Raw genomic sequence first — 56,708 nt, 5'->3', positions numbered from 1 at the left:
GGTGTCGCGGCTGACCGCAACCCATATCGGCCTCAATCCGAAGGCGCAGCAGCAGATGCTGGCGAACCAGATCGCCGTCGATCTCGTTCCGCAAGGCACGTTCGTCGAGCGCATTCGCGCGGGCGGATGCGGCCTCGGTGGCGTTCTGACCCCGACCGGCGTGGGCACGCTGGTCGCCGAAGGCAAGCGACAGATCGAGGTCGACGGCAAGCCGTTCCTGCTCGAGACCGCGCTGCGGGCGCAGTACGCGCTGGTGCATGCCTTTCTCGCCGACTACCTCGGCAACCTCGCCTACGCCCTGACCTCCCGCAACTTCAATCCCGTGATGGCGATGGCCGCCGACACCGTCATCGTCACGGCGGATAACATCGTGCCGGTCGGCGTCATCGCGCCCGATCACGTCGTGACGCCGGCGCCGCTCGTCGACTTCCTCATTACCAACGGGTGAGATCATGGATGCACAGACCATCATCGCCCGGCGCGTCGCCAAGGAGCTCAGGAACGGTGACCTCGTCAATCTCGGCATCGGCATTCCGACGCTGGTCGCGAACTACGTTCCCTCCGATCTGAAGGTGTTCTTTCAATCGGAGAACGGACTCATCGGCACCGGCCCGATCCCGGAGCAAGGCATGGCGCATCCGACGCTGACGGACGCCGGCGGCCGCCCGATCAGCGCCCTGCCCGGCGCTTCCACCTTCGACAGCGCGATGTCCTTCGGATTGATCCGCGGCGGCCATGTCGACGTCACCGTCCTCGGCGGCCTTCAGATCGACGCGCATGGCCACCTCGCCAACTGGATGATCCCCGGCAAGATGGTGCCGGGCATGGGCGGCGCGATGGATCTCGTCAGCGGCGCCAAGCGCGTCATCGTCGCCATGCAGCACGCGGCCAAGGGCAAGTCGAAGATCGTCGCCAAATGCACGCTGCCGCTGACGTCGGCGCGGCCGGTGAGCCTGGTGGTCACCGACATGGCCGTGATCGGCTTTCCCGACGGCAAGGCGACACTGCTGGAGACCGCGCCCGGCGTCAGCATCGGTGAGGTCATGGCGGTGACGGAGGCCGAGCTCACGGTTCCCGACAGCGTGCCGGAAATGAAGATCTGACGGGGCAGGCCATGCGGACATTCAGCGATTTCAAAGAGGTCAAATCCGCGGTCGGCACCGAGATCGGCGCCAGCGACTGGATCGAGATCACCCAGGATCGCATCAACCAGTTCGCCGACGCGACCTGCGACGAGCAGTGGATCCATGTCGACCAGGAGCGCGCGAGCAAGGAGATGCCGGGCGGCAAGACCATCGCGCACGGGCTGTTGTCGCTGGCGCTCGCCCCGCTCTTCATCCGCTCCGTGATCGGCCTGAAGGGCCTGCGCAACACGCTCAACTACGGCGCTGACCGGATACGCTATCTGGCGCCGGTTCCCGCCGGCTCGAAACTTCGCGGCCGCGTCACCATCGCCGAAGCCGAGGACGTCCCGCCGGACGGCCTGCGCGTGAACTATCATCTCGTCATCGAGATCGAAGGCGGCAAGAAGCCCGCCTGCGTCGCCGAGCTGATCGCCCTGCACTATCGTTGAGCATGCCTCAGTCGATGATGTGGTAGCCGCCGTCGATGTAGACGACGCTGCCGGTCATCAGCTTGGCGCCATCGAGCGCCAAGAAGGCCGTGGCATGGCCGACGTCGTCGATGCTGACGAGGCTGCGTGAGGGCGCTTTCGACTGTGCCTTGTCCATGAGCTCGTCGAACTCCGGAATGCCAGACGCTGCACGGGTCGCCAGCGGCCCCGGCGAGATCGCGTGCACGCGGATGCCTTTCGGCCCGAGCTCCGCCGCGGCGTAGCGGACGGCCGCTTCCAGCGCGGCCTTCGCCACGCCCATGATGTTGTAGTTCTCCACGACCATCTGACTGCCGTAATAGGTCATGGTGAACAGGGTGCCGCCATTCTTCATCAGCGGCTCCGCCAGATGCGCCATGCGCAGGAACGACCAGCAGGAGACCTCCATGGTCTTGAGAAAACCGTCGCGGCCGACGTCGACCACGCGTCCGTGTAGCGCCTCTTTCGGCGAGAAGGCGATGGAATGCAGCAGGAAATCGAGCTGGCCCCACTCCTTCGCGATGCGCTCGAACACCTTCTCGGTCTGGCCTTCGACCATCACGTCCATCGGCATGAAGATCGGCGCCTCCAGCGCCTGCGCCAGCGGCTCGACATGCTTCTTGGCGCGATCGTTCAGATAAGTCACGGCGAGCTCGGCGCCGAGTGCGCGAAACGCCCGGGCGCAGCCCCAGGCGATCGACTGATCGTTGGCGATGCCAACGACGAGACCCTTCTTTCCCTTCAGCGCAACCTTCGTCTCCGGATACACGGGAATCATGACACCCTCTCAGATCTGGCGTTTTGCGATTTTCCGTTCATCAGCAGCGCCAATGTGTGCTGCGCGATCATCAGTTCCTCGTCGGTCGGCACGACGTAGACGGGAATGAGACTGTTCGGTCGCGAAATTTGCCGCGAGTGTCGCGCGTTCTCGGCCGCATCGAGCGCGACGCCCAGCCAGCCGAGTTGCTCGGCGACGCGCGCGCGAATGCTGGCGGAGTTCTCGCCGATGCCGGCGGTGAAGACGAAGGCGTCGAGGCCCTGCAAGGCGGCCGCGAGCATCCCGGCGCTGAGGCCGATCCGGTAGACGAAGTAGTCGATCGCAAGCTTTGCGCGCGGATCCGCGCTCGCTTCCAGTTCCCGCATGTCGTTGCTGACGCCGGACAGGCCCTTCAGTCCGCAATCGCGATAGAGGAAGTCCTGCACTTTCGCAGCCGACATGCCCTTCTCGGCGATCAGATAGAGCACGACGCCGGGATCGAGCTGGCCGGGACGCGTGCCCATCGGCAGGCCGTCCAGCGCCGTAAAGCCCATGGTGCTCTCGACGCTCTGCCCACCCTTCATCGCGCACATCGAGGCGCCGCTGCCGAGATGGGCAACAATCATCCGCCGTTTGGCGATGTCGGGCGCGATCTGCGGCAACGTCTTCGAGATGTATTCGTAGGACAGGCCATGAAAGCCATAGCGCCGCACGCCTTCCGCATGAAGCTGGTGCGGGATCGCGTAATGATCGGCGAGTGGCCCATGGCTGCGGTGGAACGCGGTGTCGAAGCAGGCAACCTGCGGAAGCGCGGGGAAATTCGCAAGGATCGAACGGATCGGCGCCAGATTATGCGGCTGATGCAGCGGCGCCAGCGGGACGAAACGCTCCAGGCGCGCCACCACGCCGTGATCGATCAGGACAGGCCGCTCAAACTCCGGTCCGCCGTGCACGACACGATGCCCGACAGCCAGCGGATGGATGCGAACCTCGTCTCTCAGCCACTCGCCCGCGACCTGCATCGCGGCCGGAACGTCCGGGATCGCCTCGATCGGATAGGCGCGATCGGCCAGGGGATCGCCGCCTGCCCCGCTTGCCCGCAAGCGCGGCCGGCTGCCGATGCCGTCCATCTGCCCCTTGATCTGCCGGCAAAGCTTGCCCTCCCCCTCGATCGAGTAAACCTGGAACTTGACGCTCGAGGAACCGGCATTGATGACGAGGATGGTGTCCATGGCAGTCACGCGGCAACTGTTGGCGCCTTTTGGCGTCGTGCGTAGGCATAAAGCGCGGCCACGGCGCAGGATGCCATCCGCGCCCGCGGGCTGTCGGCCCGCGACGTCAGGACCACCGGCACCCGGGCGCCGAGCACGATGCCGGCGCCATCCGCCTTGGCGAAATAGGCGAGATTCTTCGCGAGCATGTTGCCGGCCTCCAGATCAGGCACGACCAGAATCTGGGCACGGCCGGCTACCTCGGACTTGATGCCCTTGATCCGCGCGGCCTCGACATCGATGGCGTTGTCGAAGGCCAACGGTCCGTCGAGCAAGCCCCCGGTGATCTGGCCGCGATCGGCCATCTTGCAGAGCGCGGCAGCCTCGATCGTCGAGGGAATTTTTGACGTCACCGTCTCGACCGCCGACAGGATCGCGACCCTCGGCGCCTTGCCGAAACCGGCAAGGTTGTAGAGGTCGATCGCGTTCTGGATAATGTCGCGCTTGGCGTCGAGATCCGGGAAGATGTTGATGGCCGCGTCGGTGACGAAAATGGTCTCGGCATAGGCCGGCACGTCCATGATGAAGACATGGCTGATGCGCCGGTCGGTGCGCAGGCCGCCGACCTTCGCGGTAACGGCGCGCATCAGCTCGTCGGTGTGCAGGCTGCCCTTCATCAACAATTCGCCGCGAGCCTCGTGGATCAGCTCGACGCCTTTGGCCGCGGCCGCGTCGCTGTGTGGCGCATCGACGATCTCATACCCGGCAATATCGAGGCCGAACCTGCTCGCGGTCTCCCTGATCTTCCGCTCCGGACCGACCAGCAGCGGCCGGATGATTCCCGCGCTCGCGCTGTCGACGGCGCCGCGCAGCGATGTCTCGTCGCAGGGGTGGACGACGATGGTCGGCGTAGGCGGTACGGCCTTGGCGGCCGCGATCAGACGGTCGTATTTGCTGCCCGCTTGAGCTTGCGTCGTGTCGGCCGGCATGATGTCACTCCCAAATCTGTCAATGCGCGTTACGACGCCCTTGCCTGGGGATCGAAAGGGGCGACCTTCGACACCGGCTCTCCTCCCTCATCCACACCGAAGAGCCCGGCGACCTGCTTCAGGCGCTTTGCTCGCTCTCCCGTGATGTCCTCGCTTGCCGACAGCACTTCGCGCATCGCCGCGAATGCTCCGCGCCGCTGATTGACATCGTCAGGCAGCATCTTCGGGATCGCAGCCAAGGCTGCGTCCCGATCCAGCAGCAACATGAAGAATTGCTCGCGCACCAGCATCTTGAACTCGGCCAGCGTCAACCGCGCTCCCGCATGGTCGCGCCGAACCTGGCGCAAAGCCTCGATGCTGCGCTCGTCCACCATGCCGCGGGCGGAACCGACATAAAGCAGCGCCCGAATGGCCGCCTCGCGAAGGCCGCCCTCGCCGATCTTCGACTTCAACTCGGCGATCCGCCGATCCAGCATCGCCCGGTGTTCGGCCGTCATCTCCCGCCGGGCGGATGGCGCGGCGTTCGGATCCACTCCGACCGCCGCCTGCAAGGCCGGCGAACCATAGACATTGAGGAAGATGGCTTCGCTCAACGCCTCCTGCGAATCCCGCCAGCTGTCCAGCGCGTGAACGATCTGCTTGGACATCTGTTCCTGGAACGCCAGGAACGGATTGTCCTTCGAGGCCGGCTTGCGCTTGTCCTCGACCTCGTCGGCAGCCGATTTCACCACCGACATCCACGGATTCTGGCTGCTGAAGGCCTCATATTGCAGCCGCAGCGGGTGCATGTTGCGCGCCAACTCCGCCATTTGCGGGGTCACCATGCCCTTGATCCAGGGCTGGACGTACTTTTGATAGGCCGCAAGATTGAGTTCCGAGACGCGCTTGGCGGCGGCGAACCGCAGCTCATCCTCGGGTGAATTGCCGCCCATGGCGCGGATATCATCCAGCGTCCGCGCCTCGCAGCGCATAATCCATTGGCCAGTTGCGAGATCGGCATTGAGGGTACCAGAGCCCCTCGCCTCGAAGGTTGCTTCATAGAGCCCGGGCGGCAGCACGTCGATCAGGTCGATATTGCCCGAGAATTCGGCGTGCTCCTTCTTGGCGACGCCGCCAGACACGAAGATGCCGAGATGGCCGACGCTTTCGTGCACGGTATAGACGATCGTCTGCCCATAGGCCCTGATCTCATCGACATCGGCATAGCAATCGAGGACCCAGTGCAATGCCTGCTGCGGCGGGGTGATGTTGTCACCCTTGGAGCAGAACACCACGATCGGCGAGCGGATGTTGCGCAGATCCACTTTTCGGCCGTCGGACATCACGATCTTGCCGGCCGCGAGATTGTTGCCGACGAACAGCTCGTCGACGATGAACTGGATCTCCTCGGCATTGAGGTTGACGTGCCCACCCCACCAGCGCTCGAATTCGAGGTAGCGGTCCGCCTCCGTGTCGACCTTGGAATAGACGTTATATTGCTTGGTCCAGAGCGTGTTCGACGGATTCTGGTTCTCGAAGTTTTGCACCAGCCAGGCGCCATCGAACTTGCCGCCTCCGAGATCGCTCGCAAGCGCCGTCAGCCAGCTTCCGCCGAGCAGCCCGCCCGAGTAGCGCATGGGATATTTGCCGTGCACACCAGCCCAATAAGCGAGCGGCGCGCCGGCAATGATCAGCGGTCCGAACAGTTCCGGGCGCAGCGAGGCCAGGATCATGACCGCCCAGCCGGCCTGGCAATTGCCGATCACGCAGGGCTTGCCGTCCGCGTCGGGATGGCGGCTGATCACCTTCTCGATGAAAAGCGCTTCGGCGCGGGCTATACACTCGATCGTCTGTCCCGGCATCGGTTCCGGAAGGAATCCGATGAAATAGCAGGGATGGCCGGCTTTCATCGCGACGCCGATCTCGCTGTCGGCCTTGAAGCCGCCGATGCCCGGCCCATGGCCCGCGCGGGGATCGACCACGACGAAAGGCCGCCGCTTCATATCGATTTCGACGCCCTTGGGCGGAATGATGCGCACCAGCGCGTAATTGACCGGCTCGTCCAGCTTGCGGCCGTCCATGATCAATTCGGCAGCATATTGCAGGACATGCGGCGCGGTCTGCGCGACATGTTCCCGGTATTGGTCACCGCGTTGACGCATGATGTCCAGGAACAGGACGCTGCGCTGGCCCGCATCCACCAGATATTCGACGGCCGACGCAACCAGCCCAGACATGGGACCACCGGGGAATTGCGCTTTGTCTTGTGCTCTGTCCTGTGCTTTGTCCATGGACATGTTCCGACCTCGCTGTCGCGCTGCGTCATTCAAGGAGCGTGGCCTCTGGCGAACGTTGATCTAGGTCAACGTCGAGCGCCCTTTAAAGCGGTGTCGAAATAGGGCGCGCGGCAGCGATCATGGCCGAGGCGGTATCGGAACCCCCAATGGCAGAGGCTGCGAATTATTCAGCCCAGGAGTTTCTGAAGGACGGCAGCGCGGTCGAGATCAGGGCGCTGCGTCCCGAGGACGAGGCGGAGATGCTGGCCGCGATCGAGCGGACGAGCCCGCAATCCCTGCAGCGTCGCTTCTTTGCCATGAAGCGCCACTTCTCGGACAAGGAGCGGGCCTTCTTCATGCAGGTCGACTTCAAAAATCACGTCGCGCTCGCGGCGCTTGTCCGTGGAAGCGACGGAGAGATGATTGTCGGAGGTGGCCGATACATCGTCTTCGAGCCCGGGCTGGCGGAGATGGCCTTCGTCGTGGTCGACGCGTTCCAGGGACGCGGACTCGGCTCTCTCCTGATGCGACATCTCATCAGCCTTGCGCGCGATGGTGGATTGCGGGAGTTGACGGCGGAGGTGCTACCCGAGAACACGGCGATGCTACGCGCATTCGAAAGGTCCGGCTTCAAGCCGGCCGCGCGCCGAGACCCGCAGACGGTCCATCTTGTCCTCAAGCTCGGCTAGAGCATGATCCGGAAAAGTGTGGAGCGGTTTTCCGAAAAGATCATGCTCAAACAAGAACCTAAAGCGCGACGACGATTCATCCCAATCTCATCGCGCTTTAAGGCTCAGCCGCTCGTCGGCTTTTCTACCGGCGCGCCGCTGTCAATGCGGATCCACGCCGCGGCGAGTTCCCAGGCTACCGACAGGATGATCGGCCCGATGAACAGGCCGATGATCCCGTGCGCGAGTGTTCCTCCGATCACGCCAATGAGAATGACAAGCGTCGGCGTGGTCAGGCCTCGTCCCATCACGAGCGGCTTCAGAATATTGTCGAGGAACCCGACAAGGACGAGAAATACCGTCAGGAGCAATGCCGTCGTCACGTCCTTGTCCGTCCAGATCCAGATGATCACCGGCAGAAGGACGATGAGGGGGCCGATCTGCACGATCGACAACAGCAGGACCACGAAAGCCAGCAGGCCCGCGCTTGGAATATCAGCCAGCTTGAAGCCGATACCGGCCAGCAAGGCCTGAATGATCGCGACGCCGATCACGCCCTGCGCCACCGCGCGGATGGTCGCACCCGCCAAAGCCAGAAAGTGCTCGCTCTGCTCCGGGACGATCCGAGCCAGGAAACCACGCGTCACCGCCACGAGTTGCGGTCCGAAAGGAAGGAGAATGCCGGAGACGAGAACGGACACCAGGAACTGGAGCGTGCCGAGACCGGCATCGCCTGCAAACGACAGCAGCGGTCCCGCGAGCGGCTTCAGATAGGGCGCGATCTCGCGCAATACGGCCCGGATGTTGGTGTAGGCCTGATCCCAGAGTTCATAGAGCTGCGGGCCGATCAATGGCCATGTCTTGACCCGCTCCGGCGCCGGCTGAAGCGCGAGCTCGCCGGTGCCGAGCTGGCTTGCCAGATCCTTCACACCCTCCACCGCGCTCACGCCGAGCCAGGCGGCCGGGCCGAGAACGATGCCAAGCGCGATGAGCGTGAGGATCGCCGCCGCCGTCCGGGGACGTCCGCCGAGCAGTTTCGCGAGCCAGCTGAAGGCGGGAAAGAACGCCACCGCAAGGACCGCGCTCCAGGTCAGGATCGACACGAAGGGGCGAATGATGACGAATGTCCAGATGATCAGCAAGGCCAGCAGGCCAAGCCGGATCAGGAGCTGGATGATGTCTTCTGCGGACAAGAGCTGGCGGAGCGTCTTCACGGCGGACTCTCATCTCGAGGCAGCCTTCGCAAAAATATCGATCGGCCTCGCACGATCCTGTTGACCCAGATCAATGATCGCCGCTCCGGCGGACGAGGATAGCCGACTGCCGTGTAAAAGAACTCAGGCCATCTCGACGGCATCGACGCACTTCAGGGCGCCGGGCCCGGCGCGGCCGAAGGCAATGCGATAGCCGATGGCGGAGAAGACCCAGGCGAGCACGAACAGGGCGATCACCGCGAAGCCGAAATTGGCGAGCGAGCCGTTGAGGCTTTCGATCAGCGTCCACAGCCCGCCCTCAAGACCGAGGCGGTCCCCAATCAGCCCGAGCGCCTCGACGCCGCCGATGAACAACGCGACCACGACGGAAGCGCCGGTGATGGTGAGGTTGTACCAGAGCTTGCGCATGGGATCGACGAAGGCCCAGCGATAGGCGCTCACCATCAGCGTCGAGTCGGCCGTGTCGACCAGCGCCATGCCGGCGGCGAACAGCGCGGGAAACACCAGCACATCGGACAGCGACGCGCCGCGTGCGGCTTCCGTCGCCGAGATGCTCAGCAAGCCGATTTCGGTCGCGGTGTCGAAGCCGAGCCCGAACAGGAAGCCGAGCGGATACATGTGCCAGGATTTCGAGACCATACGGAACATCGGCGCGAGCAGCCGCGCCAGGAGGCCGCGGCCGGCGAGCAGTGCTTCGAGCTTTGCGACATCATGGGTGCCTTGGGCGCGGACCGCGCGCAGCGTCCGCCACAGGCCGACGAAAATCGCGAGATTGACCATGCCGATCAGCAGCAGGAAGAGCGCGGACACCGAGGTGCCGATCAGGCCGCCGACGGTCTTGAGCAGGCTGTCACCGCCGAGGCTCACCACGCCAAGGCAGAGCAGCAACGTGGCAACGACCACGACCGTGGAATGGCCGAGCGCAAAAAAGAGGCCGGCGCTTTTCGGCGCATCGTCCGCATGCATCAGCTTGCGCACGACATTGTCGATGGCCGCGATGTGATCGGCATCCACAGCGTGGCGCAGGCCGAACACCCAGGCGAGCAGTGCGGTCGCCATCACCGCGGGCCTGTCGGCGAACAGCGCAAACGCCCAGATCCATGCGGCGATGTTGGCGAGGGTAAGTCCGGTGAACAGCAAAAGGGTGGTGGATCCGCCGCCCCCCTGCCCAGACCACTTCGTCACCCGACCCGCTCCATCCAACCGCGCTCCCCGGTATGATATTTCTATCGAACTATCATACCCGGAAGCAAGCCTAGATGTGGTCCTCAAAAGCGTCCCGCTGCGCCGGCGTCAGATGCAGGCCATGCTTGGTGCGGCGGTCCAGGAAGTCGGCAGGCCTTTTTGCCCATTCTTTCTCGCGCAGAAACGCGGCTTCCCGCTCATAGAAGTCGCCGCCGAAATGACGTCCGAGATCGGCGGAAATGCGGGCCGGGCCCAAAAGCTCGCGGGCACGCGTCCCGTAAAGGCGCGCATAGTGATGGATCAGCTTGCGCGGAAGATCGGGATAGTCGCGCGCGAGGTCGACGACGAAATTGTCGAAGCGACCGCCGATGTCGCCGCCGGGCAGCGGTGCGCCTGCCGTCCATGCCGGCTGCATCTTGGGAAACCAGGCCTCCAGGCGCCCGAGCGCATGCTCGGCGAGCTTGCGATAGGTCGTGATCTTGCCGCCGAAGATCGACAGCAGCGGCGACGCGTCCGGCGTGCCGTGAACCTCGAAGACATAGTCGCGCGTCACCGCGGACGGATTGTCCGCGTTGTCGTCATAGAGCGGCCGTACGCCGGAGAAGGCGTGGACCACTTCGTTTCCGCGCGGCGGGGCCCGGAAGTAGCGGCTCAGGACCCTGAGCAGATAATCGATCTCGCCCTCGTCGATCGCCACGTCCTCGGCGCTGCCATCGTAAGGAATGTCCGTGGTGCCGATCAGCGCGAGGTCGTCCTCATAGGGGTTGACGAAGATCACGCGGCGATCTTCGTTCTGCAGCAGATAGGCCTGCGGCCCGCTCCAGAATTTCGGCACCACCACATGGCTTCCCTTGACCAGCCGGACATTGTGCGAGGAGTTCAGGCCGGCGACGCCCTGCACGACATCCTGCACCCAGGGGCCTGCCGCATTGACGAGCGCACGCGCCCGAACGATCTGCGTGCCGCCGTCCTCGCTCTGCATCTCCAGACGCCAGACGCCCCCTTCCCGGCGCGCGCTCACCGCGCGGGTGCGCGGCAGGATTTTGGCATCGTTCTGCGCGGCATCGATCAAATTGAGGATCACGAGACGGGCATCGTCGACCCAGCAATCCGAATATTCGAAGCCGCGGCGGAATTCGGCGCGCAGCGGCGCGCCCTCCGGCGCATGCGCGAGGTCGAGCCCCCGGCTCGGCGGCAGGCGCTTGCGGCCGCCAAGGTGGTCGTAGAGGAACAGACCGGTGCGGAGCAGCCAGGCCGGCCGCTGCTCCGGCGAGTGTGGCAGCACGAAGCGCATCGGCCAGATGATGTGCGGCGCCGACGCGAGGAGGACCTCGCGCTCGATCAGGGCCTCACGGACCAGGCGAAACTCGTAATATTCGAGATAGCGCAGCCCGCCATGCACGAGCTTGCCGGAGCGTGACGAGGTGCCTTCGGCGAAATCGTCCTTCTCGCACAGCAGAACCTTCAGCCCGCGTCCCGCCGCATCGCGGGCGATACCGGCGCCATTGATGCCACCGCCGATGATGGCGATGTCGACAAGCCCGTGATCCCTGCCCGCGTCAGGCGCAGCGCCCGTCATCGCTTTCCGCTGTGCTTCTTCTCAACCCGTTGCCGTGCCGCCGCCTTCGCGGCGCGCGCCTTTGGATTCGCCTTGGCATTGGATTTGGCCTTGGGCGCCTGCAATCCGTAAGTCGAGAATCCCTTCGCGGTGTCCGCGATCTCCGTCTCGCTGAGAATGTGCGGCGCGCCGAGCGCGAGCGAAAGATAGTATTGCCGTGCGATGGTCTCGAGCTCGACCGCCAGCCACATCGCCTTGTCGAGATTAGCCCCCACCGCGATCATGCCGTGATTGGCGAGCAGGCAGCCGTTGCGGCCTTCGAGCGCTTGCAGGGCAAGCTCGGATAGCTCAGCCGTGCCGTAACGCGCATAGCCGGCGCAGCGGATGTCGTTGCCGCCGAACGCCGCCATCATGTAGTGACAGGCGGGAATCGGCTTGCGCGCGATCGCGAGCACGGTGGCGTAGGTCGAGTGGGTATGGACGACACCGCCGACATCCGGCCGGCCACGCATGATATCGAGATGAAAGCGCCATTCGGTGGAGGGCTGGAGCGGTCCTTCCCAGGAGCCATGCTCACCTTCGAGCGGCATCGAAGCGATCATCTCCGGCTTCATGGCGTCATAGGGCGTCGCCGACGGCGTGATCAGCATCCGGTCCTTGTAGCGCGCGGAAATATTTCCTGATGTCCCCTGATTCAGACCCGAGGCGTTCATCCACCGGCATTTGGCGATGATCGCTTCGCGTAACTGTCGCTCCTCACGGGTCATGTCGAAACACCTTTCGTCTTCAGCAAGGGTTGAGCGGCGGCTCGCCTGCGAGATAGCGGCGAACCTCTTCCGCGGCCTGATCGGCAGCAATGGTGACGGTGCGCAAGGAGGCGCCGGCGATGTGCGGCGTCAGCGTGACGTTCGGCAGTTGCAGGAGCGGCCAGTCCGGTGGCACCGGCTCGACCGCAAAGGTGTCGAGCATGGCGCCGCCAAGGCGCCCCGAGGACAACAGCTCGAAGAGCGCCTTGTAGTCGACCAGCGGGCCGCGCGCCGTGTTGATCAGCAACGCGCCCGGCTTGACCTGCGCGAGCGCCGCGCGATCGATGAAGCCCGTCGTCTCACTGGTGACCCGCGCGTGCAGGCTGATGACGTCGGCGCGCGCCAGCAGATCCGCCAGGGCGACGTGCTCGACACCGTCATTGCGGTCCTGCGCGCTGAGCTGGACGTAGGGGTCGGCGACCAGGATCTTGCAGCCGAAGGCCTTGAGCAGCTTCACCACGCGGGTGCCGATCGCGCCGTAGCCGACGATGCCGACCGTCATCTCGCCGAGCTCGCGGCCGGTGCGGTCGGCGCGATAGAGATCGCCGCGCCATTCGCCGCCGCGTAAGGACTCGTGGCCGCTGCGGATCAGGCGCGTCTCGGCGAGAATGGCGCCGATGGTGAATTCGGCCACCGCGCTCGCATTGCGGCCCGGGGTGTTGACGACGATCACCCCGTGATCGCGCGTCGCCTGCATGTCGATATTGACGGGACCGCCGCGCGAGACCGCAATGAATTTCAGGTTCGGCAGGCGCTCCAGCATCGATCGCGAGATCGGTGCGAGATGCGTCACGAGCAGCGCTGCGTCGCCGATGAACTCTGCGACCTCGTCCGGATCGCCCATGAACTCCTTCAGGCCATCGAGCTTCGAGCCGGCATAGCCGTGCTCCATCGGCTCGTCCGGCCAGGGCTGCTCCAGAAGGCGGATGTCGACGCCGTTGCCGCAGGCGGCGGTGATCTTCTCGGCGAACACCGACGGCAGCATGAAGCGGTCACCGACGATGGCGATGGAGCTAGACATGACCGGCTCCCGCACGCAGCGCGGCAAGCTGCTTCCAGACCGGCCGCCCCGCGAGCCTCGCCTCCAGATAGGCCGGGAACATTTTCGCATAGCGCGCGGCCAACGCCGGATCCGGCGTCTGCGGTTCGTTCAAATACGGTCTCACCCAATCCTCCGCGCAGGCCGTCATATCCGGATAAAGTCCCGTTGCGACGGCTGCGATCATCGCAGCCCCTCCAGCCCCGGCTTCGCCGCGGCTGCAAACGCGCACTTTACATTCGAGCACCGCGCCAAGGATGGCCCCGAGCGCGCGGCTGCGCGCAGCGCCGCCGGTGATCCGCACCTCGCCTGGCAACGTGCCCATCGCGGCATAGCAATCGCGCGCGGCGAAGGCGAGCCCTTCCATCACGGCGCGCATCAGGTCCCAATAGCCGTGGCGCGACCGCAGACCGATCAGCTGCGCGCAAGCCTCGTGCGCAACGAAGGGCCCGCGCTCGCCGGCATCGGAGATGAAGGGATGGAACAAGAGCTCGCCGGCCTTTGCAGCCAACACCTTCTCATCCAGTCGGCGGATCAGGTCGGCGCGAGAACGCACGACGCCCTCGGTGGCCAAGAGGTCGCGCGCGAGATCGAGCAGCCAGTCGATATTGAGCGTCGCCGCCATGTTGGACTGCATCTGCGTATAGTGACCGGCAACCGGGAACGGCATGGTGTAGCCGGTTGCCTCAGCGTTCAGCGTGACCGCATCGGCGCTGGTGGCGAGACGCATATGCATGCCGGTCGACCCGATGATGGTGCAGCCGACATCGGGAGCCGGATCGTAGAGGCCGGCGCCGAGCGCGTTGCAGACCACATCGACATAGCCGAGCGAGACCGGCACGCCCTCAGGCAGTCCGGTCTCGACGGCGGCAGCCGCACTCAGCGGATGTGTGGTCGTGACCCCGTCGACGACCTCGGGAAACAGGGCCGCGCAATCGGCGATGCCGATCAGGCGCGCAGTCTCCGCATCGAAGCGGCGCTTGCGGAAATCGCCGCAGGTAAAGGTCGATTCCGATGGATCGGTCGCGCGCTGCCCGGTGAGCAGGAAGTAGAGCCAATCCTTGCAGTGAAAGGCCGTCCTTGCTCGCGACAGCGTCTCGGGCGCATGCGCCTGCAGCCAGGCGAGTTGCGGCCCTTGCTGGCAGGCGTTGAGTCCGGAGCCGGTGCGCCGGTAGAGCGCGGCATTGCGCTCGCTGGAGCGGATCCCTTCGACAAGGCCGGCGGCGCGGGAATCCAGCCACAGCAGCGCCGGCGCGACCGGGCGGCCGTCATCGTCGATGAGCCAGGTGCCGTCGCCCTGCCCCGTGACCGCGATCGCCGCGAGACGCCGGGAGATATCCGGCACGGCCGCCACCAGCCCGCGCAACGCGGCAACCGTGTCGGTCCAGGTCCGCGACATGTCCTGCTCGACGTGGCCGCCGGGCGATGTCATGTATGTATTGGGCAGGGAGAAACCGCTGAGCTGCCGCCCGTCATGCGTGAACGCCACGCTCTTGATCAGAGACGTGCCGGCATCGATGCCGATGATCACGTCGCGCTGCGGCGAGGCCGGCATGGTCAGCCTCCCTCCGCATGGCGAATGCAGGCGCCGTCGGCCCCGAAGATGTGGAGATGGCGCGGCTCCAGCGCGAACGGAATGACGTCGCCCGGCCGCGCCGCGATCCGGCTTGGCGTCACCGCGATCAGGAGGTGGCCGGCACACTCGCCCGCGACATGCGACTGGTCCCCGAGCCATTGATTGGAGACCACGCGCACGCGGACGTCGCCCGTCCCGACCGCGACCTTCTGCGGCCGGATGCCGATCCGGACCCGCTTGGTCTGCGCAAGCGCCTGCCGCGCGGCGTGATCGAGCGTATCGCCCGGAATCTGGAATGCGATATCGGAGCCGACCGACAGGCGGAACCCGCCGTCGGCGGCTGCAACCTCCGTCTCCAGCAAATTCATCGGCGGCTCGCCGATGAAGCTGGCGACGAACAGATTGGCCGGACGGTTCTTCAACTCCTTTTCGCTGGCAAATTGCTGAAGAACGCCGTCCTCCATCACCGCGATGCGATCGGCGAGCGCGCTCGCCTCGGTCTGGTCATGGGTGACGAAGATCGCCGTCATGCCGCGCTCGGCGAGCAGCCCCTTGATCCGGCCGCGCAGCACGGCACGCAGTTGCGGCTCGAGCTGACCCATGGGCTCGTCGAGCAGATAGAGGTCGGCATCGCGCACCAAGGCACGCGCCAGCGACACGCGCTGCTGCTGCCCGCCCGAGATGGCACGCGGAAAACTGTCGAGGATGTCTTCAATCTCGACCAGTCGCGCAATCGCTTCGACCCGGCGCGAGATTTCGCTGCGCGAGAGCTGCTGCGCCTTGAGCGCGAAGGCGATGTTCTCGCGCACCGTCAACGGCGGATAGAGCGAATAGCCCTCGAAGGCCATCGCCACTTTGCGCTTCGCCGGTGGCAGTTCGTCGATCCGCCGCTGCGACAGCGCGATTGCGCCCGAGGTCACGCTCTCAAATCCCGCGATCATGCGCAGGGTCGAGGTCTTGCCGCAACCCGAGGAGCCCAAGAGAGCAACGATCTCGCCCTTCTTCACCGCCATGTCGAGCGCGCGCACGGCGTGCACGGGGGCCTTACCGCGGCTGCGGTAGACCTTGTCGACGTTCTGGATTTCGAGCATGGCCATGATCGTCCGCTCCCCTCACGCCGCCTGCCGCCGTGGCGGCAGGCCGATGCGCAAGCCGCTCGCACGGTCGAACAGGAGCGCCGCCTCCGGCGCAAAGCGGACGAAGACGCTGTCTTCGGCACTCCCCACCGCAGCATCCGGTGGCAGCGCGGCGAGCCATTCGATGCCGTCGGCAAAACGCAGCAGCAGCACGGCCCGCTCATGCATCGGCGTGATTGCGACGATGCGGGCCGGGATCGCGCCCTCGCCGGCTGTGCGCGCGACCGTGAGATCGTCCGGACGAACGCCGAGCCAGCACGCGCCGTAATCGGCCGGTTGCCGGTCGGGGGACTCGAGACGCACACGCGTCCCGGCCACTTCGGCGGTCAGCGCGCCCTGCTCGGCGCGCGGCGTGACCTCGGCGAGGTTGATGCTGGGATCGCCGAACAGGCGCGCCACCGCAACGGAGGCTGGCCGAGCGTAGATTTCTTCGGGGCGCGCGACCTGGACGAGACGGCCCTCGATCAGCACCGCAATGCGGTCCGCGATCGCCATCGCTTCGCGATAGTCCTGGGTGACGTAGAGCACCGCGGCGGAGCTCCGACGCAACAGGCTCGGCAACTCGAGGCGCATCTCGTAGCGCAGTTTGGCGTCGACGTTGCGCAAGGGATCGTCCAGCAGCAGCACCTCCGGATTGCCGATCAGGGCGCGCGCCAGCGCGGTGCGCTGCTTCTGCCCGTTCGACAATTCGCGCGGCATATGGCCGAGCACATGCTCGATCTTCAGAAGACGGCTGATCGAGTTGACCCGCGAAGTCACCTCACCACCTGCCGCCTTCGCCCGCAGACCGCTCGCGATGTTGTCCTGCGCGCTCATGTGCGGGAACAGCGCAAAGTTCTGGAAGGCCATGCCGACGCCGCGATGCTCCGGCGGTGCGCCGATGATTGAGCGGCCACCAACCAGGATGTCGCCCTCGTCGGGCTCGAACATGCCCGCGATCATGCGCAGCAGCACGGTCTTGCCGCTCCCCGAGGGCCCGAACACCGCGACGATCTCGCCGGGCTCGACGATGAGCGACAGGTCGTTGGCGCAACGCACCGCGCCGAACGCCTTGCCGACGGAATTGAGTTCGAGACGCGCCATGTATCAGCCTTTCACCGCGCCGAGCGAGAGACCCTCGACCAGATAGCGCTGCGCATAGAGCGCGAGCAGCAGCGTCGGCGTCACCGAGAGCACGATGGCGGCTGCGATCTGGCCGTACTGGATGCCGGACGCCGTGACGAAGGCGAGCGCGCCCACGGTCACAGGCTGCTTGTCGGCGGAGGCCAGGATCAGCGCGAAGACGAAATTGTTCCAGCAGAAGATGAAGGACAACAATCCCGCCGCCGCGATGCCAGGACCGGCGAGCGGCACCGCGATGCGCGTGAAGGCCTCGCGCCAGGAATGGCCGGCGAGCCGATAGGCATGCTCGATGTCCGGGCTGATGTCCTCGAAATAGCCGCGCACGATCCACAGGATCAGGGGTAGCGCGATGAGCTGATAGACCCAGACGATGCCGAAATAGGTGTCGTTGAGCCCGAGCTGCTGATAGTAGAGCGACAACGGCAGCAGCACGAGCAGAGGCGGCGCGAAGCGGAACGACAGCAGCGTGAATGCGATGCTCTCGCCGAGGCGAAACTTGAACCGCGCAAAGGCGTAGGCCGCGGGCACACCGAGCAGCAGCGCCAGCAGCACTGCCGCACTCGACAGCACGAAGCTGTTCATGAGGTTGCGCATGAAGGAGATTTCGAGATTACCGGCGGTCGTGCGCAAATGGCCGGAGATCAGTGCCTGGTAATTGGCGAGCGTCGGCTCGAACAGGATCCGCGGCGGAATCCGCAGGATCTGCTCGTTCGTCTGGAACGACATCATGAGGATCCAGACGATCGGGAACATGAAGAAGACGAGCACCAGCGCCAGCGCCACGCCTCGGAAGATGCGACCTGCGAGACTGGAATGATCCATCGCCGCCTCCTTCGCCCTTACGCGTGACCATGGGCGCGTGCGCGCAGCCGCAGCCAGTTCTTGATGAAGATGTTCGACAGGATGTTGGTGATCAGCCAGAGGATCATCAGCAGCGCCGCCGAGCGGCCGACATTGGTGTACTGGAAGAATTCGAGATACGCCTGGACCTGGAACACCATCAGCCGGTCACCGGGCCCGCCCTGCGTCATCGCATAGATGATGTCGAACTGCTGGATGGAGTCGAGCAGGCGGAACAGCGAGGCCGTGATGATGTAGGGCGCGAGCATCGGCAGCGTGATGCGGAAGAACACGAAGCTTGCCGGAACGCCGTCGAGCGCCGCGGCCTCGAACGGCTGGCGCGGCAACGAGCGCAGGCCGGCGAGCAGCAGGATCATGATGAAGGGCGTGTAGACCCAGACGTCGACCAGCACGACCGTGAACAGCGCGCTCGACGGATCCGACGCCCATTTGAAGTCGTGCACGCCGAACAGGCTGACCAGGTAGGACAGGATGCCAAAGCTCGGATTGGTCATCAGCTTCCACATCAGCGCGGCGATCGCTGGCGCCGTCATCAGCGGCAGCAAAAGCACGATCGACACCGCATTGTGGACGCGCGTCGGCCGCCGCAGGAGCAAGGCGATGCCAAGGCCGAGCAGAAGCTCGAGCACCACCGTCAAGGCGGTATAGACGAGCGAGATGCGCAGCGTATTCCAGAAGGCGGGATCGGAGAGGAAGTCGATGTAATTGTCGACACCGATGAAGCCGCGCAGGTACGGCAGGTTCAGCCGGTAGCGCTGGAGCGAATAGACCGCGGCCGTCACGAACGGCACGAGGATGGCGATGCAGACCAGCAGAGCCGGCAGGCTCAGCAGGTAAGGCAGCATACGCCCGCGCAGCCTCGTGGTGCGGCGCGGAAGCGCGTTGGTCTGAAGGAGTTGAACCATGCTCATGATGATACGGGATCACAAACTCACTGCAACACCGCCGGCCCGGATCGGGTAGGCGCTCCGAACCGGCGGGTCGTCGTGGCGCGGAGGAATAAAGGCACCACGAAAGGCGTCAATGGAGACAGTTCAACCTAGACCTGCCTGCTTGAGCTGACGGTTGATGCTGTCGGCGAGCTTGTCGAGGCCTTCATCGACGCTGATCTCCTTGGCGACCATCTTCTGGAGCGAGGCCGCCCATTCGGTGGTCAGGTCGAAGAACAGCGGCTGCGCCGTGAAGTAGATCTTGGCGCCCGGGGCCGAGACGTCATGCTGCTCCAGATAGCCGGGATAGGATTTCGCGATGCGGTCGCGGAACTCCGAGTCCTTCCAGACCGAGGCGCGCACCGGATTGACGAAGTCCATCTTGCGGGCGCCGAACAGGTCGTGCTCGACGGAGGCCGCCCATTGCATGAACATCCAGGCCGCGTCCTTCTGCTTGGAGAAGCTCGACATTGCGAGCGACCAGATCCAGACGTTCGGCGTCGGCGCCTTGGCGGCCGGGTTCGCGGCAAACGGCGCATAGCCGAGATTGCCCTTCTCCTTGTTGTCGCCGCCGTTCATGAAGTAGCCGAGAATGTCGGCGTCGAAGATCATGCCGGACGCGCCGGCCCCTAAGTCGGTGCCGACCTGGTACCAGGTGTAAGTCGACCAGTTCTTCGGCCCCGAGGTCTGGATCATCTTGACCCATTTCTCGTGGAAGTCCTTCGAAGCCTTGGTGTTCATCGCGGCCTTCAGCTTGCCGCCCTCCATCACAAAGTCCTTCTGGCCGAAGTTCGAATAGGCCGAGAGGAATCCCGGGTGGATGGTCGCCCAGGAGCGCGAGCCGCGCACGCCGACGCCGTAGGGACCACCCGCGTCCTTGGTGATCTTCGCGGCGACCTCTAACATCTCGTCGAGGTTGGTCGGCGGCTTGACGCCGACCTTGCTGAAGATGTTGCGGTTGTAGGCGATGTTGTTGAGCTCGTAGCCCCAGGGGATGCACCACTGCTTGGCCTTGCCCGAGCCGAGCTCGGAGCCCGCAACGCCGTCCCATGCGGTCGAGGAGCGCAGGCCCGGCAGCACGTCGTCCCAGGCGAACGCCGGATTGGTCTTGGCGGGATCCTTGATGTAGGTATTGAGGTCCTCGATCCAGCCGGCCGGACCGTAGGTCCAGGTCATGTAGGCGCCGGTCATGAAGGCGTCGTACTGATCCGACTTCGAGGACAGCGCCGCCGTCACCTTGTCGAAATACACGTCCTCCGGGAAGATGTCGTAGGTGACATTCATCCCAGTCAGCGCCTTGAACGCTTCGAGGTCGCCGATCATGGCATCGACGTAGGGATGCTTGTTCAGCAGCAGCTTGACGGACTTGCCGCTATAGGCCTTCCAGTTGAAGTCCGCGGCCATCGCCCGCGACATCGCCGAGGCGAAGGCTGCGTTGGCCGCCACGCCGGCGATGCCGAGCTTGGCGGCTCCGTCCAGTAGATCGCGCCGGCTGATACGTTTGCCGGCGTAGGAATCGAACAGATTCTTCTCGCGGTCGTACATAGTAACCTCCCATGGTGCGCGTTTACTTTCCCTTCCGACCCTTGTTCTTGGTTTTGCCGGATGTTGCCTCCGGCTTGTCGGTAGCGAGTGCCTGCGCCGTCACCTCATCGATGATGAGGCCGTGCAGGAGGCCGCTGCGCAAAACTGCGCGCAGCGCCGTGACCTTGGCCAATCCGCCGCCGATGGCGACGATGCGGTGTTTCCGTAAGTCGGCCGCCTCCATCGAGGTGGCGCGCGCCGAGAGGTCGATATCGAGTACCCGCCCCTCGGCATTGAAGAAATGGCCGAGCAGGTCGGCGCAGGCGCCGTCGCGCTTCAGCTCGACGACCTCGTCCGGCTTGATCATGCCGCTCGACACCAGGAAGCCGTCGGCGTGGATCTGGCCGATGCCGACGAACAGCAACGAGGCTTTGCGAGCGAGCGCGAACACGTCGGCGATGCCGTATTGCTGCATCAGCACCGCGCGGTCGGCGACCGAATTGGCGAACACGGGAACCGGCAGAAGATAGGCCTCCGCGCCGGTCCGCTCGGCGAGGCGATGGATGACATCGAACGGGTTGGCGGCGAATTTCCGCGTCAGTCCGCCGAGCAGCGACACGAATTGCACGCCGCGCGCCGGCGTCTGCGGCAATTGTTCCACCATCGCGGCGAGCGTGCGGCCATGGCCGACGCCGATGATCTTGTGCTCACCGCGCTCGAGGATCTGCCGCAGGAAGCTCGCCCCTTCGAGCGCCAGCGCCTTCAGGGGAAGGTCACCCTCACCGAGATCAGGCGCGACGCGGCAAAAGGAGAGCCCGTAACGCTCGGCCAGCGTGTTTTCCAGCGCCACGCATTCGGCGACCGGTCCCTCCACGAAGACGCGGATCATGCCCTCGCGGCTGGCGCGCGCGATCAGCCGGTGCGCCTTGGTGCTCTGGATGTTGAGGCGGTCGGCGACCTCCGATTGGGTCAGTCCGGCGGCGAAATAGAGCCAAGCCGCGCGTGTCGCGAGCGACGCTTCGCCGTCAATCGTCGCCAGCCTGTCCGGTTGCATCACCACGGCGAAAAAGCCTGCTTGCAAATTTCTTCACGTCTTGCAAAAAATTGCAGAGGCCGGCCGGGACGTCAATCCCCCAAACGTGCTGCAGTGCAATCGCGCCTCGCGATTGTGATCGCAGCCGCAACGGCCAGAGTGCGAAAGGGAGGTGAGAGCGCATGACGGGTGTGTTCCTCGGCATCGACGTTGGAACCAGCGGCGTGCGCGCCTGCGCCGTCGATGCGCGCGGCGACATCCAGGGCATGGAAGCGGCTACCCTGCCCCCACCGCGGCAGGACGGTAACGCGATCGATCAGGACCCGGAGTTCTGGTGGCACGCGACCGTCGTTGCGATCAGCAAGCTCGGACGCAGCATCGATCTCGAAGCCGTCGAGCGCGTTTGCGTCGACGGCACGTCCGGCACGCTGCTCTTGATCGACGCGGCCGGCCGTCCCTGCACGCAAGGGCTGATGTACAACGATGCCCGTGCGGCAAAGGAAGCCCAGCGCATCGCAACGGTTGCGCCGAAGGAAAGCGGCGCTCACGGCGCCAGCAGCGCATTGGCGAAACTGCTTCATTTGCTGGGCCACGGCGAAGCGAGAAGCGCGCGCTTTGCCGTGCATCAGGCCGATTGGATCGCCGGCCGGCTTGCCGGAATCCACGGCGTCAGCGACGAGAACAACGTCCTCAAGCTCGGCTACGATCCCGTCACGCGCAGCTGGCCGGCCTGGCTCGATCAGCTCGGCGTGCCCCACACGCTCCTGCCTCGCGTATTGGTGCCGGGGACGCCGTTTGCCGAGATCGATCCAGGGATGGCCTCAGAGCTCGGCCTGTCGAAAACGGCGCGCATCACCGCCGGCACAACCGATGGTGTCGCCGCCTTCATTGCGACGCGCGCCGATGCGCCCGGCGATGCCGTGACCTCGCTCGGAACGACGCTGGTCGTCAAGCTGCTGGCGACGCAACCGATCTTCGCGGCGGACCAGGGCGTCTATTCGCACCGGCTCGGCGAACGCTGGCTCGCCGGTGGCGCCTCCAATTCCGGTGGCGGCGCGCTGCTCGCGCATTTTTCGGCCGCAGACATGGAGCGGCTGACACCACAACTGCGGCCGGAGAAGCCGACCGGGCTCGACTACTATCCTTTGCCAAAACCCGGCGAGCGCTTTCCGATCGCCGATCCGACACTGGCCGCCCGCATCACGCCGCGCCCGGCGGAAGATCATCGCTTCTTCCAGGCGCTGCTCGAAGGCATCGCATCGGTCGAAGCCCTCGCCTATCAGCGTCTCGCCGCGCTCGGAGCACCGCCCCTGCGCCGCGTCGTCAGCATCGGCGGCGGCGCGAAGAACGCGGCATGGACCGAGATCAGGCGCCGCGCGCTCGGTGTTGACGTCACGACGGCCGAGCAGACCGAGGCAAGCTATGGTGCCGCGCTGCTGGCCTTGCAGGGCAGTCCGTCATGAGAACCCGCACCATCGAAATCGATGCGCTGCGCGCGATCGCCGACCGGTTCGATCACGTGCTGCTCGACCAATGGGGCACGCTTCATGAAGGCGGCACCGTCTTTCCCGCCGCGCGCGACTGCGTGGCGAAGCTCAAGACCGCGGGCAAGCGCGTGCTGGTGCTGTCGAACTCGGGCAAGCGCGCGCGCAGCAACGAAGAGCGGCTTGCAAGGCTCGGCCTGCCGCCGACGGCCTATGACGGCATCCTGACCTCCGGCGAAGTGACTTGGGCGGGCTTGAGGCAACGCTCACGCTCCCCGTTCACCGATCTCGGCCGGTCGTGCTTCCTGATCACGCGCGGCGGCGATCATTCCATCGTCGACGGTCTCGGCCTTTCGATCGTGACCGGGATCGAGAAAGCGGATTTCATCCTGCTCGCCGGGCTCGATGATGACGTCGCCGAGCCCGAGCGCTGGCGCGCCCACTTTGTCACGGCAGCCGCGCGGCGATTGCCGATGCTGTGCGCCAACCCTGACCTCACCATGTTCAGCGCGAACGGATTGATCCCGGCGCCGGGCGCGCTGGCGCGATTCTACGAGAGGGTTGGCGGTGTCGTGGCTTTCGTCGGCAAACCGCACGCGCCGATCTTCGAGGCGGCGCTGGAGCAACTCGGCCATCCCGATCCGAAGCGGGTCCTGATGATCGGCGATTCCCTCGATCACGACGTCGCCGGCGCGCGGGCCAGGGGCATGCTGACCCTGCTCCTCAGCGCGGGCGTGCACAGGGACGCGCTCGCAGGCGCCCCCGATATGCCGGCGGCGATCCGCATGCTGGCGGGATCGCAAGAGATGACACCGAACTGGCTGATGACTCATTTGACCTGGTGAGGCCTGCTATGCGGGAGCCTGCGCAACTCGATGATCTCCGCCACATGTCGGCGCGCGTCGGCCGCAACATCCTGCTGGTGCAGGGTGCCGGCGGCAACTCCTCGATCAAGGATGGCGACGTGCTCTGGGTGAAGGCGTCCGGCACCTGGCTTGCGGATGCTGAAGCCAAGGACATCTTCGTGCCGGTGTCGCTCGGTGCGGCACGCGCCGCGCTCATGCAAGGTGACGAAAAGGTGCCTCTCGCCCCCGACGCCAACACGACATTGCGCGCCTCGATCGAGACCTCGCTCCACGCGCTCATGCCGCACGCGATCGTGTTGCACGTCCATTCGGTCAACACGATCGCCTGGGCGGTTCGGACCGACGCACGCGAGGAGCTTGCCAGGCGCCTCGACGGATTGGCCTGGCGCTGGCTCGACTATCATCATCCGGGACTGCCGCTGGCAAAGGCCGTGAATGATAGTCTGTCGGAGGATGCCGTGGATATCCTGATCCTCGGCAATCATGGGCTGGTGGTCGGCGCTGACAATTGCGCGGCAGCCGAGGCGCTGGTGGACGAGGTGGAGAGACGGCTCGCGCTCACCCCGCGCATTACGATACCTGCCGATGACGAGGCACTCCGCTCAATCTGCGCCGGTACGGATTATCGTTCGCCAAAAGATCCGCTCTGCCACGGCATCGCCATCGACCGCTATAGCCGTGCCGTTGCGACCAGCGGCTCGCTATATCCTGACCACGTCGTGTTTCTCGGTCCCGGCCTGCCCGTGCTGGAACATGGCGAGGATCTGCGCGTCCTGACGTCGCGAGCCCAGGCGGACCGCCTGCCGCCTCCGGTCGCGCTCCTCGTTCCCGGGCTCGGCTGCGTCATTCGCAAGGATGCCAGCGATGGCGCCGAAGCCATGCTGATCTGTCTCGGGCTGGTGACCTGCCGTTTGCCTCTGACGGCGCAGGTCCGCTACCTCTCGGCGGAGAATGAGCATGCGTTGCTGAACTGGGACGCCGAACGCTATCGCCAGCAATTGACAGCTGGTCGCTGACGGTCAGGCGTCGAGAACAACGTCGGTCAAAGGAATGGCCTGACAGGTGAGACAGTGCCCTTCTTCCAGATCAGGGCTGTCGATGAGATGGCGGACCTGCCCCTCTTTGATCGGCACGGAACAGTTTTCGCACTGACCGACACGGCATCCGCTCGGCAACGAGAGCCCCGCCCGTTCCGCCGCGGCCAGGATGCCGCCGGCCGGGGATTGAGGAAACCAGGTCACGGTCTTGCCCGAACGGGCAAACGTGATCCGGCGCGGGGATGGATCGTTCGGCATCGCCACGACGGGCGAATGAAACCGTTCGGCAAAAATCTCGAAGTTGGGCACGCCGCGCGCGTTCAGGTCTTCGCGGACCTCGCGTATCATCACATCAGTTGCACAGATGTAGAACCGCGCGCGCCGTCGAAAAAGATCCGACGCGATGTCGCTGACCCTGAACCGGCCTTTGCGATCGAAGCGATCGCCCTCCGCAGGCTGGCTGAGATGAGTGATCAGCCTGAGGTTTGACAGACGCTGCCGCAGCACCTCCAGGCGTTCGCGGAGCGGCTGGCTCGCACCATCGCGGCAGCCATAGTGCAAGGTGATCTCGGGCTCGTTGCCGTCAGACGTCAGCGTTTCCAGATAGGACAGGAATGGCGTGATGCCGATGCCGCCTGCGATCAGCACGATCGGGAATTCATTGCGCAGCGGCAGAACGAAGCCCCCTCTCGGCGCCTGCAGCTCGACCTCGGCCCCGAGCGCCACGCGATGTCTGATCGCTCCGGAGACCAGTCCACCCTCGATATGCCGCACGGCAATTCGATAGGCGTCGGGCTCCGCGACGGCGGCGCCGGTCAGGGAATAGGACCTGTTTGCACCATCCAGGCGAAAGCCCACATATTGGCCCGGCCTGAACGAAGCGAGCGGGCCACCATCGGCTGGCCGCAGGCTCAGCTCCACGACATCCTTGGTGATCTCGCGGCGGTCGGCAACGGTGAAGGAGCGCCAGCCATCCCAGGCGGCCTCTTCACAGCGCTCGACATCGCAGGCAAACGATCGAAGCGCCAGGGCGCCGCTGAGCGGATCGCGCTCGTCTTCGGAAATCACCGCGTTGAAGCTCGATCCGATCGCCCGAGTCTCGTCGGGCAGATAGCCCGGCAAGCCGAGATCGGGGGCCGGCTGCCACCAGCCATAGTCGCTCGCCACGACATCTTCGGCGAGCGCGTCATTGAACGCGGCGCGCATCCGGATCTTGCCCTTGCGGGTCCACACCAGCATCCATGCGCCGGCAACGATTCCCTTGCGGCGCGCGAGATGGGGATGGATTTCCGCCGTTGGCTCCTCGCGCTTGCGGCGTAGCGCATTGATGCCGCGATGCTGGCTGTGACAGAAATAGCCGCTATTGGCCGAGAAAAGCGTCAACGGAAAGCGGTCGCTCCGTCGCTCCGCCGGCTCGACAAAGCAGGGCACGGCCGGATAGCCATGCCGGTGCAACAGCTCCGAATAGAGCTCGGCCTTGCCGGTTTGCGTCGCAAATCCGCCGCTGCGATATTTGCGGTACTCGTGCTTCAGCGGCACCCGGATGCCCTCCGGCCTGTCGCGCAAGGCCTCCAAGGTGAGGCCCAGGGGCGCAAGCAGATGCGCAAAGCCCTTTTCGACGTCGCCATCGAAGAACAGCCTGCCAAGTCCGAGGCGCTTGGCGAGCTGGAAAACGATCCACATGTCCGAGCGCGCCTCGCCCTGGCGCGGAATCATCGGCTGACGAAGCTGAACGAGCTCCTGCGCCTCGGGCGAGATCTCGAACCCGAGCCGGAGCGCCTCGTGCTCCCAGGGACTGGAGACCGGCAACACGATATCGGCCATCTCGGCCGTCGGATTGAGAAACAGATCGCAATGGACCTGGAATTCGAGCGCCTTGAGTGCGTCCCGGCCGCGTTCCGGCGCAGGATGCGAGACCAGGAGATTGGAGCCGAAGGCAAACAGCGCGCGGACAGGATACGGCTTTGTGGAGAGCACAGCGTCATAAAAGTCCGTCGACGTGATCCAGCCGTCGACCGGCGGACCCAGCGGACGCGCGGCAAGCCCGAGCGTACGTGCACGCGTCTCGGGCGCGATCATCGCTATCGAATGCAGCGCCGGAGCCGGCAAGACAGGCATCCGGACATTGCCGCCCGGCGCGTCGAAATGGCCCGTCAGCGCGTAGAGCGTCGCAATGGCGCGCTCGGTCTGCGAGGCATTGGTGTGCTGCCCGACCCCGGTCCAGCCGTGGTAACAGATCGACTTGGCACCGGCGATCGCGCGCGCCAGGCTTTCGACCTCGGCCGCGGGAATGCCGGTGATCTCCTCGACGGTCGACGGATCATATGGCTCGGTCGCTGCAATGTAGTGATCGAAGCCGGTACGGCAGACGATCGTCCGGTCATTGCCCGTAATCTCGAAGCGGCCCTCCAGCATAGCCTCCGCAAGACCACTTTCCGCGTCCACCGGACGCCCCGCACGTGACGACCAGACGAGATAGCCCTCATCTGCCAGGCCCAGATCCGACGGCCGCAGAAAGCGCCCGTCGTCCTCACGAACGAGGAACGCCGCATTAGTCCAGTTACGCACGAACTCTGCGTCATATGCGCGATTGACGATCAGCCAGCGCGCTAGCCCGAGCGCGAGCGCGGCATCGGTCCCGGGTCGGATGCGCAGCCACAGATCGGCATCGCGTGCCGACCCGTTGCGGCGCGGATCGATCGCGACGAGTCTTGCGCCGCGCATCCTCGCCGCGCCGATGGCTTCCGCCTGAGCGAGCCAGACGTTCGCGGGGTTATGGCCCCACAACAGGATCAGATCGGAGTTGCGGTAATCCGCCGTCGGCAGACCGCAGCCGAACGTGAAGGCATGCGCATGGTCCTTGTGCCAGTTGCAGATCTCGGTGGAGAAGACCGTGTTGGGACTTCCGAACCCGCGCACGAAGCGCTGGATCCAGTCGAGGCTGTCAGATGTCGACGAGGATGAGCCCGAGGTAATACCGAACGCGACCGATTCCGGCCCGTTTTCGGCACGATAGCGTGCAAGCTCGTCCGCGATCTCCGCCAGCGCCTCGTCCCAGGAGATCGGTACGAAACCAGGGTCCGTGGCGCCCTTCGGCTGCGTCCGTCGCAACGGCGTTTTCAGGCGCCGCACGGAATGCGCAATCTCCGGCGCGGCCCGTCCCTTCGGACACAGCGCCTTGCCGGTCGGATGGGTGGGATCGGGCTTGACCGCAACGAGCCGGTCGTTCTCGATGACGTTCACGGTGCCGCAGCGCGACCGGCACAATGTGCAGAAACCCTGCTTTTCGACCGTCGCCATCGCCTCTCCCCTTCGACGCCGATCGGCTTATGAGGCCGTCTGGCGTGTCCCGGAAACCCATCCGCCGACGAGGAGCGAGGCGGCCGCGAGATCCTCGGATGCCGCCCCGACCGATTTGAACAGGGTGATCTCGCTCTCCTCCAGACGACCGGGCCGCGCACCGCTGGTCAGCTCATGCAGATCACCACAGATCCGGGCAGCGTCCCAGCGTCCGGCGGCGATCGGCTGAAGCAGATCGCCGGCTTCCGCGAGCGCGCCGCCATAGGTGTCGACAAAAACGCGGCTGCGACAGACGGCCTCGTCGTCGCTCTCGCGCATCTTGGGCGTGAACGCGCCGACGAGATCGAGATGCGTGCCTGGCTTCAAGTGTCGACCCAGGACGATGGGCTCGACCGATGTCGTCGCGCAACTGACGATGTCCGCCGCGGCCGTTGCCGCGGGCAGATCGGTAACCGCTTCAGTGGCGAAACCCTGCCGGGAGAGCGTGTCCGCAAAGGCCTGCGCGCGCTGCGGATTGCGGCCCCAAGCCAGCACGCGCTCGATCGGCCGTGCGGCGCGATGCGCGGCGGGCAGACAGGCCGCGATGCGACCCGTGCCAATGACGAGCAGAGTCTTGCTGTTCGGGCGCGAGAGATAGCGCGAGGCAAGCGCGGACGCTGCAACCGTCCGCCGGTTGGTCAGCGCCTCGCCATCGATCATCGCACGCGGCTGGCCGGTGGTGCCGTCGAACAGCGTGTAGAGCGACGACACGGCGCCCAGGCCACGCGATGCGTTCGCGGGGAATACCGTCACGAGCTTCACCCCGAGCGCCTTGCCTCGCTCCCAGGCCGGCATGGTCAGGAGATGGCCGGGCTTGTCGGACGTTCCGACGTCGTAGCTCTGCCGAACCGGCATCGCCTCGCCGCCTCGTCGGAAGGACTCGGCCAGCGCGTCGATCAGTCTGATATAGTCGAGGCCGGCCTCGACCTCGGCGGCGGTGTAGTGGCGTAGCAAGGCATCCTCTTTCATGGTTCGACGGACGCGATCCCGGTGCAGGTCCAAAGGATCTCGGCGTCCTCCTTGCTCAGCGAGATGATCGCATGCCCCATCTTGCTGTCGAAATAGGCGCTATCGCCGGCATCGAGCACGACCGGCGCATAGAATTCGGTATGGAGCTGGATGCGACCTGAGAGCACGCACAGGAACTCTTCGCCCGGATGGCGCACCCAGTCCGGAAACTCGTCGAGACTCCGCGCCGCGACCTTCGACTTAAAGGGCAGGATCTGCTTGTGCGCGAGGTCGGTCGCAAGCAGTTCGAAGTGGTAGGTCGCCGTTCGGTGAGCGCGACCTTCGCCCCGTCGCGTCACGCTGCACCGCCCGAACGGTGCATTCTGCTGTCGCGTATCAAAGAGTTCCACGATGTCGAGCCCGGTGCCACGAACGATCTTCTGCAGCACATCATAGGTCGGCGACATCTGGCCGTTTTCGATCTTGGACAGCGTCGAGCGCGCAACGCCGGTGCGCTGGCTGACATCCTCGAGCGTCCAGCCATTGTCGAAACGCATGCGCTTCAAGCGCTGGCCGAGATCGACGGACGTGTCCTCCTTCTGTGGCTGCGGTGCCGAGAACCGGGCCGGCACCGGCGGCGGCGTGAGCCGCGCCACGGCGCTGCTGCGGGTTTTTGTCGCTTTCTTCGCCACAGATATTCCTTCCACCGACCGTCGGGAGCGACGCGCGTCGCCCCCGACGGTGTCATTTCTTCACGAGCGAACACTCGCTCTGGGTGAGTGGCAGGAATACCTGATCACCCGGAACGGTGGCCACAACATTATAGTAGTCCCACGGTCCCTTCGACTCGGCGGGCTTTTTAACCCGGACCAGCAGCATATCATGCACCATGCGCCCATCCTCGCGCACCCTGCCGCTCCTGGCGAAGAAGTCGTTCACCGGCAGCTCGCGCATCTTGGCCGCAACGGCCTTGGCTTCGTCAGTCCCTGCGGCCTGGACCGCCTTCAGATAGTGCAGGACCTCCGAGTAGACGCCAGCCTGTAGCGAGGTGGGCATGGTCTTTCGAACCTCGAAGAAGCGTTTCGCGAATGCGCGCGTCTCATCGTTCTGGTCCCAGTAGAAACCCTCCAGAAACGACATGCCCTGGGCGCTCGACAGACCGAGCGCGTGAATGTCGGTCAGGAACACCACGGGCGCGCTGAGGGTCTGGCCGCCGGCCGTGATGCCGAACTCGCTCGCCTGTTTGATGGCGGTCGTCAGATCCTTGCCCGCCGTCGCCAGCAGGATGACCTTGGCCTGCGATGCCTGGGCGGGTAGCAGGAAGGCCGACAGATCATTGGCGCCGAATGGGTGGCGGATCGAACCAAGCAGCTTGCCGCCATTGGCCTTGATCGCTTCGGTCGCGATCTTCTCGAGCGAATGCCCGAACGCAAAGTCTGCGGTGATGATGAAGAAGGTGTCGTTGCCCTTCTCGATCAGCGCTTTCACCGGGCCGACGACGTTGGAATAATTGTCATAGACCCATTGGAACCCGGTCGGCGAGCAGGCCTTGCCGGTGAGATCGGTCGTACCGGGCGAGGAGAACAGCGCGACGCGGTTGGTCTCGCGCGTGAGCTGCTGGACTGCGAGCGCGATCGCGCTGTTGGTGACATCGACGACGGCGTCCACCTTGTCGCTTTCGATCCACTGCCGCGCGATGCCAAGGCCGATGTCGGCCTTTTGCTGGTGGTCGGCGCCGATCACCTCGATCGGCTTGCCGAGCACCTTCCCGCCGAAATCGGCCGCAGCCATCTGCGCGGCGAGCAGCGAGCCCGAGCCGTTCATGTCGGAATACTGGCCGGACATATCCGTCAACACGCCGAGCTTGACGACATCGTCGCTGACCTGCGCTGATGCGGGTCCAGCAAAAGCGAGAGAGCCGAGACAGGAGAGCACCGTCAGCCCTCGCAGAAATTTCCGATGCAACTTCAATTGCCGCTCCTCTCAATGACCCCAACGATTGTCGTGACCCAATCCATGCTTGCTCATCTGCTTCATTTGCCGGGCACGGCCTGCCCCGTGCTCGGCACGGCGCCCGAGCCACGCGAGCCGCGGTGATGCCACCAGGCGCTGACTTCGCCGACGATGCCGCGGCGAAAGGCAAGCACGCAGACGGCGAAGATGAGCCCATGGATCACGGCGACCCATTGGCCGACGCCGGCGAGATAGTTCTGCATGGCGACGACGACGAAGGCACCTATCACCGGACCGAGCGGCGTGCCGACGCCGCCGAGGAACGTCATGAGCAGAACTTCGCCCGACATCGACCAATGCGCGTCGGTGAGCGTTGCGATCTGGGTGACGATCGCCTTGGTCGACCCGGCAAGGCCGGCAAGCGCGGCTGACAGGGTGAAAGCGAGGCATTTGTAGCGATCGGTCTCGAAGCCGAGCGACTGCGCGCGCGCCTCGTGGTTGCTGATGGCCCTCAGCACCTGACCGAACGGCGAGTCGACGAGCCGCATGATCAGGACGAAGCCGGCGAGGAAAATGACCGTCACGAAGACGTAGAGATTGACGGGCTTCGACAGGTCGATCAGCCCGAACAACATGCCGCGCGGCACCCCCTGCAAGCCGTTCTCTCCGCCGGTAAAAGGGGCTTGCAGCGCGACGAAATAGATCATCTGCGCGAAGGCAAGCGTCACCATCGCAAAATAGATTCCACTGCGCCGGATCGCGAGCCAGCCCGACACGAGCCCGAGAAGCGCCGCCGTCGCCGTGCCGGTCAGGATCGCGAGCTCGGGCGTCAGCGCCCACACCTTGGCGGCGTGGCCGCAGACATAGCCGGCCGACCCCAGGAACATCGCATGGCCAAAGGACACCAGGCGTCCGTAGCCCGCGATCAGATTGAAGGCGCAGGCGAACAGCGCAAAGATCATGGCCTTCATCATGAAGCCCGGATAAACGACGAGCGGCGCGACGGCCATAATTGCCGCAAGCGCCAGGACGATGTGCGCGCGGGGTGACGACGAGCGCGGCGCTTCGGTTGCCTCCTGATGGCCGCCTGCTCCGTCCAGCTTCGCACCGAACAATCCGGCCGGACGCAGCATGAGCACCACGGCCATCACCACGAACACCACCGTGCCGGATAGTTCGGGATAATACGCCTTCGTCACTCCCTCGATCAGACCAACCAGGAATCCGGTCACGATCGAGCCCATGATCGAGCCCATGCCGCCGATCACAACCACCGCGAACACGACGATCAACAGATCCGCGCCCATGCTTGGACTGACCTGGTAGACGGGCGCCGCCAGCGCGCCCGCCAGCGCCGCCAGCGCAACGCCGGCGCCATAGGTCAGCATGATCATGCGCGGCACCCTGATGCCGAATGCCTGGACAAGCACAGGATTCTCGGTGGCCGCGCGCAAATAGGCACCGAGCCTGGTCCGCTCGATCACGTACCAGGTGCCGAGACAGACCACGAGCGAAGCAACGAGGACCCAGGCCCGGTAGTTCGGCAGGAACATGAAACCGAGATTGCGGCCGCCGGTGAGCTCGGCGGGAATGGCATAGGGCTGGCCGGACGATCCGAACCAATTGCCGAGTGCGCCCTGGACCATCAAAGCGAGCCCGAATGTCAGGAGCATGCCGTAGAGATGATCGAGGCCGTAGAGACGCCGCAGCAGGAAACGCTCGAGAACGACGCCGCCCAGTCCGACCGCCATGGGCGCCAAAATCAGCGCCCACCAATAGCCGACACCGAGGAAGTTGAGCAGCAGCCACGCCAGCATCGCTCCCATCATGTACTGCGCGCCGTGGGCGAAGTTCACGATGTTCATCATGCCGAAGATGACGGCGAGGCCGAGGCTCAGCATGGCGTAGAACGCGCCGTTGACGAGCCCGAGCAGCAACTGGCCGAACAGCACTGCCGACGGAACGCCGAAGATCGTCGTCATGTCGCTGCTCGGAGCGCGAGATTGTCGGCAAGCGCGTCAGCCATGGGCACGCCCCGTATAGGCGGTGATCACAGCCGGATTTGCAGCCACCTCGGCATAGGATCCTTCCGCCGCGATCTCTCCCCGCACCATCACGGTGATCCGGTCGGCGAGTTCCGCCACGACGTTCATGTTGTGCTCGACGAGCAGCACCGTGCGGCCCCGCCGCGCCTGCTGGATCAGCGCGGTCACGCGTCCGATATCTTCCCGCCCCAGTCCGGCCATCGGCTCGTCGAGCAGCAGGACCTTCGGCTCCAGCGCCAGCGTCGTTGCAAGCTCGAGCACGCGCTTGCGGCCATAGGAGAGATTGCCGGCCATCGTCTCGGCGTGCTCGGCAAGACCGAAGCGACGCAGCAATGCGGCAGCCCGCTCCGCCACGCCGGACTGCTTGGAGATCCGGCCGAGAAGATTCCATGCAAGGCCGCTGCCGCGCAGCAGGGCAACCTCGACATTCTCCTGGACAGTCAGGCCGGCGAACACGGCCGAGATCTGGAAGGAGCGCACGACGCCGCGCTTGGCCATCGCCGGCATCTTCAGACGCGTCACGTCCTCGCCGTCGTGAAGGATCGCGCCTTCGCTCGGAGCCAGATGTTTGGTCAGAAGATTGAACAGCGTCGTCTTGCCTGCCCCATTGGGGCCGATGACCGCGTGCACGCTGTCGCGGGCCAGCCGAAAGTTCACCTTGCGCAACGCGAAGAAGCCGTCGAACTGCCGGGTGAGATCCCGCGTTTGCAGGACGAACCGGGGATCGTCGATGCGCTCAGCCGCCTCAGCCATCGTCTAACTTTGGAACAAAAGTTTCCTATACGCAACAAATTCTCGGATGCGATTTGCGGATATTTTTGGCGCGCGGCGGCCTAATGAGGCGGCACCCGCCTCTGCCGCGGCTCTCTACACCCTTCGATCGGCGGCTCAGAGCCGCGCTTCGGCCAGATGAACGAGCTGGGATCCGGCGCGGTAGAGCGCCTCCTGCGTGAGGCGGAAGCGCGGCTCCTCGCAAATGGCGACCGGCAGCGGAAGGTCTTTTTCAGCGACATGACCAAGCACGTAGGATGCCAGCACACCGCCAAACACCGTGCCCGGCGCAATGCCCCGGCCGTTGTAGCCGCTGAAGGCGATGACGTTACGGTCGAGCTTGTGAAAGCGCGGCAGATTGTCCGAGGTCATGCCGATCATCCCGAACCAGCCGGCTTCGAACCTTATGTCGGCAAGCTGCGGAAACAATTTTCGCAGCGAACGAATGGCCCACGCCCTGTGGATCGCGGCACCGCTTCCCTCGAGCGCACCGACGCTGCCAAACACCAGTCGGCCCGCGCGATCGAAGCGGAACGAGGAGAGCACCTGCTTGGTATCCCAGGCTCCCTGCCGCTCCGGGAGGATCGACGTCTTCAGATTGTCCGACAGGGGTTCGGTCGCAAAGTTGAAGTAAGGCAGATGAATCTGCTCCTGCCGAACCTGCGACCACGGACCTTGCGCATAGGCATCGGTGGCAACGATCACCCAATCCGCACGGGCCGATCCCGCCTTGGTGTCGATCTTCCAGCGCGAGCCGTCCTCGCGCGCAGCGAGAACGGGACTTTGGGTGAAAATCTTCGCGCCCGCCCCGAGCGCGACACGCGCCAGGCCGCGGACATAGGCAAGCGGTTGAATGGTGCCGGCGCGCTTGTCCAGCAGCGCGCCGGCGTAGTCGCCACCGCCGATTTTCCGGCGCGTCTCCTCGGCGTTGAGCACCTCGACGGGCGCACCGCGCCGCTGCCATTGCTCAGCGCGGGCTTCGATCTCGGCCAGGCCCTTGCTTCCGACGGCGCAATGCAGCGTGCCTGCGCGCTCCGGCTCGCAATCGATGCCTTGCTTTTCGATCAGGTCGAACACCTTCTGCGGTCCGTGACCGAGGAGATCGATCAGACGCTCGCCGAAGGTCTGCCCCAGCGTCGCGGTGAGAACGTCAGGCATGACCCACATGCCGGCGTTGACGAGACCGACATTGCGTCCGGAGCCGCCGAACCCGATGTCGGACGCTTCGAGCACGGCGACGCGCGCGCCTCCCTCGGCGAGATGAAGCGCAGAGGAAATGCCGGTATATCCGCCGCCGATGACGACGACATCGACATCCAGCTCGCCCACGAGCGGTCTGGTCTCGGGCGCCGCCGGCGCCGTCAGCGCCCAAAGACCGTGCGACCTCGGATCATCCTGCATCAGCACGCGAGGGCTCTCACACCACGTCGAACTTGACGCCCTGGGCCAACGGGAGCGTCCGACCATAATTGATCGTGTTCGTGGCCCGGCGCATATAGGCCTTCCACGCATCGGACCCGGACTCGCGTCCGCCACCGGTTTCCTTCTCTCCGCCAAACGCGCCGCCGATCTCCGCTCCGGACGGACCGATATTGACGTTGGCGATCCCGCAATCGGAGCCGCGCGCCGACAGGAACGTCTCGGCTTCGCGCAAATCATTGGTGAAGATCGACGAGGAGAGCCCTTGCGGAACGGCATTGTGCAGTTCGAGCACGGCATCCAGATCGCTGTATTTCATCACATAGAGGATCGGCGCGAAGGTCTCCTGCTCGACAGGCCCGGTCTGCGCCGCAATCTCGACCAGCGCGGGACGAACGTAGTGCGCGTCAGCGGCCCCCTCGACGGCAATCCGCTCGCCGCCGTGAATGGCAGCCCCCGCCGCCTTCGCGGCCTCGAGCGCGCCCTGCATCGCACGATAGGCCGCGCCGTCGATCAACGGACCAACCAGCGTGCCGGCTTCCAGGGGACTGCCGACCGCAACAGATGCGTAAGCCCGCTTCAGCCGCGGGACAAAGCTGTCATACACGCTCTCATGGACGAAGAGACGCCGAAGCGTCGTGCAGCGCTGGCCGGCTGTTCCCATCGCGGCAAAGGCAACACCGCGCAGCGTCAGGTCGAGGTCGGCCGTCGGCGCGACGATGGCCGCATTGTTGCCGCCGAGTTCGAGAATTGCGCGCGCGAAACGCTTGGCGAGCCGCGGTCCCACGGCCCGCCCCATCGCGGTCGAGCCCGTGGCCGACACCAGCGGGACCTTCGCATGGTCGACAAGCAGCTCGCCGAGGTCGCGGCCGCCGATCAGCAGCGCCGCAAGCCCTGCCGGCGCGCGTCCGCCTTCCTTCGTAAAGCGCGTCAGCGCGCGGTCGAACAGCGCCTGCGTCGCCAGCGCAGTCAGCGGGGTTTTCTCGGACGGCTTCCACACGATGCTATTGCCGCAGACGAGCGCCAGCGCCGCGTTCCACGCCCAGACCGCGACTGGAAAATTGAAGGCGGAGATGATGCCGGTCACGCCAAGGGGATGCCAGCTCTCCATCATCCGGTGCTCGCCGCGCTCGGTGGCGATGGTCAGGCCATAGAGCTGGCGGGACAGCCCGACGGCGAAGTCGCAGATATCGATCATCTCCTGGACCTCACCGAGCCCCTCGGACGCGATCTTGCCGACCTCGATCGACACCAGCCGGCCCAAGGCCTGCTTGTTGGCACGCAGCTCCTCGCCGAACAACCGGACCAGCTCACCGCGCTTCGGCGCCGGCACGAGCCGCCAGACCTGGAACGCCGCATGCGCCTTCGCAATCAGCACGGCGGCGTCGGCCGCGCTGACCTCCCTGACCTTCCCGACGATCTTGCCGGTGATCGGCGTCTGCACGGCGAGCGTGCCTTCCGTGTAGCTCGCACGGCTCACGCCGAGGCCGGTGAGGAGCCTGTCGGCCTCGGTGGCAAGATCGGCGGTGTGAGCTTGGGTCTGAGGGGCGGCTTTGACGGACATGACAGGCTTTCCGAGGTCGGCGTTGACTTGGACGGCGCCGCCGTTGCGTTCGGCTGCGCGCGCTCTTTGATCGAACTGAAGTGGCACGCTGGTCAATGGCTAATTCGCCTGGAACCGGGAAGCAATATCAGTTTCGCCGCAGAGGGCCCCAAATTGGTCGTCTCGGGGGCTGCCCGAACGACGCGTCAGTCGTTCACGGCGCCACCAGTCTCTTGCGAATGGCATAGCGGACCAGCTCGGCCGTCGACGACATCCCGAGCTTGCGCATCGCTGATGCGCGATGCGTCTCGACCGTCTTCACGCTCAGCTTCAGGATGGTGCTGATGGACCTGTTGGTATGTCCTTCGGCAATGAGCTGCACCACGCTCTGCTCGCGCGAGGTGAGCAGCATGGCCGACTTGTTCTGCTTGTTGAGCTGGTAGTCGTGGAGCAGCTTCTCCAGCAGCAGGCTGGTGAAGTAAGGCCTGCCGTCAAGCAGCGCCTCGATGGCGGAGATCAGGTGATTTCTCGCGTCCGACTTGAACAGAAACCCGCGGACTCCCGCCAGGATGGCTTCCGTCAGCAGCTCCTCATTCTCGTGCATCGTCAGGATCAGCACTTCCGTGCGCACATGCAGCGCCTTCAGACGACGGCTGACCTCCAGCCCGTTCATGAGCGGCATCGAATAGTCGACGATCACGACATCGGGCCGCGTCTCCAATGCCAATGCGACCGCCTGCTCGCCATTGGTGGCCTCTCCGCTGACGATCCAGTTGGAGCGGGTTTCGACGATCGCCCGCAGCCCGGAGCGCACGACTTCATGATCATCCGCAATCACGATGCGCTTCACGACGTCGTTCCCGTATGCCGGCCCGCGGGGCCATCGGGCGATCGATGGAGACGACCGGCAGGAAGATCGAAGGATCATACCGGTCGCAGTCCAGCGGGTTATCCCACAAAACCCTGAAATCCCTCGGCGATTGTACTCAAAGGCCTCATACCTCGATCAGCCCGGCCCGCACCGCGTAGCGGACCAGCCCGGCCGTCGAATTGACGTCGAGCTTGCGCATCGCGGCGGCCCGGTGCGCCTCCGTCGTCTTGACGCTGAGGTCCAGAATGGAGCTGATGCCTTTGTTGCTATAGCCCTCCGCAACCAGCTTGACGACGAGCTGCTCCCGCGGGGTGAGCGCCTGCCGGCTGTCCATGCCGGGGCTCAGCCCGCGATCCAGTTCGCTCTGACAGCTCCTGGTACAGAACGGCTTGTGCGCCAGAAGTGCCTCGACCGCCGCCAACAGCAGCTTGTTGGCGTCGGACTTCAGCAGGAAGGCGCGCGCACCTGCCTGGAACGCCTCCTGCGCGAGCAGGCTGGAATTGTGCACCGTGAAGATCAGCACCTCGGTCTGAAGCGGGTATTCCCTGATCCGCCGTGCGACTTCCACACCGGTCATGCGCGGCATGGAAAAATCGACGATGGCGACGTGGGGCTGGTTGGCGATTGCGGCGGCAACGGCCTTGCTGCCGTCATTGGCTTCCGCGACCACCTCCCAATCCGCCCGTTGTTCGAGCACGGCCCGCAGGCCCGATCGCACCGCCTCGTGATCGTCCGCGATCAGAAACCGTTTCATGGCAGAGCACTCCAAAGTTCCTTGACACGGTGGCAGCTCGAGACGCCAAGCGCGAAAAGGCGACGTTTCCCTGCTACCGGTGATCAGTCTTCTTCCATCACGATGTGCCTGCGTGGGCTCTCACGACTGTCGTGGCCTTCCTGCGTTTGCTCCCAACGAAATCGCGCGGGAACACCGCCAGCAATGTGGTGCCGGAATGTCGCGCCACAGAGTCGGACTGGATATCAAGCGTGCCCCCGATCTGCTGCAATCTGGCCCGCATGGCCGGAATCCCAACACCCATCCTGACAGTCCTCGTGCCGGATTTCGCGCGATCAGTCGGAAAGCCCCGCCCGTTGTCGCTGACCGTCAGTTGAAAATGACTGCCGCTCGAGGCGACGGCGATCTTCACCTCCGTCGCCTTCGCATGCCGGAAGACGTTGGTGAGAGCCTCCTGGATGACCCGCAGCAGCGAATGCTGCTTGTCGCGCGACAGGCGATCGATGTCCGGCGAAATCCTGGTCGTGACATGAAGGGATGTCCGCGCGGCAAATCCGCGCGAATAACGCTCGATCGTCGCTTTCAGACCGTCAACGGTCAGATTCTGCGGATGCAGCAAATAAGCAAACGCTCGGATCTCCCGCAGAGCTTCGTCGATCGAGGCATCGATCTCGTCACATAGCCGCGCTGCACCAGCCTGGTCGTTCAGGCAGGTGCGAAGGCGCATCAGGCCGAGGCTCGCCGCGATCAGATGCTGGCAGGTCGAATCGTGAAGATCAGACGCGATCCGCTGCTGGATGCGCTCCTGGAGGGACACCAGGCTGGCGTTCGGATGGACGTCGGCGAGCCCGCCTTCCGAACCAGTCGGCAGCCATTCCCTGACGCTGGTCCTACGCGACTCGCAGGTGGGGGAGCCATGCAGCTTCACGTTACGCACTCACTCTTTGAGCGGCTCCCGGCATCGAAACGCGATGCCGAGTCGTCAATAGTCTCGAACGCGCGAGCCGCTCCCTGCCCCGTCGACGCTACGCCGGATGATGATCTCTGGATCAGGACCCGCGCCCTCGGGCTTGCGTGATTATACACCGCCGGACCGGGTACACTACCAAGTAGTACTCTATGCCGATTGTAATCTCGAATATGTGAGATGAAGTCCGAGGGAGCGTAAGACTATGCAGTTCGTGCCAACTCCGTCGCGAACGGCGCTCAACATCAATGCAACAGATACTAAAACGCCTTCCAACAAGCTCCTTTGGCTGCGGCGGCGGAACCACACTCCGCCCCGGTGCATCGAGCCCTCACGTCTGCCCGCCTAGTAGTCCACCGCGTCGCGCGTGATCGGACAGGTCATGCAATGACCGCCGCCCCGGCCGCGGCCGAGCTCCGCCCCGACGATGGTGATCACCTCGATGCCCTCCTTGCGCAGCAAGGTGTTGGCATAGGTATTGCGATCGTAAGCGAACACGACGCCGGGCGACGCACAGACCAGATTGGCGCCGCTGTCCCACTGCGTACGCTCGCGCGTATAGGCGCTGCCGCCGGTCTCGACGACGCGCAGCTTCTTCAGGCCCAGTGCTTCCGCGATGACCTGCACGAACGGCTTGTCGTCCTTCCGAAGCTCGAGGCCGACCGAATTGTTCGCTGGCCGGTAGGAGAACGTCGTGATGGTGTCGACGATGTCGGGATAGATCAGCACGCAATCGCGATCGGCGAAGGTAAACACTGTATCGAGATGCATCGCCGCGCGGAGCTTGGGCATCGCGGCCACGATCACGCGGTCCGCCGCCTTCTTCTTGAACAAGGCCGCCGCAAGCTGGCTGATCGCCTGCCGCGAGGTTCGCTCGCTGAGGCCGATCAGCACGTTGCCCTTGCCGATCGGCATCACATCGCCGCCTTCCAGTGTGGCAAGTCCATGATCCTGGGTCGGATCACCCCACCAGACGTTGACCTTGCCCGCAAAGTCCGGGTGGAACTTGTAGATGGCCGTGGCGAGGATCGGCTCTTCATGCCGAGCCGGCCAATAGAGCGAGTTCAGGGTGACCCCGCCATAGATCCAGCAGGTCGTATCCCGCGTGTACAGCGTGTTCGGCAGCGGCGGCAGCAGATACTCGGTCATGCCCGCGGCCTCGCGGACCAGCTTGAGCATCTCGCCACCGTGAGCGTCCGGAAAATCGTAGGTCGACACGCCACCGATCAGCGTTTCCGCGAGATCGCGCGGCTTGAGGCTTTCCAGATAGGCACGCAGCTCATCGACGAGGCCGAGGCCGACCTGGTTGGGAACGACCTGGTTGTCCAAAATCCATTTCCTGGCCTCGGGGATGGCGACGGTCTCGGTGAGCAGGTTGTGCATCTCGACCACATCGATGCCGCGATCGCGCATCTTCTGCACGAAGTCGAAATGATCGCGCTTGGCGTTGTCGACCCACAACACGTCGTCAAACAGCAGCGTGTCGCAATTGGAGGGCGTGAGACGCTGATGGGCGCGGCCCGGCGAGCAGACCATCACCTTGCGCAACTGTCCGACCTCAGAATGCACGCCGAAAGCAGTGGAGGAGTCCGAAGCTTGCTTTGCCATGGGAGCTGCCTTGCTTGGATGATCTTGCCTAGATGGTGATGTAGCCGGTGGCTAGTCCGTGAATCCCGACCACGGCACCGATCACGGCTACAATAAAGATGATCCATTCGACCGGCCTGAAGACCTTTGCCTTCTGCTCCAGGCGAGCCCAGAAATACAAAGCCGTACCGGGCGCGTAGAGAATGGCGGCCAGCAGCAGGTATTTCATCCCCGCCGCATAGATCAGAAACAGTGTGTAGACGACGGCGATGCCGGTGAAGATCAGGTCGCGTCTGCGCTGGTCCGGGCGCTTCTCGTAGGTCTCGCCCCGAGTGACCAGCAGGAGCCCATAAGCGGCGACCAGGAAAAACGGAATGAGGTTCATGACGCTCGTCAAATTGAGCATCAGCGAAAAAGCGTCCCGCGACCAATAGGTGCTGATGACGAAGAGCTGGACGACAATGTTCGTCAGCCACAGCGCTGCGGCGGGCACCTTGTTCGCATTCTCGGTGCCGAACAGCGCCGGCATGTCCCGGGTCCTGCCGGCCGCCGAGAGCACCTCGGCACAGATCAGGGACCAGGCGAGATAGGCCCCGAGCACCGAGATCAGAAGCCCGATGCTGACGAAGACGGCGCCCCAATGCCCGACCACAGCTTCGAGCACCGCGGCCATGGACGGCTGCCGCATGTCGGCGATTTCGGCGCGGGGAAGCACCGCGTAGGGCAGCATGGTGACGAGCACCATGAGACTGGTGACGATCACAAAGCCCATGATCGTCGCAGTGCCGACATCGGATCGCTCCTTGGCGTAGCGTGAATAGACGCTGGCGCCCTCGATCCCGAGAAACACGAACACCGTGACCAGCATGGTCGCACGGATCTGGTCGAAAAGACCCTTGTCCGGCATGCCCTCGCCACCCCAGAAGTTGGTGCGGAACATGTCGGCCTTGAACGCAAAGATCAGGATGACGATGAAGATCAGGATCGGTACGATCTTTGCGATCGTGACGATGGTATTGATCGCCGCCGCCTGCTGCACGCCGCGCAGGATCATGAAGTGGAACAGCCAGATCCCGACCGAGGCGACGATGATCGCGGTGATCGTATTGCCGTCACCAAAGACCGGAAAGAACGCGCCCAGCGTCGATTTGATCAGGACCCAGTAAGATACGTTGCCGATGCAGCTCCCGGTCCAGTAGCCGAGCGCCGAGAGGAAACCGGGATAGTCGCCAAATCCTGCCTTCGCATAGGCATAGACACCGGCGTCGAGATCGGGCTTGCGTTCGGCCAGCGACTGGAAGACACGCGCCAGCGTGTACATGCCGCCGCCGGCGATGCACCAGGCAAAGATGGCGCCGAACGGACCGGTTGCGATGCCGAAGGTTCGCGGCAACGAGAAGATGCCCGAGCCGACCATCGAGCCGACCACCATCGCGGTCAGCGCAAACAGCGAAAGCTTTTGCATCGATGACGTCGCGGTCATGGAGGCCTCGCGCAGTCAGCAGCGTCCTGGCCAATGGGCTCTTGTCGGCGCTTTCCGACCATGCGCCTTCGGACCGGTAGGGAATATCGGGTGATTACCTAGTCGTGGATCAGGATTTCCCTCGACGGGCCCGTTCTCAGGCCGGATGCGATTCGACAGAGGCTTGCGCTTTTCCGTCCCGCCCGAACCAGGTCACATACAAGGTCGGCAGGAAGACCAGCGTCAGAACGGTGGCGACCAGCAGCCCTCCCATGATCGCAACGGCCATCGGCCCCCAGAAGACGGTTGGTGCGATGGGGATCATTCCAAGAACGGTCGACACCGCCGTGAGCATAATCGGCCGAAAGCGGGAGCTGCTGGCATCTACTGCCGCTTCCCAGGGCCCCTTGCCCTGCGTGCGCTCCGCTTCGATCTGGCTGATGAGGATCACGGCGTTCTTGCTGATCATGCCGAGCAGGGCGAGAACGCCGAGAATCGTGACAAATCCCATCGGCCTGCCGGAGAGCAGCAATGCGGCAACCACTCCGATCATTCCAAGCGGAGCCACGCTCACGACCATCAGCAATCGTGGAAAACTCTGCAACTGGATCATGAGGACCGTGAACATGACGAACAGCATCATCGGCACGACGGCGATGACGGACGCCTGTGATTTCTGGCTCTCCTCCACGGTGCCCCCGACAGCCACATCGTAGGATGGGGGAAGCGTCTTCTTCAGCTTCTCTATGGCGGGCGACAATGCGTCCACCACCGTGCCCGGGAGCGTCCCACCTCTGATGTCGGCACGTACCGTCAAGGTCGGGACGCGATCGCGCCGCCAGATTAAGGGATATTCCTGTCGGTTCTCGAAGGTCGCAAACTGGCTGAGCGGCGCCGTCCTTCCTCCCGGCAGCGGCACCTGGAGCGTACGCAGATTGGACAGTGAAACGCGCTGTTCGTCGATCGCCCGCGCCACGACGTCGACCAGATAGATGTCGTCCCGGACCTGTGTCACGGTCGCGCCGGTCAGCACAGTGTTCAGCACGCTGGAGATCGCTTGGGAGCTCAGGCCGAGCAGGCGCGCCTCATCCTGATCGACGCGAATTCGTACCTTCCGGTCCGGCTCCATCCAGTCGAAGTTGACGCTTTTGGCGCGGGGATCGGAGGCCACGGTTTGCCCGACTTTCAGCGCGATCTCCCGGACCTGCTCCACATCAGGGCCGCTCACACGATACTGCAACGGCCATCCGACCGGCGGCCCGAGACCGAGCGGCGACACCGCCGAGACGGCGTTCGGAAACTCCTCCGCCAGGATGCGCTCGAGTTTAGCGTGCAATCGCTCGCGCGCCGCCACGTCCTTGGCCACGACCACCGCCTGGGTAAAGAAGTTATTCGGAAGCTCGACGTTGAGCGGCAGGTAGAAGCGGATGGCGCCGCGTCCCACATTGGCGCTCCAATGATGAACATCCGGATCGCCGGCCAGCACCGCGTCGAGGCGCTTTGCTGCCGTCTCGCTCGCATAGATCGATGCGTTCTGCGGCAGGCTGAGGTCAACGAGCAGCTCCGGCCGATCGGACGACGGAAAGAACTGCTGGGGGATCAACGGAAGCGCAAGAACGGACGCAACAAAGAGCGCAAGCGAGATCGCAATCGTTAACCAATTTGCCCGCATCGCGCGCTCGAGAAAGCTCCGGTAGAGACGGAATACCCGGCCCGGAGCCGCCGTGCTCTTCTGCTTCGGTGGAACAAGGATGACGACACCCAACAAGGGTGTGAAGATAACCGCTACGAACCACGACACCAGCAGCGCAATCGCGACCACCGCAAACAGCGAGAAGGTGTATTCGCCGGCCGAGCTGGCGGCAAATCCCACGGGTATGAACCCTGCGATCGTCACCAGCGTCCCCGCCAGCATTGCAAAGGCGTGGCTACGATAGGCGAACGTCGCGGCGTCGAACTTGCTATCGCCTTCCGCCAGCCGGTTGAGCGTCGCGTCCGTGGTCGTCATCGCATCATCGACCAGCAATGCGAGTGCGATGATCAATGCGCCGAGCGATATCCGCTGCATGTCGATGCGGGCGATCTCCATGATTGGAAAAACGATTGCCAGTGTCAGTGGGATCGCAAGCGCGATGATGAGACCGGGACGAACACCGAGGCTGATGAAGCTCACGACGAGGATGATGGCGATTGCCTGCAGGAGCGACGTCATGAATTCACTGATCGCGCCGTCCACCACGACCGCTTGATCGGCCACGAGGCTGGGTTCGATTCCGATCGGAAGGTTTGCCGTGACTTCCGTCATCGCCTTCTTGATGTTCCTGCCGAGGGCCAGAATGTCGCCGCCATCGCGCATTGCGATCGCAAGCCCGATCGCGGGCTGACCGTTGATCCGAAACATTGGCCCTGGTGGATCGACGTAGCCGCGCCGCACCTGCGCAATGTCGCTCAGGCGAATTGTGCGGCCGCCCGCGAAGAAATTGACGTTCGCGATATCTTGCTCGGATTGGAAGCCGCCCGACACCCGGACGGAAATGCTCTCCGTACCCGTCTCTATCGTCCCTGCGGGGCGCACGATGTTCTGCGCCTGCAAGGCAGCGAGCAGCGCCGCCCGATCGACGCCAAGCGTGGCAAGCTCCTGCTTGGAAAATTCGACGAAGATCACCTCGTCGTTCACACCCAGCAGCTCGATCTTTGACACGTCGGGCACCTGAAGCAGCCTGGAGCGGATCGCCTCGACGTGGTCACGCAACTCCCGCTGCGTGAAGCCGTCGCTGGTGAAGCCGTAGACAATGCCGAAGGTGTCGCCGAAATCGTCATTGAAGCCCGGTCCGACGACGCCGGCGGGCAACGTGTGGCGCATATCGCCGACGCTCTTCCTTACCTCGTACCAGGTATCAGAAACCTGCTTTGCGCTCGCGCTCCCCTTGAGATTGACGAAGATCGTGGTGAGACCTGCTCTGGTGAAGCTGCGCAGAAAATCCAGATGGGGCGTCTCCTGCAATTGGCGCTCGAGCCGCTCCGTGACCTGCTTCATCGTTTCTTCGGCCGTGGCTCCCGGCCAGGCCGCCTGGACGACCATGGTCTTGATGATGAAGGAAGGATCTTCGTTCCGGCCAAGCCGGAAATACGCCAGGCCGCCCGCAATCACGGCGACCATCATGACATAGACGACCAGCGAGCGGTGCTTGAGTGCCCATTCGGAGAGGTTGAGCCCGGTCATGGCTCTGACCCAAGCACGCGCACTTTCTGGCCCGGATGAAGGGCCTGAACGCCCGCGGTAACGATGATCTCGCCGGCGTCCAGCCCCTGCGACACAATCACCTGCGCCTGGTCGTAGCGCAGGACATCGACGTTGCGCGCCGAGACGGTGTTGGTCGAGGGATCGACGATCCACACGGCAGGCTGCTGGTTCATCCGCGTCAACGCCGTTGCTGGTATGTCGATCACCGGACCGGAGCTGGTGTCGACGCGCCCGTTGACCGTCGCGCCGAGCCGCATCGCCGGCGGGGGATTGGTCAAGCCGACCTTGACCTCGAATGTCCGGGTGACGGGATCCGCCTGCGCCGCGATCTGGCGGATACGTCCCTGCGCCGTGACTTTCGAATCGTCGGTCAGGCCGACGGTAACCTGCACGCCAGTTGGCGCAGCCCTGACCATTTGGGCAGGGACGTCGAATACAGCGTCGCGGCCGTCCTGCCGCGCGATCCTCGCAATCATCTGGCCCGCCTGAACAACCTCGCCAGCCGATGGCCCTGTCGCGGTGATCTTGCCCGGCGCATCGGCTCTGAGCTCGGTAAAGCCCACGAGGTCGTGGGCGGAGTTGAGCTGGGCTTCCGCTGCGTCGACCTGCGACTGGGCGGTTTGCTGCGCCTGCGTCGCCGCCTCGAAGTTCGCGCGCGTGGTCCAGCCCTGCGCCAGCAACGTCTCCTGTCGTTCGTAATGATTGCGCGCCTGCGTCAACTGACCCTGTGCCGCGGCCAGAGCCGCCTTTGCCTGCCGCAACGCATTCAACTCGTTCTGCGACTCAAGTTGGGCCAGCAATTGTCCCGCCTCAACCCGATCCCCAAGCTTGGTGTCGTTCGCGAGCAGACGTCCCGCGATCCTGAATGCGACGCTCACTTCGTCCTCCGCCTCGATGCGGCCGGTGAAGGTCAACGGCGTCTGCGCCTCACGCTTCTCGACGGTGGCGGTACGGACCGGGCGCGGAGCCGGCTCATTTTTCGTTTCGGCTTCCCTTCCGCAGCCCGCCAGCATTGGCGAGAATGCTGCCACGAACGCCAGTGTGCGGATGTGTCGAGGCATGGATCGCCTGCCGCGCATGACATGAGCTCTTCCGTTCCGGGAGTGAAATGTTACTGGCAAATCGGTCATTCCCAGGGCGCGATGTCCCGGTGTCGCCATCGGCATTTTTGCCGAGGCGATCCGCCGTCAACATCGGTAAATCTACTCAGTGCAGCCGGATGGAATCGTGGTTGGCCGTGGTTCGTGCCTTGGGAAATTCCTCAGACACGATCAGGCAATCACCCGATATCGCCGGTTCCGCCGGCAGCGCACGATGCAATCATCAGATGGACCCTGCGATGCAATTCAGAGGCGACCGTGGAAGCCAACATGAAAGGGGAGTCAGACAATCGAGAGGAGCACGCGGCTGTTGCGGTCAGACGAATGTGGCCAGTTGCCATTTTGCGCGCCGCATTGTTTCTCTGCCTTTGGCTCGTGCTTGCCGGCGCCAATCCCGGAGATCTACCCGCGGCGGCGGCCGCGGTCGCTGCCGCGACCTGGACAAGCATGCACCTGCTCGAGCCGAGCAGCTCGCGCCGATCGCCCCTCGCCATTGCACGCCTGGCGTTCCTTTTCCTGTTTCACTCGGTTGTCGCCGGAGTCGACGTTGCAGGACGCGCATTGAATCCCCGGTTGCCGCTACGGCCGGGATTTTTGAATTATCCAACCCGGCTTTCGCGTGGCGTGCGACGGAACGTATTCACAACGCTCACCAGCCTGCTGCCCGGCACCGTGCCAGCCGGGGAAGCGGACGGACGGATCATCTATCATTGCCTCGACGTCTCGCTACCCGTCGCGGTCGATCTTGCCGCTGAAGAAGCGGCCTTGGTACGAGCCCTCTACAATGACTGAGTTCCTGACCGGCGCAGTCGGCTTGATCCTGGCGATACTGGCACTCGGGCTGGTGTCGATCTTGCGCGGGCCGGGAGATGCCGACCGCATGATGGCGGCGCAACTGATCGGAACGGCAGGTATCGCAGTGTTACTGCTGCTTGGCGCCGTGACAGGCGTTCCAACGGCTGTCGATGTGGCATTGATCCTGGCGCTCCTCGCCACCTTCGCGTCCATCGCCTTCGTCAAGAAAGGCCTGTCCCGCCTCGACACCGATGGGCCCGGCTGATGAGCATCGCGCGCGACATCATGACGATTGTGGGGGTGTCGGCCGGCGTGTTTTTCTTCCTGGCCGGCACCATCGGCCTTCTTCGCTTCCCCGACACATTGACGCGCCTGCACGCACTCACCAAGGCCGACAACCTCGGCCTGGGCCTCGTCGTGCTTGGATTGCTCCCGCAAGCGGGAAGCGTGCGCGACGGGTTGAAGTTGATCAGTATCTGGATGTTCGCGTTGCTGGCAGGCGCCACCGTCTCCCAACTGATCGCGCGCACGGCCCGTCAACGCGGACCATTCACATGAGCATCGCAACGCTCTTCGAGATCGTACTGGCAGCCGTGGTGCTCGGTCTCGCCATCTGGACGATCACCGTCTCCGAGACCTATTCGGCAGCAGTCGGATTCGTCGCGTACGGATTGCTGGTTGCGCTCATCTGGGTGCGTCTCGACGCCGTCGATGTCGCGATGACGGAGGCTGCAATAGGCGGAGGACTCGGTGGCATCGTGCTGCTGGGTGCGGCAGCCCGGCTGCGCGAGAGCGAAGCGATGACCGCAGAACGGCCCGGCAGGGTCGTGCGTCTGTGCGCGGCCGCTCTGTCTGCATCCATCGCGATGGTTCTGGCCGTCGCGGTTCTGATCCTGCCTGATCCGGCGCCAACGCTCGCGCCGACAGTTATCTCGAATGCCGGTGCAACCGGTCTCGCCAACCCCGTCACCAACGTGCTCATGGCATTCCGTGCGATGGACACAATGCTCGAGAAGGTCGTGCTCATGCTGGCCATCGTCGGCGTCTGGTCCCTCGCGTCAGACCAGGCCTGGGGCGGTCGTCCGGGACCGCGCCACGAAGCCGATCCAAACGGGGTGCTCGCTTTTCTCGCACGCCTAACGCCTCCCGCCGGAATCGTTATCGGCATCTACCTCTTGTGGACCGGTGCCGATCATCCCGGCGGAGCGTTTCAGGGTGGTGCAGTTCTCGCATCCATGTGGCTACTGGTCATCATGGCCGGACTGGCGGATACGCCGCCCGTGAGCAGCCGCTCGCTACGGCTCATCCTGGTGGCTGGGCCCGGTGTGTTTCTTGTTGTCGGCCTCGGCGGGCTTTGTTTTGGGCCAGCGTTCCTTGCCTATCCGGTTGCTTTCGCCAAACCGCTGATTCTCGGCATCGAGGTCGCGATGACCCTGACGATCGCGGCAACGCTGGCTCTCTTGCTTGCCGGGGCACCGGAAAGGAGCGCAACGCGATGAGCGCCGTGACGGTGTTCGGATTGTGCGCCGCTGCTGCGGTCGGGGTCGGGCTCTACGGCCTGATTACCAATCCGCAACCGCTTCGCAAGATCATCGCATTTAATCTTCTCGGCAGCGGCGTATTTCTTCTGTTCGGCATCATCGGGCGGCGCGGCGCGGCAGCGGGCTCTGGCAACGATCCGGTACCGCAGGCCCTGGTCATCACAGGGGTCGTAGTCGCGTTTTCCGCGACAGCTCTGGCGATCGCCCTTACCCTGCGGTTGTTCGAGACGGCCGGTTCCATGACGCTCCGCAGTCGTGCGCCGACAGGCCCAAACTCCGATCCGTCCGCTGGCTGATGCCGCCCCCTGCCCCCACGCTGACGACGACCACGGGCAGTGTTCTGCTGGTTCTGTCAATCGTCGTACCGGTCGCAGGCGTCTTGCTGGCGTTCGCTCTCGGCGACCGCTACTGCCGGCTGGTCGTCTTCACCGTCATGCCGTTCGGGATAGCGATTGCCGCGGCCATTCTCATGCTCTTGCCCCTGAGCGAGGGCCATCTCGTCTATCTGCTCGGCGCCTGGCCGCCGCCGCTAGGGGTGGCCCTGCGCGCAGACGGTTTGTCCGCTGTGATGCTCGCGACGGTGGCGATCGTGATCTGCGCGGTCGCCATCTTTGCCGCGACCGATTTTCGTCCCACCGAGGCCAAAACCCGCGCGCCATTCGCATTTTGGATTTTACTGCTGGCGATCTGGGGAGCGCTGAATACGATCTTTGTCGGCGGCGATCTCTTCACACTCTATGTTGCCCTGGAGTTGCTGACATTCGCCGCAGTGCCGCTGGTCTCACTCGACGGCCGCGCCGAGACACTCCGATCCGCGTTGCGATATCTGCTCTTCGCATTGCTCGGTTCGGTCCTCTACTTGTCGGGTACGGCGCTGCTCTACGGTCTCCATGGCACGCTCGATATCTTGTTGTTGTCGCATCGCGTGAGCGTTGAGCCCGGCGCGCTCATAGCGGCGGCCCTGATGACAACTGGTCTCCTCGCCAAGACCGCCCTCTTTCCGTTGCACCTCTGGCTGCCGCCCGCTCACGCCGGTGCACCGGCAGCAGCGAGCGCCATCTTGTCCGGCCTGGTCGTGAAGGGATCGTTCTTTATCCTCCTGCGGCTCTGGTTCGACGTCATGCCCGCCCTGCCCGGCTTCGCTGTACCGCAATTGCTCGCCGCGCTGGGAGCCGGAGCGATCGTGTTCGAAAGCGTCGTCGCTCTCCGGCAAGAACGCCTCAAGCTCCTGATTGCGTATTCGACATTGGCTCAGATCGGCTACCTCTTCCTGATGTTCCCTCTCGCGTTCGGCGCGTCAGGGCGACTTGAAAGTGGCCAAGCCTTGGCGGGGGGCTTGTTGCAGGCAATCTCCCACGCCACCGCGAAGGCCGCGATGTTCATGGCGGTCGGATCAATTTACGGCGGACTGGGCCACGATCGCATAACTGGGTTGCGCGGTGTTGCACGCGCCCTGCCCTTGAGCGTCCTGGCCTTTGCCTTGGGCGGCATCGCGCTGATGGGACTTCAACCGAGCGGGGCATCCCTTGCGAAGGAATTGCTGCTTCAAAAGGCGATGAGCACGGGGCAATGGTGGTGGGCCATCGTGCTCCAGGCCGGCGGAATTTTCACAGCGGCCTATGTGGTGCTGGTCCTCGCACATGCGCTCGCGCCCGCGGATGAGCCGATTGCCCTCATTAGCCCGGCGTCACGCAGCCGCGATCTCGCGGCACTCGCGCTTGCGCTCTGTTCGCTATCACTTGGCCTTATGCCCTGGGAGCATTATTTGCCGCTTCCGCACGGCGGGGCATTGAAGCTGTTCGACCTGGATGCGCTTTCCAAATTCCTCTTGCCTGCGATGGGAGGAGCGACGCTCGCGATCCTGCTCAGTCCCTGGCCACATCCGCTGGCCTGTTCGGCGGTCTGGAAGAACTTGATGAGAGTGCTCGGCCCCTTCCGACGCACCTGTCTCGGATTCGGCGGCCTCGTTGAAAGAGGCGACGACGCTCTTCGTCAATGGCCTGCGGCCAGCATCTCCCTGGTTGTGGTGACGCTGCTGCTCGCAGCATCAATGTTCGCAGCAAATTCCTAGTTTTTTTTTGTGAACCGGCCGCTGTTGGTGGAACAGCGCCCCTTCGCGCATCAGAACATTCATCCTTTGAGCCCAGGGTTTTCTCCGATGCCGCGCACAGCGCCCGCGGACTACCGTCACGCCGGAGCGCAGCATCAGCAGCATCCCGCCCAGCCGAAAAAGCTCAAGGAGGTTTCGATGTCCGATCTCGTCGCGATCGTGTACCCGAACGAGGCAAAAGCCGAGGAAGTGCGTCAGCGACTCCTCAAATTGCAGAAGGAATACCTCATCACCATCGGAGACGCCGTGATCGCCGTCAAAACCGATACCGGCGGCATCAAGCTCAACCAGCTCGTCAACACGACGGCCGTGGGCGCCATGACGGGAAGCTTCTGGGGACTTCTGATCGGCGTGCTGTTCCTCAACCCGATCCTCGGCGTCGCGGTTGGCGCGGCGTCCGGCGCGCTCGGCGGCGCACTATCCGATTTCGGCATCGACGATGCCTTCATGAAGGAGCTGTCCGCCAACCTCCACACCGGCAATGCCGCCCTCTTCGTCCTGATCAAGCACATGACGGCCGACAAGGTGCTCAAGGAGATCAAGGACGCCGGGGGAGTCGTGCTGAAGACGTCCCTGGACGAGAGCAAGGAAAAGATGCTGCGTGACGCACTCGCCAGTGCGGCAGAGCGGCCGGCGGCTTGACGCCGCCGTCCATCCCTCAGCGGCGATTGCCGAAAAGGCGCAGCAGCATCATGAACAGGTTGATGAAGTTGAGATAGAGCGACAGCGCGGCGAGTACGGACTTGCGGCCTGCCGACGTCTCATCGTCTGCGCCGTCATACATCGCCTTGATGCGTTGCGTGTCATAGGCGGTGAGGCCTGCAAAGACGCCGACGCCCACGATCGAGATCAGCCAGTCGAGCCCGGTCGACCTCAGGAAGAGGTTGACCAGGCTTGCGATGATGATGCCGATCAGCCCCATGAACAGGAAGGTGCCGACCCCGGACAGGTCGCGCCTCGTCGTATATCCGAACAGGCTGAGTGCGCCGAAGGTTGCGGCGGTGATGAAGAATACGCGCGTGATCGAAGCGCTCGTGTAGATATGGAGCAGGATCGAGAGCGATATGCCGACGAGGGCGGCATAGAGAAAAAACAGCGTCCTCGCCGTCGAGACCGACAGCGTATTGATGCGCGATCCCAGGAAGAATACCAGCGCGAGCGGCGCCAGAATGAAAACCCACATCACCGGACTTTGCAGCCATTCGGGATCGACCAGCTGATAGGTCAGCCATGCCGCAGCCGCGGTCACGCCGACACCCGCGGCCATGTGATTGTAGATCCGCAACATGTAGTCGCGCAGTCCGGCATCAATCGCAATCGCGCTGCCGCCGGCCTGACCTGAGGCCGCCAGGTTCTGATCATAGTTCGACATCGCTTCCTCCTCTCGCGCGTCGGCGGGATGAGATCAGGCTATTCTGGTGTGCAGGTCCCGGACATCGGCTGATCACCCGAGGAGCCGGGGCAAGATTCCCCTAGTCGGACGCCGCCGAAACGTCGCGACGATCGCAGCACTCTTACGAAAGCGCAATCTGCCGGGCCGCGCGTCGTCCCTTTGGCGGATGCGCCTTACGGGTTTGTCACTGGAAGCTGTCTACGCTCCAGCCTAATGCAGCAGTATGCGCTACTTCTTTCACATCGTCGACCGATACGGTCTGTTCCCGGACAGGACTGGATGCGAGCACGCCGACCAGGATGCGGCGCTGGAGCACGCCAGGCGGATTGCGGCCGAGCTCGCCAAGACTGGAGAGTTCTTTCGGTCGAGCTTCGTATTTGTGGCACGGGCGGCGGCACCCTGTTCGCCGCCAGGTTCCGACCAATCCTCGGCCGCGCGGGTTGAGGACGCCTGAAGGCGGCACTCCGCAAGCCGGCGATGCCGATTTACGGCCATCGCCCTCTACAGAGAATCCCTGATGTGCGGGCGGGAAAGCGGCCTCTAAGGTCGTAGGCCCTGAGGGGTCGGCTGACACCCGCGATTTCCCGCGGTCTGTCGCGCCCGGCTCATTTCCGATCGGGAGGCCATTCCCTGTCATGGCTCCTTCGTCGAACGAGGCCGCTCAGACGCTGTCACGCAGTGCGCTCACCGCGCTCGTGATCGGATCGATGGTGGGTTCGGGCATCTTCGCATTGCCCGCATCCTTCGGCCGCGCCACCGGGGTGCTTGGGGCGATCATCGCCTGGGTGATTGCGGGCACCGGCATGCTGATGCTGGCGCTGGTATTCCAGGCGCTCGCCCGCCGAAAGCCGGAACTCGACGCCGGCATCTACGCCTATGCCAGAGCCGGGTTCGGAGATTACATCGGCTTTGCCGCTGCGGCCGGCTATTGGATCGGCTGCTGTCTCGCCGACGTTGCCTGTCTCATCCTGATCAAGGCCACGCTCGGACAGTTCTTTCCCGTGTTCGGCGACGGCACGACGCCGACGGCGATCGCGGCAGCATCCGTGCTGCTGTGGGGCGTGCACGTCCTGGTGCTGCGCGGCATCAAAGGCGCGACCACCCTCAACACGATCGCAACCTACGCCAAGATCGTCCCGATCCTGTCGTTCATCATCGTGGCGATCTTCTCCGTGGACGCCGAACGGTTCTCGCAAAGCTTCTGGGGAACGGATGAGCCGGCTTTTGGGGACGTCTTCGCGCAGGTCCGCGGTACGATGCTGCTCACCGTCTTCGTCTTCGTCGGGATCGAGGGGGCAAGCGTGTATTCCCGCTATGCCAGGGACCGCTCCGACATCGGGGTTGCGACCGTCATGGGCTTCCTGACCGTCTTGAGCCTTCTCGTGCTCGTCACGCTCCTGTCCTACGGCGTGCTGCCGCGCGAGGCCCTGGCGGCTCTTCCGACGCCGTCGATGGCCGGCGTGATGGAGGCGATGGTCGGCCGCTGGGGCAGCATCTTCATCAGTGTCGGGCTCCTGATCTCGATCCTCGGAAATTACCTCTCATGGTCGCTGCTGGCGGCCGAGGTCCTGCATTCGGCCGCACTGAACCGTACCATGCCCTCCTTCCTCGGCAGCGTGAACGCGCACGAGGTCCCGGTCGGTGCGCTCTGGCTGACCAACTGCGTCATCCAGGCCTTTCTGCTCGTCACCTGGTTTGCGGAATATGCCTTCACGCTCGCGTTGAAGATGACCAGCGCGATGACGCTGATCCCGTACTTCTTCGTTGCGGCGTATGGACTGAAGCTCGCCTCTCTCGGCGAGACCTACGATGCAGGTGATCGTGCGCGCACCATCGACTGGATCCGCTCGGCCGTCGCGACGCTCTATGCCGCCGGCATGATCTATGCGGGTGGACCAAAGTTTCTGCTGCTGTCGTCAATCCTGTACGCACCCGGAACGATCCTGTTCTTTCTCGCAAAGCGCGAGCGCAAGGAGACGACCTTCAGACCCTTCGAAGCCGTCACATTCGCAGCGCTGGCGGTCGCTGCATGCGTTGGCATCTATGCGCTGACCGTCGGAGCCATCTCGATCTGAGCTCATTCGTTTGGTCGTCAATTGGAGGCAAGTATGAACATCCGGGCCCTCTGCGGCGTTCTGATCCTTGGAGTGACGGCAGCGATTGCGCCTTCCACCCCATCTCCGGCGCAGTCCGACACCAAGGGCGTCGCCGCACCGAAAGACACAGGCGCGGCCACGCCCGGCACCATCGCACCCAATACCAACACGAACCCGACGAAATACCGCTATTGGCGCCATCGCGGCGGCAAGCATCCGCACTACGGAAGCCGCCGGGTCCGCACCTAAAGCGCGATGAGATTGGGATGAATCGTCATCGCGCTTCAGGTTATTGTTTCAGCATGATCCCCGCGCAAACGCGTTCCGCGTTTGTCGCGAGGGAAAACCGCTGCACACTTTTCCGGATCATGCTCTAGAGCAACGAAGGGATCGTCGAAATCCCGCGAACTGGTCGATCGATGAGCGACACTCGGATCGGACAAGAGAGGATGCGCGAGGTGGCGCGGCGCGACGAGGCCGACCCCGCCGGTGTCGATGGCCGGCGCAGCCTGCTCACGACGGGACTCACTCTGCTTGCTGCATGCGTCGCACTGTTCCTGGCATGGCAATCGGTTTCCAGCCTCCTCGTCGTCTTCGCGGGCGTGCTGTTTGCGGCCTTCCTGGATGCCGCCGCGCGGGCGCTTGCGCCCGCCCTCCCGCTCAATCGTGTCTGGCGATTGACGCTCGTGCTTCTGTTCCTCACTGCCCTGTCGGGACTTGGCCTCGTTTGGGGTGCGCGCAAGCTGCCGGAGCAGACGCGGATATTGCTCAAGGTGATGGACACCCAGCTCGACATCCTCCAGGAGCACCTGTTGTCGTACGGCGTCGATCTGCTCGGTCCTGAATGGGGCCGGGATTTCGCGCAATGGCTGTTTTCCGATCAAGGCCGGCTCCTCAGCCACGCCCAGTTCGTGCTGGGAGGCGCCTCGAGCGTGCTGACCGCCACGCTGGTGATCCTGTTCCTCGGAATCCTCTTTGCGTTCGATCCCACCAGCCATCGCGAAAGCCTGGTCATGCTGGTGAAGCCGTCATATCGGGCACGAACGCGCGAGGTGATGGACGAGATGGGCAACGTCATGCGGCTCTGGTTCGTCGGACAGTTGATCCGCATCATCCTGATGACGCTGTGCGTCTGGGTGGCACTTTACCTCATCGGGCTGCCCGGTCCTTTCGTGCTTGGACTCCAGGCGGGGCTGTCGAACTTCATCCCCTATCTCGGGCCCATCGTCGCCGCCATTCCGATCGCGCTCGTCGCGATGCCGCTCGGCGGCTCGCTGCTGATCTGGGCCGTCGTCGTCTACACCATCATCCAGTCGGTCGAAGGCTATGTGATCGGCCCGCTGATCCAGCGTCAGGCCGTGGAAATTCCGCCGGCCTGGACTCTGGTCGCGATCGTCCTGTTGGGCGCGCTGTTCGGTGTGATGGGCATTGCGCTGGCGATGCCGCTGGTCGCCATCGGCCGGGTCGCGATCATCAGATTCTATGTCGAGGATTACCTCGGCGATGGTTCCAGACTGGCACTCAACAACGGAAAATCAAGCGTGGGTGACCCATGAGCAACATTGAGCACGAGATCGATACACATCAGGCGGAGAGCGGCGAAGCTCACTCGACCTATTCGGGCATGGCCCATTTCCTGTGGCAGCAGCTTCCTTATGTCGTGGCGCTGGTGCTGGCCATCGCGGGCGTCGCCTACACCAACGTCTCGCACCAGCCCCTGGTCGGCTATTGGGAGTTCCTGGCACTCGCCATCGGCGTGGTCTGTGTCATCACCAAATGGCCGGAGACCGACGGCAAGGAAGCCCGGTTGCGCTTGATCTGGACGCAGGCGCTGCACTGGGTCGCCGTCCTGGTCACGATGAACATCATCCTGGTGTCGGGCGTCCAGCAGCTGCTGCCGACACCCGCGACCAGCCTTGTCCTTCTCACACTGCTTGCGCTCGGCACGTT

The 56,708-nt window shown here is 64.2% G+C and carries 52 protein-coding genes and 1 pseudogene (2 of these 53 cut by a window edge); 19 read left to right on the top strand and 34 right to left on the bottom strand.

The genetic code is table 11. From position 1 onward, the window contains the following. The 3 genes in view from QQL28_RS06055 to QQL28_RS06045 are tightly spaced (at most 11 nt apart) and all read left to right on the top strand, a layout consistent with a single transcriptional unit that may run on beyond the window. Positions 1 to 448, top strand: the 3' portion of a protein-coding gene (locus tag QQL28_RS06055; protein WP_284262220.1) for a CoA transferase subunit A. 200 nt of this gene lie to the left of the window's left edge; only the last 448 of its 648 coding nucleotides appear in the window; its start codon lies off the left edge, out of view; it ends in the stop codon at positions 446 to 448. Between the two features lie 4 nt (positions 449 to 452). Continuing rightward, on the top strand, positions 453 to 1,103 hold the full coding sequence (locus QQL28_RS06050; protein WP_284262218.1) for a 3-oxoacid CoA-transferase subunit B: 651 nt from the start codon (positions 453 to 455) through the stop codon (positions 1,101 to 1,103). An 11-nt stretch (positions 1,104 to 1,114) separates the two neighbouring features. Beyond that, positions 1,115 to 1,573, top strand: coding sequence for a MaoC family dehydratase (locus QQL28_RS06045; RefSeq protein ID WP_284262216.1), 459 nt, complete (start codon positions 1,115 to 1,117; stop codon positions 1,571 to 1,573). 7 nt (positions 1,574 to 1,580) lie between these two features. On the opposite strand, the gene fabI is transcribed toward QQL28_RS06045, so the two are convergent. From fabI to QQL28_RS06025, 4 genes are read right to left on the bottom strand one after another with little or no spacing between them, the layout of a single operon-like run. Further along, complete coding sequence (gene fabI / locus QQL28_RS06040) at positions 1,581 to 2,369, bottom strand: enoyl-ACP reductase FabI (RefSeq protein ID WP_284262215.1); 789 nt, start codon at positions 2,367 to 2,369, stop codon at positions 1,581 to 1,583. Continuing rightward, complete coding sequence (locus tag QQL28_RS06035; protein WP_284262213.1) at positions 2,366 to 3,580, bottom strand: acetate/propionate family kinase; 1,215 nt, start codon at positions 3,578 to 3,580, stop codon at positions 2,366 to 2,368. Before QQL28_RS06035 ends, fabI begins: the two co-directional genes overlap by 4 nt. Positions 3,581 to 3,585: 5 nt before the next feature. Beyond that, positions 3,586 to 4,548 carry a phosphate acetyltransferase gene (locus QQL28_RS06030; RefSeq protein WP_284262211.1) on the bottom strand — a complete coding sequence of 321 codons (963 nt, stop codon included), beginning with the start codon at positions 4,546 to 4,548 and terminating at the stop codon, positions 3,586 to 3,588. A gap of 29 nt (positions 4,549 to 4,577) precedes the next feature. Continuing rightward, on the bottom strand, positions 4,578 to 6,764 hold the full coding sequence (locus tag QQL28_RS06025) for a DUF3141 domain-containing protein (RefSeq protein ID WP_284262209.1): 2,187 nt from the start codon (positions 6,762 to 6,764) through the stop codon (positions 4,578 to 4,580). Between the two features lie 206 nt (positions 6,765 to 6,970). Here QQL28_RS06025 and QQL28_RS06020 point away from each other — a divergent pair, with 206 nt between their 5' ends. Further along, positions 6,971 to 7,492, top strand: coding sequence for a GNAT family N-acetyltransferase (locus QQL28_RS06020; protein ID WP_284262207.1), 522 nt, complete (start codon positions 6,971 to 6,973; stop codon positions 7,490 to 7,492). A gap of 104 nt (positions 7,493 to 7,596) precedes the next feature. Here the strand turns inward: QQL28_RS06020 and QQL28_RS06015 are convergent, their stop codons facing one another. The 12 genes from QQL28_RS06015 to QQL28_RS05960 all read right to left on the bottom strand — a co-directional run bounded on the left by QQL28_RS06015 (position 7,597) and on the right by QQL28_RS05960 (position 21,475). Continuing rightward, positions 7,597 to 8,685, bottom strand: a complete 1,089-nt coding sequence (locus tag QQL28_RS06015) for an AI-2E family transporter (RefSeq protein ID WP_284262205.1) — start codon at positions 8,683 to 8,685, stop codon at positions 7,597 to 7,599. A 123-nt stretch (positions 8,686 to 8,808) separates the two neighbouring features. Then, complete coding sequence (locus QQL28_RS06010) at positions 8,809 to 9,870, bottom strand: HoxN/HupN/NixA family nickel/cobalt transporter (RefSeq protein ID WP_284262203.1); 1,062 nt, start codon at positions 9,868 to 9,870, stop codon at positions 8,809 to 8,811. A 70-nt stretch (positions 9,871 to 9,940) separates the two neighbouring features. After that, positions 9,941 to 11,449, bottom strand: a complete 1,509-nt coding sequence (locus QQL28_RS06005; RefSeq protein WP_284262201.1) for a glycerol-3-phosphate dehydrogenase — start codon at positions 11,447 to 11,449, stop codon at positions 9,941 to 9,943. Beyond that, the gene (locus QQL28_RS06000) at positions 11,446 to 12,195 is read right to left on the bottom strand and encodes a class II aldolase/adducin family protein (protein WP_284262199.1); all 750 of its coding nucleotides are present in this window, start codon (positions 12,193 to 12,195) and stop codon (positions 11,446 to 11,448) included. The genes QQL28_RS06005 and QQL28_RS06000 overlap by 4 nt, the downstream gene beginning before the upstream one ends. A gap of 19 nt (positions 12,196 to 12,214) precedes the next feature. After that, positions 12,215 to 13,255, bottom strand: coding sequence for a 2-hydroxyacid dehydrogenase (locus QQL28_RS05995; protein ID WP_284262197.1), 1,041 nt, complete (start codon positions 13,253 to 13,255; stop codon positions 12,215 to 12,217). Next, positions 13,248 to 14,828: an FGGY-family carbohydrate kinase gene (locus tag QQL28_RS05990; RefSeq protein WP_284262194.1), complete on the bottom strand. Its 1,581-nt coding sequence runs from the start codon at positions 14,826 to 14,828 to the stop codon at positions 13,248 to 13,250. The genes QQL28_RS05995 and QQL28_RS05990 overlap by 8 nt, the downstream gene beginning before the upstream one ends. A 2-nt stretch (positions 14,829 to 14,830) precedes the next feature. Continuing rightward, on the bottom strand, positions 14,831 to 15,940 hold the full coding sequence (locus QQL28_RS05985; RefSeq protein WP_284262511.1) for an ABC transporter ATP-binding protein: 1,110 nt from the start codon (positions 15,938 to 15,940) through the stop codon (positions 14,831 to 14,833). 21 nt (positions 15,941 to 15,961) lie between these two features. Then, the gene (locus tag QQL28_RS05980; RefSeq protein WP_284262192.1) at positions 15,962 to 17,068 is read right to left on the bottom strand and encodes an ABC transporter ATP-binding protein; all 1,107 of its coding nucleotides are present in this window, start codon (positions 17,066 to 17,068) and stop codon (positions 15,962 to 15,964) included. A gap of 3 nt (positions 17,069 to 17,071) precedes the next feature. Then, a complete protein-coding gene (locus QQL28_RS05975; protein WP_284262190.1) occupies positions 17,072 to 17,929 on the bottom strand; it encodes a carbohydrate ABC transporter permease in 858 nt (285 codons plus the stop codon). Positions 17,930 to 17,946: 17 nt separating this feature from the next. After that, positions 17,947 to 18,873 carry a carbohydrate ABC transporter permease gene (locus QQL28_RS05970; protein ID WP_431309580.1) on the bottom strand — a complete coding sequence of 309 codons (927 nt, stop codon included), beginning with the start codon at positions 18,871 to 18,873 and terminating at the stop codon, positions 17,947 to 17,949. A 129-nt stretch (positions 18,874 to 19,002) separates the two neighbouring features. Then, positions 19,003 to 20,442 carry an extracellular solute-binding protein gene (locus QQL28_RS05965; RefSeq protein ID WP_284262185.1) on the bottom strand — a complete coding sequence of 480 codons (1,440 nt, stop codon included), beginning with the start codon at positions 20,440 to 20,442 and terminating at the stop codon, positions 19,003 to 19,005. 22 nt (positions 20,443 to 20,464) lie between these two features. Next, a complete protein-coding gene (locus QQL28_RS05960) occupies positions 20,465 to 21,475 on the bottom strand; it encodes a sugar-binding transcriptional regulator (RefSeq protein WP_284262509.1) in 1,011 nt (336 codons plus the stop codon). A gap of 161 nt (positions 21,476 to 21,636) precedes the next feature. On the opposite strand from QQL28_RS05960, the gene QQL28_RS05955 reads away from it, so the two are divergent. From QQL28_RS05955 to QQL28_RS05945, 3 genes are read left to right on the top strand one after another with little or no spacing between them, the layout of a single operon-like run. Continuing rightward, complete coding sequence (locus tag QQL28_RS05955) at positions 21,637 to 22,917, top strand: FGGY-family carbohydrate kinase (RefSeq protein WP_284262183.1); 1,281 nt, start codon at positions 21,637 to 21,639, stop codon at positions 22,915 to 22,917. Next, positions 22,914 to 23,783, top strand: a complete 870-nt coding sequence (locus QQL28_RS05950; protein WP_284262181.1) for a TIGR01459 family HAD-type hydrolase — start codon at positions 22,914 to 22,916, stop codon at positions 23,781 to 23,783. The genes QQL28_RS05955 and QQL28_RS05950 overlap by 4 nt, the downstream gene beginning before the upstream one ends. A gap of 8 nt (positions 23,784 to 23,791) precedes the next feature. Continuing rightward, positions 23,792 to 24,820 carry a class II aldolase/adducin family protein gene (locus QQL28_RS05945; protein WP_284262179.1) on the top strand — a complete coding sequence of 343 codons (1,029 nt, stop codon included), beginning with the start codon at positions 23,792 to 23,794 and terminating at the stop codon, positions 24,818 to 24,820. A gap of 3 nt (positions 24,821 to 24,823) precedes the next feature. On the opposite strand, the gene QQL28_RS05940 is transcribed toward QQL28_RS05945, so the two are convergent. The 16 genes and pseudogenes from QQL28_RS05940 to QQL28_RS05865 form a co-directional block, all read right to left on the bottom strand. Beyond that, on the bottom strand, positions 24,824 to 28,141 hold the full coding sequence (locus QQL28_RS05940; protein WP_284262176.1) for a molybdopterin-dependent oxidoreductase: 3,318 nt from the start codon (positions 28,139 to 28,141) through the stop codon (positions 24,824 to 24,826). A 27-nt stretch (positions 28,142 to 28,168) separates the two neighbouring features. Further along, positions 28,169 to 29,149: a bifunctional Delta(1)-pyrroline-2-carboxylate/Delta(1)-piperideine-2-carboxylate reductase gene (lhpI, locus tag QQL28_RS05935; RefSeq protein WP_284262174.1), complete on the bottom strand. Its 981-nt coding sequence runs from the start codon at positions 29,147 to 29,149 to the stop codon at positions 28,169 to 28,171. Next, complete coding sequence (locus QQL28_RS05930; RefSeq protein ID WP_284262172.1) at positions 29,146 to 29,820, bottom strand: helix-turn-helix domain-containing protein; 675 nt, start codon at positions 29,818 to 29,820, stop codon at positions 29,146 to 29,148. Before QQL28_RS05930 ends, lhpI begins: the two co-directional genes overlap by 4 nt. 52 nt (positions 29,821 to 29,872) lie before the next feature. Then, entirely contained in the window at positions 29,873 to 31,099 is a 1,227-nt protein-coding gene (locus tag QQL28_RS05925; protein WP_284262170.1) for an ABC transporter substrate-binding protein, read from the bottom strand. A 62-nt stretch (positions 31,100 to 31,161) separates the two neighbouring features. Beyond that, the gene (locus QQL28_RS05920) at positions 31,162 to 32,052 is read right to left on the bottom strand and encodes a branched-chain amino acid ABC transporter permease (RefSeq protein WP_284262507.1); all 891 of its coding nucleotides are present in this window, start codon (positions 32,050 to 32,052) and stop codon (positions 31,162 to 31,164) included. A gap of 135 nt (positions 32,053 to 32,187) precedes the next feature. Beyond that, positions 32,188 to 33,063, bottom strand: a pseudogene (locus QQL28_RS05915) (branched-chain amino acid ABC transporter permease); the annotation flags it as partial. Positions 33,064 to 33,099: 36 nt separating this feature from the next. After that, positions 33,100 to 33,879: an ABC transporter ATP-binding protein gene (locus QQL28_RS05910; RefSeq protein WP_284262168.1), complete on the bottom strand. Its 780-nt coding sequence runs from the start codon at positions 33,877 to 33,879 to the stop codon at positions 33,100 to 33,102. Between the two features lie 135 nt (positions 33,880 to 34,014). Continuing rightward, positions 34,015 to 35,298: an NAD(P)/FAD-dependent oxidoreductase gene (locus QQL28_RS05905; protein WP_284262504.1), complete on the bottom strand. Its 1,284-nt coding sequence runs from the start codon at positions 35,296 to 35,298 to the stop codon at positions 34,015 to 34,017. 16 nt (positions 35,299 to 35,314) lie between these two features. After that, entirely contained in the window at positions 35,315 to 36,880 is a 1,566-nt protein-coding gene (gene amaB, locus QQL28_RS05900) for an L-piperidine-6-carboxylate dehydrogenase (protein ID WP_284262166.1), read from the bottom strand. A 193-nt stretch (positions 36,881 to 37,073) separates the two neighbouring features. Next, entirely contained in the window at positions 37,074 to 37,709 is a 636-nt protein-coding gene (locus QQL28_RS05895) for a response regulator transcription factor (protein ID WP_284262164.1), read from the bottom strand. A 145-nt stretch (positions 37,710 to 37,854) separates the two neighbouring features. Then, on the bottom strand, positions 37,855 to 38,484 hold the full coding sequence (locus tag QQL28_RS05890; RefSeq protein WP_284262163.1) for a response regulator: 630 nt from the start codon (positions 38,482 to 38,484) through the stop codon (positions 37,855 to 37,857). A 97-nt stretch (positions 38,485 to 38,581) separates the two neighbouring features. After that, complete coding sequence (locus tag QQL28_RS05885) at positions 38,582 to 39,391, bottom strand: sensor histidine kinase (RefSeq protein WP_284262161.1); 810 nt, start codon at positions 39,389 to 39,391, stop codon at positions 38,582 to 38,584. Between the two features lie 384 nt (positions 39,392 to 39,775). Next, the gene (gene arcA / locus QQL28_RS05880) at positions 39,776 to 41,038 is read right to left on the bottom strand and encodes an arginine deiminase (protein WP_284262159.1); all 1,263 of its coding nucleotides are present in this window, start codon (positions 41,036 to 41,038) and stop codon (positions 39,776 to 39,778) included. A 28-nt stretch (positions 41,039 to 41,066) separates the two neighbouring features. Beyond that, a complete protein-coding gene (locus QQL28_RS05875; protein WP_284262157.1) occupies positions 41,067 to 42,500 on the bottom strand; it encodes a basic amino acid/polyamine antiporter in 1,434 nt (477 codons plus the stop codon). 136 nt (positions 42,501 to 42,636) lie between these two features. Next, positions 42,637 to 45,702 carry an efflux RND transporter permease subunit gene (locus tag QQL28_RS05870; RefSeq protein WP_284262155.1) on the bottom strand — a complete coding sequence of 1,022 codons (3,066 nt, stop codon included), beginning with the start codon at positions 45,700 to 45,702 and terminating at the stop codon, positions 42,637 to 42,639. After that, positions 45,699 to 46,802: an efflux RND transporter periplasmic adaptor subunit gene (locus QQL28_RS05865; RefSeq protein ID WP_284262502.1), complete on the bottom strand. Its 1,104-nt coding sequence runs from the start codon at positions 46,800 to 46,802 to the stop codon at positions 45,699 to 45,701. The genes QQL28_RS05870 and QQL28_RS05865 overlap by 4 nt, the downstream gene beginning before the upstream one ends. Positions 46,803 to 47,081: 279 nt before the next feature. On the opposite strand from QQL28_RS05865, the gene QQL28_RS05860 reads away from it, so the two are divergent. From QQL28_RS05860 to QQL28_RS05840, 5 genes are read left to right on the top strand one after another with little or no spacing between them, the layout of a single operon-like run. Then, positions 47,082 to 47,615 carry a Na+/H+ antiporter subunit E gene (locus tag QQL28_RS05860; RefSeq protein WP_284262153.1) on the top strand — a complete coding sequence of 178 codons (534 nt, stop codon included), beginning with the start codon at positions 47,082 to 47,084 and terminating at the stop codon, positions 47,613 to 47,615. After that, a complete protein-coding gene (locus QQL28_RS05855) occupies positions 47,608 to 47,883 on the top strand; it encodes an MrpF/PhaF family protein (protein WP_284262151.1) in 276 nt (91 codons plus the stop codon). Before QQL28_RS05860 ends, QQL28_RS05855 begins: the two co-directional genes overlap by 8 nt. Then, positions 47,883 to 48,176, top strand: coding sequence for a monovalent cation/H(+) antiporter subunit G (locus tag QQL28_RS05850; RefSeq protein ID WP_284262149.1), 294 nt, complete (start codon positions 47,883 to 47,885; stop codon positions 48,174 to 48,176). The genes QQL28_RS05855 and QQL28_RS05850 overlap by 1 nt, the downstream gene beginning before the upstream one ends. Then, positions 48,173 to 49,117 (top strand): hydrogenase subunit MbhD domain-containing protein, encoded by a 945-nt coding sequence (locus QQL28_RS05845; protein ID WP_284262147.1) that lies wholly within the window; start codon positions 48,173 to 48,175, stop codon positions 49,115 to 49,117. The genes QQL28_RS05850 and QQL28_RS05845 overlap by 4 nt, the downstream gene beginning before the upstream one ends. Then, on the top strand, positions 49,114 to 49,455 hold the full coding sequence (locus QQL28_RS05840) for an NADH-quinone oxidoreductase subunit K (protein WP_284262144.1): 342 nt from the start codon (positions 49,114 to 49,116) through the stop codon (positions 49,453 to 49,455). The genes QQL28_RS05845 and QQL28_RS05840 overlap by 4 nt, the downstream gene beginning before the upstream one ends. A gap of 56 nt (positions 49,456 to 49,511) precedes the next feature. On the opposite strand, the gene QQL28_RS05835 is transcribed toward QQL28_RS05840, so the two are convergent. Continuing rightward, positions 49,512 to 49,655: a hypothetical protein gene (locus tag QQL28_RS05835; protein WP_284262142.1), complete on the bottom strand. Its 144-nt coding sequence runs from the start codon at positions 49,653 to 49,655 to the stop codon at positions 49,512 to 49,514. A 72-nt stretch (positions 49,656 to 49,727) separates the two neighbouring features. Here QQL28_RS05835 and QQL28_RS05830 point away from each other — a divergent pair, with 72 nt between their 5' ends. Both QQL28_RS05830 and QQL28_RS05825 read left to right on the top strand, forming a co-directional pair. Then, on the top strand, positions 49,728 to 51,230 hold the full coding sequence (locus tag QQL28_RS05830; RefSeq protein WP_284262139.1) for a complex I subunit 5 family protein: 1,503 nt from the start codon (positions 49,728 to 49,730) through the stop codon (positions 51,228 to 51,230). Positions 51,231 to 51,407: 177 nt separating this feature from the next. Beyond that, a complete protein-coding gene (locus tag QQL28_RS05825; protein WP_284262137.1) occupies positions 51,408 to 51,911 on the top strand; it encodes a DUF1269 domain-containing protein in 504 nt (167 codons plus the stop codon). 16 nt (positions 51,912 to 51,927) lie between these two features. Here QQL28_RS05825 and QQL28_RS05820 read toward each other — a convergent pair whose 3' ends face one another. Next, complete coding sequence (locus QQL28_RS05820) at positions 51,928 to 52,641, bottom strand: Bax inhibitor-1/YccA family protein (RefSeq protein ID WP_284262135.1); 714 nt, start codon at positions 52,639 to 52,641, stop codon at positions 51,928 to 51,930. A gap of 244 nt (positions 52,642 to 52,885) precedes the next feature. Between QQL28_RS05820 and QQL28_RS46090 the strand changes: the two genes are divergently transcribed. The 5 genes from QQL28_RS46090 to QQL28_RS05800 all read left to right on the top strand — a co-directional run. After that, positions 52,886 to 53,116, top strand: a complete 231-nt coding sequence (locus QQL28_RS46090) for a DUF6894 family protein (protein ID WP_431309579.1) — start codon at positions 52,886 to 52,888, stop codon at positions 53,114 to 53,116. Positions 53,117 to 53,297: 181 nt separating this feature from the next. Next, entirely contained in the window at positions 53,298 to 54,737 is a 1,440-nt protein-coding gene (locus QQL28_RS05815; RefSeq protein WP_284262132.1) for a basic amino acid/polyamine antiporter, read from the top strand. Between the two features lie 33 nt (positions 54,738 to 54,770). After that, positions 54,771 to 55,007 (top strand): hypothetical protein, encoded by a 237-nt coding sequence (locus tag QQL28_RS05810; protein WP_284262131.1) that lies wholly within the window; start codon positions 54,771 to 54,773, stop codon positions 55,005 to 55,007. Positions 55,008 to 55,177: 170 nt separating this feature from the next. Then, positions 55,178 to 56,314 carry an AI-2E family transporter gene (locus QQL28_RS05805; RefSeq protein WP_284262129.1) on the top strand — a complete coding sequence of 379 codons (1,137 nt, stop codon included), beginning with the start codon at positions 55,178 to 55,180 and terminating at the stop codon, positions 56,312 to 56,314. Between the two features lie 68 nt (positions 56,315 to 56,382). Next, positions 56,383 to 56,708: the 5' portion of a hypothetical protein gene (locus QQL28_RS05800; protein ID WP_284262500.1), read on the top strand. Its footprint extends 214 nt past the window's final position; only the first 326 of its 540 coding nucleotides appear in the window; the start codon lies at positions 56,383 to 56,385; the stop codon falls past the right edge of the window.

The sequence above is a fragment of the Bradyrhizobium iriomotense genome, assembly GCF_030160715.1.
GTDB classification, from domain to species: domain Bacteria; phylum Pseudomonadota; class Alphaproteobacteria; order Rhizobiales; family Xanthobacteraceae; genus Bradyrhizobium; species Bradyrhizobium iriomotense.
This window is presented reverse-complemented; position numbering and strand designations above follow the sequence as displayed.

What these genes read in the sequence shown, in the direction of transcription:
- QQL28_RS06050 (WP_284262218.1), top strand. Translation starts at nt 453, where the DNA reads ATGGATGCACAGACCATCATCGCCCGGCGCGTCGCCAAGGAGCTCAGG.
- QQL28_RS06045 (WP_284262216.1), top strand. Translation starts at nt 1,115, where the DNA reads ATGCGGACATTCAGCGATTTCAAAGAGGTCAAATCCGCGGTCGGCACC.
- fabI (WP_284262215.1), bottom strand. Translation starts at nt 2,369, where the DNA reads ATGATTCCCGTGTATCCGGAGACGAAGGTTGCGCTGAAGGGAAAGAAG.
- QQL28_RS06035 (WP_284262213.1), bottom strand. Translation starts at nt 3,580, where the DNA reads ATGGACACCATCCTCGTCATCAATGCCGGTTCCTCGAGCGTCAAGTTC.
- QQL28_RS06030 (WP_284262211.1), bottom strand. Translation starts at nt 4,548, where the DNA reads ATGCCGGCCGACACGACGCAAGCTCAAGCGGGCAGCAAATACGACCGT.
- QQL28_RS06025 (WP_284262209.1), bottom strand. Translation starts at nt 6,764, where the DNA reads ATGTCTGGGCTGGTTGCGTCGGCCGTCGAATATCTGGTGGATGCGGGC.
- QQL28_RS06020 (WP_284262207.1), top strand. Translation starts at nt 6,971, where the DNA reads ATGGCAGAGGCTGCGAATTATTCAGCCCAGGAGTTTCTGAAGGACGGC.
- QQL28_RS06005 (WP_284262201.1), bottom strand. Translation starts at nt 11,449, where the DNA reads ATGACGGGCGCTGCGCCTGACGCGGGCAGGGATCACGGGCTTGTCGAC.
- QQL28_RS06000 (WP_284262199.1), bottom strand. Translation starts at nt 12,195, where the DNA reads ATGACCCGTGAGGAGCGACAGTTACGCGAAGCGATCATCGCCAAATGC.
- QQL28_RS05995 (WP_284262197.1), bottom strand. Translation starts at nt 13,255, where the DNA reads ATGTCTAGCTCCATCGCCATCGTCGGTGACCGCTTCATGCTGCCGTCG.
- QQL28_RS05990 (WP_284262194.1), bottom strand. Translation starts at nt 14,828, where the DNA reads ATGCCGGCCTCGCCGCAGCGCGACGTGATCATCGGCATCGATGCCGGC.
- QQL28_RS05985 (WP_284262511.1), bottom strand. Translation starts at nt 15,940, where the DNA reads ATGCTCGAAATCCAGAACGTCGACAAGGTCTACCGCAGCCGCGGTAAG.
- QQL28_RS05980 (WP_284262192.1), bottom strand. Translation starts at nt 17,068, where the DNA reads ATGGCGCGTCTCGAACTCAATTCCGTCGGCAAGGCGTTCGGCGCGGTG.
- QQL28_RS05975 (WP_284262190.1), bottom strand. Translation starts at nt 17,929, where the DNA reads ATGGATCATTCCAGTCTCGCAGGTCGCATCTTCCGAGGCGTGGCGCTG.
- QQL28_RS05970 (WP_431309580.1), bottom strand. Translation starts at nt 18,873, where the DNA reads ATGGTTCAACTCCTTCAGACCAACGCGCTTCCGCGCCGCACCACGAGG.
- QQL28_RS05965 (WP_284262185.1), bottom strand. Translation starts at nt 20,442, where the DNA reads ATGTACGACCGCGAGAAGAATCTGTTCGATTCCTACGCCGGCAAACGT.
- QQL28_RS05960 (WP_284262509.1), bottom strand. Translation starts at nt 21,475, where the DNA reads ATGCAACCGGACAGGCTGGCGACGATTGACGGCGAAGCGTCGCTCGCG.
- QQL28_RS05955 (WP_284262183.1), top strand. Translation starts at nt 21,637, where the DNA reads ATGACGGGTGTGTTCCTCGGCATCGACGTTGGAACCAGCGGCGTGCGC.
- QQL28_RS05950 (WP_284262181.1), top strand. Translation starts at nt 22,914, where the DNA reads ATGAGAACCCGCACCATCGAAATCGATGCGCTGCGCGCGATCGCCGAC.
- QQL28_RS05945 (WP_284262179.1), top strand. Translation starts at nt 23,792, where the DNA reads ATGCGGGAGCCTGCGCAACTCGATGATCTCCGCCACATGTCGGCGCGC.
- QQL28_RS05940 (WP_284262176.1), bottom strand. Translation starts at nt 28,141, where the DNA reads ATGGCGACGGTCGAAAAGCAGGGTTTCTGCACATTGTGCCGGTCGCGC.
- lhpI (WP_284262174.1), bottom strand. Translation starts at nt 29,149, where the DNA reads ATGAAAGAGGATGCCTTGCTACGCCACTACACCGCCGCCGAGGTCGAG.
- QQL28_RS05920 (WP_284262507.1), bottom strand. Translation starts at nt 32,052, where the DNA reads ATGAAGGCCATGATCTTTGCGCTGTTCGCCTGCGCCTTCAATCTGATC.
- QQL28_RS05910 (WP_284262168.1), bottom strand. Translation starts at nt 33,879, where the DNA reads ATGGCTGAGGCGGCTGAGCGCATCGACGATCCCCGGTTCGTCCTGCAA.
- QQL28_RS05905 (WP_284262504.1), bottom strand. Translation starts at nt 35,298, where the DNA reads ATGCAGGATGATCCGAGGTCGCACGGTCTTTGGGCGCTGACGGCGCCG.
- amaB (WP_284262166.1), bottom strand. Translation starts at nt 36,880, where the DNA reads ATGTCCGTCAAAGCCGCCCCTCAGACCCAAGCTCACACCGCCGATCTT.
- QQL28_RS05890 (WP_284262163.1), bottom strand. Translation starts at nt 38,484, where the DNA reads ATGAAACGGTTTCTGATCGCGGACGATCACGAGGCGGTGCGATCGGGC.
- arcA (WP_284262159.1), bottom strand. Translation starts at nt 41,038, where the DNA reads ATGGCAAAGCAAGCTTCGGACTCCTCCACTGCTTTCGGCGTGCATTCT.
- QQL28_RS05875 (WP_284262157.1), bottom strand. Translation starts at nt 42,500, where the DNA reads ATGACCGCGACGTCATCGATGCAAAAGCTTTCGCTGTTTGCGCTGACC.
- QQL28_RS05870 (WP_284262155.1), bottom strand. Translation starts at nt 45,702, where the DNA reads ATGACCGGGCTCAACCTCTCCGAATGGGCACTCAAGCACCGCTCGCTG.
- QQL28_RS05865 (WP_284262502.1), bottom strand. Translation starts at nt 46,802, where the DNA reads ATGCGCGGCAGGCGATCCATGCCTCGACACATCCGCACACTGGCGTTC.
- QQL28_RS05855 (WP_284262151.1), top strand. Translation starts at nt 47,608, where the DNA reads ATGACTGAGTTCCTGACCGGCGCAGTCGGCTTGATCCTGGCGATACTG.
- QQL28_RS05850 (WP_284262149.1), top strand. Translation starts at nt 47,883, where the DNA reads ATGAGCATCGCGCGCGACATCATGACGATTGTGGGGGTGTCGGCCGGC.
- QQL28_RS05845 (WP_284262147.1), top strand. Translation starts at nt 48,173, where the DNA reads ATGAGCATCGCAACGCTCTTCGAGATCGTACTGGCAGCCGTGGTGCTC.
- QQL28_RS05840 (WP_284262144.1), top strand. Translation starts at nt 49,114, where the DNA reads ATGAGCGCCGTGACGGTGTTCGGATTGTGCGCCGCTGCTGCGGTCGGG.
- QQL28_RS05835 (WP_284262142.1), bottom strand. Translation starts at nt 49,655, where the DNA reads ATGGCCCTCGCTCAGGGGCAAGAGCATGAGAATGGCCGCGGCAATCGC.
- QQL28_RS05830 (WP_284262139.1), top strand. Translation starts at nt 49,728, where the DNA reads ATGCTCGCGACGGTGGCGATCGTGATCTGCGCGGTCGCCATCTTTGCC.
- QQL28_RS05825 (WP_284262137.1), top strand. Translation starts at nt 51,408, where the DNA reads ATGTCCGATCTCGTCGCGATCGTGTACCCGAACGAGGCAAAAGCCGAG.
- QQL28_RS05820 (WP_284262135.1), bottom strand. Translation starts at nt 52,641, where the DNA reads ATGTCGAACTATGATCAGAACCTGGCGGCCTCAGGTCAGGCCGGCGGC.
- QQL28_RS46090 (WP_431309579.1), top strand. Translation starts at nt 52,886, where the DNA reads ATGCGCTACTTCTTTCACATCGTCGACCGATACGGTCTGTTCCCGGAC.
- QQL28_RS05815 (WP_284262132.1), top strand. Translation starts at nt 53,298, where the DNA reads ATGGCTCCTTCGTCGAACGAGGCCGCTCAGACGCTGTCACGCAGTGCG.
- QQL28_RS05810 (WP_284262131.1), top strand. Translation starts at nt 54,771, where the DNA reads ATGAACATCCGGGCCCTCTGCGGCGTTCTGATCCTTGGAGTGACGGCA.
- QQL28_RS05805 (WP_284262129.1), top strand. Translation starts at nt 55,178, where the DNA reads ATGAGCGACACTCGGATCGGACAAGAGAGGATGCGCGAGGTGGCGCGG.